The organism is Brevibacillus sp. MER 51 (assembly GCF_023714195.1).
Classification (GTDB): Bacteria; Bacillota; Bacilli; order Brevibacillales; family Brevibacillaceae; genus Brevibacillus.
Map to the genome: position 1 here is coordinate 460,139 of NZ_JAMAUS010000003.1, position 56,752 is coordinate 516,890.

At 48.2% G+C, this 56,752-nt stretch carries 60 protein-coding genes, 3 tRNA genes and 1 pseudogene (1 of these 64 only partly in view); 46 read left to right on the forward strand and 18 right to left on the reverse strand.

The window, feature by feature from the left end:
- Positions 1 to 371: the 5' portion of an NUDIX hydrolase gene (locus M3630_RS09405; protein ID WP_285860368.1), read on the reverse strand. It extends 121 nt beyond the left edge of the window; 371 of the gene's 492 nt are visible here — the first part of the coding sequence; the start codon lies at positions 369 to 371; the stop codon falls past the left edge of the window.
- Positions 372 to 534: 163 nt separating this feature from the next.
- On the opposite strand from M3630_RS09405, the gene M3630_RS09410 reads away from it, so the two are divergent.
- Positions 535 to 1,899, forward strand: a complete 1,365-nt coding sequence (locus M3630_RS09410) for a D-serine ammonia-lyase (protein ID WP_251251904.1) — start codon at positions 535 to 537, stop codon at positions 1,897 to 1,899.
- Between the two features lie 124 nt (positions 1,900 to 2,023).
- Here the strand turns inward: M3630_RS09410 and M3630_RS09415 are convergent, their stop codons facing one another.
- Complete coding sequence (locus tag M3630_RS09415; protein WP_251251905.1) at positions 2,024 to 2,770, reverse strand: class I SAM-dependent methyltransferase; 747 nt, start codon at positions 2,768 to 2,770, stop codon at positions 2,024 to 2,026.
- Positions 2,771 to 3,009: 239 nt separating this feature from the next.
- Here M3630_RS09415 and M3630_RS09420 point away from each other — a divergent pair, with 239 nt between their 5' ends.
- Positions 3,010 to 3,459 carry a hypothetical protein gene (locus tag M3630_RS09420; RefSeq protein ID WP_251251906.1) on the forward strand — a complete coding sequence of 150 codons (450 nt, stop codon included), beginning with the start codon at positions 3,010 to 3,012 and terminating at the stop codon, positions 3,457 to 3,459.
- Between the two features lie 65 nt (positions 3,460 to 3,524).
- Here the strand turns inward: M3630_RS09420 and M3630_RS09425 are convergent, their stop codons facing one another.
- On the reverse strand, positions 3,525 to 4,976 hold the full coding sequence (locus tag M3630_RS09425; protein ID WP_251251907.1) for an amidase family protein: 1,452 nt from the start codon (positions 4,974 to 4,976) through the stop codon (positions 3,525 to 3,527).
- Between the two features lie 138 nt (positions 4,977 to 5,114).
- Positions 5,115 to 6,059, reverse strand: coding sequence for an oxygen-dependent tRNA uridine(34) hydroxylase TrhO (trhO, locus tag M3630_RS09430; RefSeq protein ID WP_173609443.1), 945 nt, complete (start codon positions 6,057 to 6,059; stop codon positions 5,115 to 5,117).
- Between the two features lie 196 nt (positions 6,060 to 6,255).
- Here trhO and dut point away from each other — a divergent pair, with 196 nt between their 5' ends.
- Positions 6,256 to 6,792 carry a dUTP diphosphatase gene (dut, locus tag M3630_RS09435; RefSeq protein WP_173609442.1) on the forward strand — a complete coding sequence of 179 codons (537 nt, stop codon included), beginning with the start codon at positions 6,256 to 6,258 and terminating at the stop codon, positions 6,790 to 6,792.
- A 91-nt stretch (positions 6,793 to 6,883) separates the two neighbouring features.
- Here the strand turns inward: dut and M3630_RS09440 are convergent, their stop codons facing one another.
- The gene (locus tag M3630_RS09440; protein WP_251251963.1) at positions 6,884 to 7,177 is read right to left on the reverse strand and encodes a DUF3846 domain-containing protein; all 294 of its coding nucleotides are present in this window, start codon (positions 7,175 to 7,177) and stop codon (positions 6,884 to 6,886) included.
- Positions 7,178 to 7,335: 158 nt separating this feature from the next.
- Here M3630_RS09440 and M3630_RS09445 point away from each other — a divergent pair, with 158 nt between their 5' ends.
- Positions 7,336 to 8,562, forward strand: coding sequence for an NAD(P)/FAD-dependent oxidoreductase (locus M3630_RS09445; RefSeq protein ID WP_251251908.1), 1,227 nt, complete (start codon positions 7,336 to 7,338; stop codon positions 8,560 to 8,562).
- 148 nt (positions 8,563 to 8,710) lie between these two features.
- On the opposite strand, the gene M3630_RS09450 is transcribed toward M3630_RS09445, so the two are convergent.
- Positions 8,711 to 9,163, reverse strand: a complete 453-nt coding sequence (locus tag M3630_RS09450) for a VOC family protein (protein WP_251251909.1) — start codon at positions 9,161 to 9,163, stop codon at positions 8,711 to 8,713.
- 94 nt (positions 9,164 to 9,257) lie between these two features.
- A pseudogene (locus tag M3630_RS31325) lies at positions 9,258 to 9,392 on the reverse strand (IS1595 family transposase); the annotation flags it as partial.
- 330 nt (positions 9,393 to 9,722) lie between these two features.
- Here M3630_RS31325 and M3630_RS09460 point away from each other — a divergent pair.
- From M3630_RS09460 to M3630_RS09480, 5 genes are all read left to right on the forward strand, one after another.
- Positions 9,723 to 10,715, forward strand: a complete 993-nt coding sequence (locus M3630_RS09460; protein WP_483298459.1) for a sulfate ABC transporter substrate-binding protein — start codon at positions 9,723 to 9,725, stop codon at positions 10,713 to 10,715.
- A 30-nt stretch (positions 10,716 to 10,745) separates the two neighbouring features.
- Entirely contained in the window at positions 10,746 to 11,582 is an 837-nt protein-coding gene (gene cysT, locus M3630_RS09465; protein WP_221867073.1) for a sulfate ABC transporter permease subunit CysT, read from the forward strand.
- Positions 11,583 to 11,596: 14 nt separating this feature from the next.
- Positions 11,597 to 12,463, forward strand: coding sequence for a sulfate ABC transporter permease subunit CysW (cysW, locus tag M3630_RS09470; RefSeq protein WP_173609436.1), 867 nt, complete (start codon positions 11,597 to 11,599; stop codon positions 12,461 to 12,463).
- Positions 12,460 to 13,581 (forward strand): sulfate/molybdate ABC transporter ATP-binding protein, encoded by a 1,122-nt coding sequence (locus M3630_RS09475; RefSeq protein ID WP_221867072.1) that lies wholly within the window; start codon positions 12,460 to 12,462, stop codon positions 13,579 to 13,581. Before cysW ends, M3630_RS09475 begins: the two co-directional genes overlap by 4 nt.
- Before the next feature lie 351 nt (positions 13,582 to 13,932).
- Positions 13,933 to 15,546: an ABC-F family ATP-binding cassette domain-containing protein gene (locus M3630_RS09480; RefSeq protein WP_047069488.1), complete on the forward strand. Its 1,614-nt coding sequence runs from the start codon at positions 13,933 to 13,935 to the stop codon at positions 15,544 to 15,546.
- Between the two features lie 65 nt (positions 15,547 to 15,611).
- Here the strand turns inward: M3630_RS09480 and M3630_RS09485 are convergent, their stop codons facing one another.
- Together M3630_RS09485 and M3630_RS09490 are read right to left on the reverse strand one after the other, a co-directional pair.
- A complete protein-coding gene (locus tag M3630_RS09485; RefSeq protein ID WP_048032716.1) occupies positions 15,612 to 15,797 on the reverse strand; it encodes a hypothetical protein in 186 nt (61 codons plus the stop codon).
- A 43-nt stretch (positions 15,798 to 15,840) separates the two neighbouring features.
- Complete coding sequence (locus M3630_RS09490) at positions 15,841 to 17,484, reverse strand: PucR family transcriptional regulator (RefSeq protein WP_251251911.1); 1,644 nt, start codon at positions 17,482 to 17,484, stop codon at positions 15,841 to 15,843.
- Between the two features lie 153 nt (positions 17,485 to 17,637).
- Between M3630_RS09490 and M3630_RS09495 the strand changes: the two genes are divergently transcribed.
- From M3630_RS09495 to M3630_RS09580, 18 genes are all read left to right on the forward strand, one after another.
- Positions 17,638 to 17,835 carry a DUF3311 domain-containing protein gene (locus M3630_RS09495; RefSeq protein ID WP_026043050.1) on the forward strand — a complete coding sequence of 66 codons (198 nt, stop codon included), beginning with the start codon at positions 17,638 to 17,640 and terminating at the stop codon, positions 17,833 to 17,835.
- Positions 17,832 to 19,322, forward strand: coding sequence for a sodium:solute symporter family protein (locus M3630_RS09500; protein WP_251251912.1), 1,491 nt, complete (start codon positions 17,832 to 17,834; stop codon positions 19,320 to 19,322). The genes M3630_RS09495 and M3630_RS09500 overlap by 4 nt, the downstream gene beginning before the upstream one ends.
- A 27-nt stretch (positions 19,323 to 19,349) precedes the next feature.
- Positions 19,350 to 20,972, forward strand: a complete 1,623-nt coding sequence (locus tag M3630_RS09505; RefSeq protein WP_251251913.1) for an amidohydrolase — start codon at positions 19,350 to 19,352, stop codon at positions 20,970 to 20,972.
- On the forward strand, positions 20,969 to 22,228 hold the full coding sequence (locus M3630_RS09510; RefSeq protein WP_251251914.1) for a M20 family metallo-hydrolase: 1,260 nt from the start codon (positions 20,969 to 20,971) through the stop codon (positions 22,226 to 22,228). Before M3630_RS09505 ends, M3630_RS09510 begins: the two co-directional genes overlap by 4 nt.
- Before the next feature lie 128 nt (positions 22,229 to 22,356).
- Complete coding sequence (locus M3630_RS09515; protein ID WP_251251915.1) at positions 22,357 to 23,214, forward strand: carbon-nitrogen hydrolase family protein; 858 nt, start codon at positions 22,357 to 22,359, stop codon at positions 23,212 to 23,214.
- A gap of 36 nt (positions 23,215 to 23,250) precedes the next feature.
- Complete coding sequence (locus tag M3630_RS09520) at positions 23,251 to 23,922, forward strand: GNAT family N-acetyltransferase (protein WP_251251916.1); 672 nt, start codon at positions 23,251 to 23,253, stop codon at positions 23,920 to 23,922.
- 41 nt (positions 23,923 to 23,963) lie between these two features.
- Positions 23,964 to 24,635, forward strand: coding sequence for a GNAT family N-acetyltransferase (locus M3630_RS09525; RefSeq protein WP_173609428.1), 672 nt, complete (start codon positions 23,964 to 23,966; stop codon positions 24,633 to 24,635).
- Between the two features lie 121 nt (positions 24,636 to 24,756).
- Positions 24,757 to 25,092, forward strand: coding sequence for a DUF4406 domain-containing protein (locus M3630_RS09530; protein ID WP_251251917.1), 336 nt, complete (start codon positions 24,757 to 24,759; stop codon positions 25,090 to 25,092).
- A gap of 24 nt (positions 25,093 to 25,116) precedes the next feature.
- The gene (locus tag M3630_RS09535) at positions 25,117 to 25,359 is read left to right on the forward strand and encodes a hypothetical protein (protein WP_251251918.1); all 243 of its coding nucleotides are present in this window, start codon (positions 25,117 to 25,119) and stop codon (positions 25,357 to 25,359) included.
- Positions 25,356 to 26,654 (forward strand): sigma-54 interaction domain-containing protein, encoded by a 1,299-nt coding sequence (locus M3630_RS09540; protein ID WP_232773207.1) that lies wholly within the window; start codon positions 25,356 to 25,358, stop codon positions 26,652 to 26,654. The genes M3630_RS09535 and M3630_RS09540 overlap by 4 nt, the downstream gene beginning before the upstream one ends.
- A 162-nt stretch (positions 26,655 to 26,816) precedes the next feature.
- On the forward strand, positions 26,817 to 27,686 hold the full coding sequence (locus M3630_RS09545) for an energy-coupling factor transporter ATPase (RefSeq protein ID WP_251251919.1): 870 nt from the start codon (positions 26,817 to 26,819) through the stop codon (positions 27,684 to 27,686).
- The gene (locus tag M3630_RS09550; RefSeq protein WP_251251920.1) at positions 27,683 to 28,543 is read left to right on the forward strand and encodes an energy-coupling factor transporter ATPase; all 861 of its coding nucleotides are present in this window, start codon (positions 27,683 to 27,685) and stop codon (positions 28,541 to 28,543) included. Before M3630_RS09545 ends, M3630_RS09550 begins: the two co-directional genes overlap by 4 nt.
- Before the next feature lie 13 nt (positions 28,544 to 28,556).
- Positions 28,557 to 29,393, forward strand: a complete 837-nt coding sequence (locus tag M3630_RS09555) for an energy-coupling factor transporter transmembrane component T family protein (protein ID WP_251251921.1) — start codon at positions 28,557 to 28,559, stop codon at positions 29,391 to 29,393.
- Between the two features lie 66 nt (positions 29,394 to 29,459).
- The gene (locus M3630_RS09560; RefSeq protein WP_047069080.1) at positions 29,460 to 30,017 is read left to right on the forward strand and encodes an ECF transporter S component; all 558 of its coding nucleotides are present in this window, start codon (positions 29,460 to 29,462) and stop codon (positions 30,015 to 30,017) included.
- Positions 30,017 to 30,979 (forward strand): P1 family peptidase, encoded by a 963-nt coding sequence (locus M3630_RS09565; RefSeq protein WP_251251922.1) that lies wholly within the window; start codon positions 30,017 to 30,019, stop codon positions 30,977 to 30,979. The genes M3630_RS09560 and M3630_RS09565 overlap by 1 nt, the downstream gene beginning before the upstream one ends.
- Positions 30,980 to 31,016: 37 nt before the next feature.
- A complete protein-coding gene (locus M3630_RS09570) occupies positions 31,017 to 32,234 on the forward strand; it encodes a M20 family metallopeptidase (RefSeq protein WP_251251923.1) in 1,218 nt (405 codons plus the stop codon).
- 144 nt (positions 32,235 to 32,378) lie between these two features.
- Complete coding sequence (locus tag M3630_RS09575; protein WP_251251924.1) at positions 32,379 to 34,166, forward strand: M3 family oligoendopeptidase; 1,788 nt, start codon at positions 32,379 to 32,381, stop codon at positions 34,164 to 34,166.
- 120 nt (positions 34,167 to 34,286) lie between these two features.
- On the forward strand, positions 34,287 to 34,529 hold the full coding sequence (locus M3630_RS09580; protein ID WP_251251925.1) for a hypothetical protein: 243 nt from the start codon (positions 34,287 to 34,289) through the stop codon (positions 34,527 to 34,529).
- Between the two features lie 77 nt (positions 34,530 to 34,606).
- Here the strand turns inward: M3630_RS09580 and M3630_RS09585 are convergent, their stop codons facing one another.
- A complete protein-coding gene (locus M3630_RS09585) occupies positions 34,607 to 35,515 on the reverse strand; it encodes a C40 family peptidase (RefSeq protein ID WP_251251926.1) in 909 nt (302 codons plus the stop codon).
- A 177-nt stretch (positions 35,516 to 35,692) separates the two neighbouring features.
- Between M3630_RS09585 and M3630_RS09590 the strand changes: the two genes are divergently transcribed.
- From M3630_RS09590 to M3630_RS09635, 10 genes are all read left to right on the forward strand, one after another.
- Positions 35,693 to 35,769 (forward strand) — tRNA-Asp (locus M3630_RS09590).
- A 42-nt stretch (positions 35,770 to 35,811) separates the two neighbouring features.
- Positions 35,812 to 35,887, forward strand: a tRNA-Thr gene (locus M3630_RS09595).
- Positions 35,888 to 35,894: 7 nt separating this feature from the next.
- Positions 35,895 to 35,981 (forward strand) — tRNA-Leu (locus M3630_RS09600).
- A 179-nt stretch (positions 35,982 to 36,160) separates the two neighbouring features.
- Positions 36,161 to 37,207 (forward strand): NAD(P)/FAD-dependent oxidoreductase, encoded by a 1,047-nt coding sequence (locus tag M3630_RS09605; RefSeq protein WP_251251927.1) that lies wholly within the window; start codon positions 36,161 to 36,163, stop codon positions 37,205 to 37,207.
- A gap of 145 nt (positions 37,208 to 37,352) precedes the next feature.
- Entirely contained in the window at positions 37,353 to 37,982 is a 630-nt protein-coding gene (locus M3630_RS09610; RefSeq protein WP_251251928.1) for a VanW family protein, read from the forward strand.
- A gap of 133 nt (positions 37,983 to 38,115) precedes the next feature.
- On the forward strand, positions 38,116 to 38,661 hold the full coding sequence (locus M3630_RS09615; RefSeq protein ID WP_173609414.1) for a hypothetical protein: 546 nt from the start codon (positions 38,116 to 38,118) through the stop codon (positions 38,659 to 38,661).
- A gap of 58 nt (positions 38,662 to 38,719) precedes the next feature.
- On the forward strand, positions 38,720 to 39,346 hold the full coding sequence (locus M3630_RS09620; protein WP_251251929.1) for a fumarylacetoacetate hydrolase family protein: 627 nt from the start codon (positions 38,720 to 38,722) through the stop codon (positions 39,344 to 39,346).
- Between the two features lie 301 nt (positions 39,347 to 39,647).
- The gene (locus tag M3630_RS09625) at positions 39,648 to 40,550 is read left to right on the forward strand and encodes a C40 family peptidase (RefSeq protein ID WP_251251930.1); all 903 of its coding nucleotides are present in this window, start codon (positions 39,648 to 39,650) and stop codon (positions 40,548 to 40,550) included.
- A 225-nt stretch (positions 40,551 to 40,775) separates the two neighbouring features.
- Positions 40,776 to 42,359, forward strand: a complete 1,584-nt coding sequence (locus M3630_RS09630) for an acetate--CoA ligase (RefSeq protein ID WP_251251931.1) — start codon at positions 40,776 to 40,778, stop codon at positions 42,357 to 42,359.
- A 109-nt stretch (positions 42,360 to 42,468) separates the two neighbouring features.
- Complete coding sequence (locus M3630_RS09635) at positions 42,469 to 43,281, forward strand: transglycosylase domain-containing protein (protein WP_251251932.1); 813 nt, start codon at positions 42,469 to 42,471, stop codon at positions 43,279 to 43,281.
- 66 nt (positions 43,282 to 43,347) lie between these two features.
- Here M3630_RS09635 and xerS read toward each other — a convergent pair whose 3' ends face one another.
- A complete protein-coding gene (xerS, locus tag M3630_RS09640; RefSeq protein WP_251251933.1) occupies positions 43,348 to 44,460 on the reverse strand; it encodes a tyrosine recombinase XerS in 1,113 nt (370 codons plus the stop codon).
- A 146-nt stretch (positions 44,461 to 44,606) separates the two neighbouring features.
- On the opposite strand from xerS, the gene M3630_RS09645 reads away from it, so the two are divergent.
- From M3630_RS09645 to M3630_RS09665, 5 genes are all read left to right on the forward strand, one after another.
- The gene (locus tag M3630_RS09645; protein WP_173609408.1) at positions 44,607 to 44,984 is read left to right on the forward strand and encodes a (2Fe-2S) ferredoxin domain-containing protein; all 378 of its coding nucleotides are present in this window, start codon (positions 44,607 to 44,609) and stop codon (positions 44,982 to 44,984) included.
- A 293-nt stretch (positions 44,985 to 45,277) separates the two neighbouring features.
- Positions 45,278 to 46,471, forward strand: coding sequence for a glycine C-acetyltransferase (locus M3630_RS09650; protein WP_088907339.1), 1,194 nt, complete (start codon positions 45,278 to 45,280; stop codon positions 46,469 to 46,471).
- Positions 46,468 to 47,430 carry an L-threonine 3-dehydrogenase gene (locus M3630_RS09655; RefSeq protein WP_056493081.1) on the forward strand — a complete coding sequence of 321 codons (963 nt, stop codon included), beginning with the start codon at positions 46,468 to 46,470 and terminating at the stop codon, positions 47,428 to 47,430. The genes M3630_RS09650 and M3630_RS09655 overlap by 4 nt, the downstream gene beginning before the upstream one ends.
- 134 nt (positions 47,431 to 47,564) lie before the next feature.
- Entirely contained in the window at positions 47,565 to 47,900 is a 336-nt protein-coding gene (locus tag M3630_RS09660; RefSeq protein WP_173628647.1) for a hypothetical protein, read from the forward strand.
- Positions 47,901 to 47,936: 36 nt separating this feature from the next.
- A complete protein-coding gene (locus tag M3630_RS09665; RefSeq protein WP_251251934.1) occupies positions 47,937 to 48,095 on the forward strand; it encodes a hypothetical protein in 159 nt (52 codons plus the stop codon).
- A gap of 107 nt (positions 48,096 to 48,202) precedes the next feature.
- On the opposite strand, the gene M3630_RS09670 is transcribed toward M3630_RS09665, so the two are convergent.
- The 3 genes from M3630_RS09670 to M3630_RS09680 all read right to left on the reverse strand — a co-directional run bounded on the left by M3630_RS09670 (position 48,203) and on the right by M3630_RS09680 (position 49,515).
- Positions 48,203 to 48,757: a spore coat protein gene (locus M3630_RS09670; protein WP_173609404.1), complete on the reverse strand. Its 555-nt coding sequence runs from the start codon at positions 48,755 to 48,757 to the stop codon at positions 48,203 to 48,205.
- 107 nt (positions 48,758 to 48,864) lie between these two features.
- Positions 48,865 to 49,092, reverse strand: a complete 228-nt coding sequence (locus M3630_RS09675; RefSeq protein ID WP_173609403.1) for a YozQ family protein — start codon at positions 49,090 to 49,092, stop codon at positions 48,865 to 48,867.
- Between the two features lie 54 nt (positions 49,093 to 49,146).
- On the reverse strand, positions 49,147 to 49,515 hold the full coding sequence (locus tag M3630_RS09680; RefSeq protein WP_047069110.1) for a hypothetical protein: 369 nt from the start codon (positions 49,513 to 49,515) through the stop codon (positions 49,147 to 49,149).
- A gap of 131 nt (positions 49,516 to 49,646) precedes the next feature.
- On the opposite strand from M3630_RS09680, the gene M3630_RS09685 reads away from it, so the two are divergent.
- Positions 49,647 to 49,811 carry a hypothetical protein gene (locus M3630_RS09685; protein ID WP_173609402.1) on the forward strand — a complete coding sequence of 55 codons (165 nt, stop codon included), beginning with the start codon at positions 49,647 to 49,649 and terminating at the stop codon, positions 49,809 to 49,811.
- A gap of 77 nt (positions 49,812 to 49,888) precedes the next feature.
- On the opposite strand, the gene M3630_RS09690 is transcribed toward M3630_RS09685, so the two are convergent.
- Entirely contained in the window at positions 49,889 to 51,493 is a 1,605-nt protein-coding gene (locus tag M3630_RS09690; protein WP_251251935.1) for an S-layer homology domain-containing protein, read from the reverse strand.
- A 148-nt stretch (positions 51,494 to 51,641) separates the two neighbouring features.
- Between M3630_RS09690 and M3630_RS09695 the strand changes: the two genes are divergently transcribed.
- Positions 51,642 to 52,616 carry a YpdA family putative bacillithiol disulfide reductase gene (locus M3630_RS09695; protein WP_251251936.1) on the forward strand — a complete coding sequence of 325 codons (975 nt, stop codon included), beginning with the start codon at positions 51,642 to 51,644 and terminating at the stop codon, positions 52,614 to 52,616.
- 13 nt (positions 52,617 to 52,629) lie between these two features.
- On the opposite strand, the gene M3630_RS09700 is transcribed toward M3630_RS09695, so the two are convergent.
- Positions 52,630 to 52,968, reverse strand: coding sequence for a histidine triad nucleotide-binding protein (locus M3630_RS09700; protein WP_007727375.1), 339 nt, complete (start codon positions 52,966 to 52,968; stop codon positions 52,630 to 52,632).
- Positions 52,969 to 53,042: 74 nt separating this feature from the next.
- On the reverse strand, positions 53,043 to 54,332 hold the full coding sequence (locus tag M3630_RS09705) for an acyl-CoA thioesterase/bile acid-CoA:amino acid N-acyltransferase family protein (protein WP_251251937.1): 1,290 nt from the start codon (positions 54,330 to 54,332) through the stop codon (positions 53,043 to 53,045).
- A 153-nt stretch (positions 54,333 to 54,485) separates the two neighbouring features.
- Between M3630_RS09705 and M3630_RS09710 the strand changes: the two genes are divergently transcribed.
- Complete coding sequence (locus M3630_RS09710; RefSeq protein ID WP_237900850.1) at positions 54,486 to 54,926, forward strand: Rrf2 family transcriptional regulator; 441 nt, start codon at positions 54,486 to 54,488, stop codon at positions 54,924 to 54,926.
- 86 nt (positions 54,927 to 55,012) lie between these two features.
- On the opposite strand, the gene M3630_RS09715 is transcribed toward M3630_RS09710, so the two are convergent.
- A complete protein-coding gene (locus M3630_RS09715; protein WP_251251938.1) occupies positions 55,013 to 56,068 on the reverse strand; it encodes a bifunctional transcriptional activator/DNA repair enzyme AdaA in 1,056 nt (351 codons plus the stop codon).
- Between the two features lie 264 nt (positions 56,069 to 56,332).
- Here M3630_RS09715 and M3630_RS09720 point away from each other — a divergent pair, with 264 nt between their 5' ends.
- Entirely contained in the window at positions 56,333 to 56,707 is a 375-nt protein-coding gene (locus M3630_RS09720; protein ID WP_173609395.1) for a response regulator, read from the forward strand.
- Positions 56,708 to 56,752 lie beyond the last annotated feature (45 nt).

The window sequence follows — 56,752 nt, forward strand, 5'->3', positions numbered from 1 at the left end:
AGGTTTTCTGGGACGCCAGCATTGTCAGGGTCCAAGATCCACGCTAGCTCTTTCCAGTCAAGGATGCCTTCTTCCACTACCTGTGGGGTTTGAGAGCGCTCGTAGTCTTCCGGAAGATGAGCGAGAAATGCATACATACCGCCTGTTTCAACTCCATCGACTAGCCAAGAGACAATTCCTTTGTAGCAAGCGGTTTCTAGTAAAATGCCCGTCTCTTCCCGAACCTCGCGAAGGACACTGTCCAGTGGAGTCTCTCCGTGCTCCAGCTTACCGCCTACGCCATTCCAAAGCCCCATTAACGGTGATTTATTGCGATTCAGCATGAGTATTCCATTTCTATGTTTGAGAAAGCATATGGTATAGCGATACATGTTATCCCTTTCCTTTTTGTTGCAGTCGACTTCTTTAACACGACCATTGTATCAAATGAGTGCAATCATCAGTTATTTTTATTTGGTTTTCCAACAGAAGTTTTGTAATATTTCGTTATAATAACAAAGAAGAGTGGAAGAATGAATAGGGGGTTCGTTCAAGATGGGAAACAATGAAAAGGTAGAAGGGCTAACAATAGAGGAGTGGAAAATGAAATATCCGCTTCTCCATAACATGATGGAGACAGAAGAAGTTTTCTGGACGAACCCATGCTATGACGAGATCGCAAAAGCAACTCTCTCCGTTTCGCCAGAGGAAGTCCAGGATGCAGAAGAACGCTTGCGGCGTTTTGGCTCGTTCATTCAAGTGGCTTTTCCCGAGACGAAAGAATCTGGCGGACTAATCGAGTCTCCACTTGTACCGATTAAAGAGATGCAAAAGTACCTGGAGTCTCGTTTTGCATTGAATATACAGGGGAATCTCTGGTTAAAATGCGACAGCCATTTGCCTATTGCAGGGTCGATCAAAGCGCGTGGCGGTATCTACGAGGTGCTGGCACATGCAGAAGAATTGGCTCAAAAGCACCAGATGCTGCAACCGGACAATGATTATGCTATTTTGGCCTCGGAAGCGTTCCGCGAACTATTTTCCCGTTATTCCATTGCAGTAGGCTCGACAGGAAATCTCGGTTTGAGCATCGGGATCATCAGCGCAAAGCTAGGTTTTCAAGTCACCGTACACATGTCAGCAGACGCTAAAGCATGGAAAAAGGAATTGCTGCGGGCAAAAGGGGTCCATGTAGTTGAATACGCATCGGATTATGGGAAAGCGGTGGAAGAGGGAAGAAAGCAGGCGGAGGCCGATCCGAATTGTTATTTCATCGATGATGAGAACTCCAAGCGTCTATTCCTCGGCTATGCGGTAGCAGCCGGACGATTAAAGAAACAGGTAGAGGAGCAGCAGATTACAGTAGATAGCGATCACCCGCTGTTTGTCTACCTGCCGTGTGGGGTAGGGGGAGGTCCTGGCGGTGTGGCGTACGGATTGAAGCTTATCTACGGAGACAATGTTCATTGCTTTTTTGCAGAACCTACTCATTCTCCCTGCATGCTGCTAGGTTTAATGACAGGACTGCATGACAAAGTTTCCGTTCAAGACTTTGGAATCGATAACAAGACAGAGGCGGATGGTCTGGCTGTTGGGCGTCCTTCTCGATTTGTAGGAAAAATGATGGAGGACTTGCTGAGTGGCGTGTTTACAGTGGACGACGAAGAGCTATATGCTTTGTTGCGTGCCTTGCGCGATCACGAGTCCATTCGATTGGAGCCGTCGGCATTGGCTGGAATGCCAGGACCTGTTCGATTGTTTCAGCAGGAGACAGGGCGTCATTATTTGGCAAAGCAAGGTCTAATGGAAAAAATGAAAAAAGCGACCCACATCGTATGGGCGACGGGTGGGAGTATGGTGCCTGCGTATATTCAAGAAGAATATTATGCGAAAGCTCTGGGTGAGAATGGAAAAAGATAACTCGTTGCTTATGAATACATAATATTTATTATGTCAACTCGATTCTGTTTTCACATTCTCGCCTTATTCATAAGCATCGAAATGTTGCAGAAAGCCCGGAGCACTTCTCCGGGCTGTTGCTCATTCATTTCAAAGTCTTCTGGGTCTTGAAAATAATAAACGTTGGTCTTCTTACTTCTGAAATCTGATGCGGCTGCAAGCGGAGTCCTTCTGGCGTGCAGGTTGGCTCGATGATCTCTTGCAGGGTAAGTCCCGCTCGGATTAACGTATTGACGGCAGTGGACATGGAGCGGTGGTAAAAAAGGGCCTTTCTGCCGTTCATCATGTACATTTCACGTTCTCCATCTTCCAGGTAGTTGTCCAAGGGCCAGAAATGCTTCTGTCCTTCTTCATCGCGTACCCAGCCCTCGACCTTTTTGCGAGCGGTAATATGCGGATGGAGGGTAGAGTAAACGAAATGTCCTCCGTTGCGCAAGGCGCGGCTTACTTTGTTGATCACGTGCTCATAGTCACGAACGTAGTCCATGACGAGAGAGCTCGTTATGAGATCGTAGTCATGATCAGCAAGCGCAATGTCCTCCAGGGAGCCATGCAGATATCGAATGTTTCTATGACTGTTATTCGTTTGCGCATACTCCAGCATATTGTGCGAGAGATCAACACCAATCACTTCACGTGCTCCTTGCTCCACACAGTACCTGGCAAACTGTCCGCCACCACACCCGAGGTCGAGTACACGCAATCCTTTTAGGGAGGGGAGGCATCCGCGAAAGGCAGGCTGTTCGATAATGTCATTCTCCGATTGACCGGACAGACGCAGTTTTTGATAGTCCTGATAAAAATCCGGTTGATCGTACAGATTTTGTTTCATCCTCTATCACCCGTTTCCAATTTTTCTCGGATTCCCTATTATGGATAAAGGATGATCATGATGTCAATTATTCGTTTAAAACGATTGAAAATGAGAGCAGGAGTTTGCTTTTTTTACGAGAATTAGTGAGAGACAACCCATTTTCGCGATTCCGTCCGCTTTGCTGTGACGGTTTTTTTCTGTAAGAAGATTTGGTTTCGGTATTTTTGGGCGAGACTGAAATCGAAGGAGGGATAGACGTGGACCAAATACTTCAACTGATCAAAGATTACTGGCCGATTGCGCTAGGTATCATACTCATCATCATGGCTGCCCAATGGGTGGTGCGAAGTATCATTCGAATCATTTCGCTTGCAGCTATTATTGGTGTTGTGCTCGTGTTGTTTTTCCAATTCAGTCCTGAAGAAGTGATCCAAATGGGACGCCAGGCAGCCGTAGCGACACAGGAAGTCGTCGATAAGACGATTACTCCGGTATTGGACAAAGAGCTTAAGGATGCGGAAATTTCTTTCAAGGAAGATGGCACCTATGAAGTGAAGACAACGAGTATTCGTATCGTAGGGAAAAAAGGCGAATCCAAAGCGACTGTTTATTACAAGGATGAGGAATGGGAAGTAAATATCGGTCAATTGAGCAAGCTGTTCCAGGACCGACTCGGTAAAGCGGAGCAAGAAAGCAAGACCATGTAGAAAAAGAAAAACGCATGGGGCCAAAAGGTCTCATGCGTTTTTTGCTGGATAGGAGAGTGCTTCCTTTACGCTTTCGTCATATCCGGAGCTACGCGCAGTCGAGTTGCTTGCTCATAAGCATAGGCTAGACGAAGTAGAGTAGGTTCCTGGAATGCCAATCCAGTAAGCATGATACCAAATGGCTTGCCCGCGGAAGTATAGCCAGCCGGAACCGTAATCGAGGGGTAACCAGCTTTGGCTGGGATCGCATAACCCGTACTGCCGGGGTACAGGAGGGCATCGAGTTCGTGCTCCTTCATGACAGCATCAAGGCCTTGTTTTTGTGACATTTCCAAATCGAACAGGCGATTAGCCAGATACTCCGGCTCTGTCAGTGTGCCACTGGTTTGCTCGGATTCCTCCAATAACGCTTGCCCATAAAGCAGGGCTTGTTCCTCATGTGCCCGATTAAAAGTGATGACATCCTGTAAGGAGCGAATCGGGTAGGAGGCGGGTAAGGTTTTTAAGTATGCATTTACCCCAACCTTGAATTCATGTACGAGAACATGGATGTCCCAGTTGGCATTTTCTGTAGGAATGGTAACCGAATCTATGACAGTTGCACCAGCCTCTTTGAGCTTTTCTATAGCTGCTTCGTACAAGGCCATTTCTTCGTCTTCACACTCAGCCAAAAAACTGGAGCGTACAACGCCGATGCGCGCACCCCGCAATCCATCTGCATCGAGGAAGGGGAGGTAATCGGGATGACTTAGACCTTCGCTTTTTCCAGTTACCGGATCGTTTGCATCGATACCAGTAAGCGCGCCAAGCAAAATAGCTGCATCTGTCACGGTTCTCGCCATGGGTCCGGCTGTATCTTGGCTATGTGAAATCGGGATGATACCCGAACGGCTAATTAAGCCAACAGTAGGCTTGATTCCCACAAGCGAATTGTGCTCGGCTGGGTGGAGAATCGACCCGGAAGTCTCTGTGCCGACTGCCACAACGGCAAAACCTGCGGCAATCGCAGCAGCTGAACCGGAGCTAGACCCGCCTACATCGAGTACGCCAGGGCCGTATGGGTTCAACACTTGTCCACCGCGAGAGCTGTAGCCATCGGGCATATTATAGGAGACAAAGTTAGCCCATTCCGTTAGATTTGTTTTTCCTAAAATAACGGCGCCCGCCTCTCGGAGCTTTGTCACAACAAATGCATCCGCTGAGGCAAACGAATCAGCCAAAGCTAGGGCTCCAGCTGTCGTGTGCATCTTGTCAGAGGTCGCAATGTTATCCTTGATCAGTACAGGGATTCCATGAAGCGGTCCGCGACTGCCTGACACCGCTCGTTCCCGATCCAGTGACTCTGCGATCGCCAGTGCATCTGGATTTAGCTCACAAATGGCATTGATTCGGATGCCTTGTTTGTTGTAGGTGGCAATCCGCTGTAAAAAGGCGAGGGTAAGTTCCCGGGAAGTCGTGGTTCCAGCTGTCATTGCAGCTTGCCATTCGAGTATGCTCGTTTCATGAATCTCTGACATAATGTATCCCCTTTTACGAATGATTTGATTTTTATTATAGTACCAAATTCAGGTAAAGGGAAAGAGAGGGAGTGTGAGCCTTTTGCCAATAAAAAAACAAGCTGACTCTACGAGAGAATCAGCTTGTCTGTGTTCGTATTATGCGTTTGATCCAGTGGCTTGCAGCTTCGCATTTTCTTCCGCTTCTACATAACGGTTGCGAGGGTGCTCACGGCATTCATCGGAGCAAGAACGCTTGAATTTTGTCTCGCATTCTGTGCAGCAGAAGTGCTGTTTGTTGCAGAATGGGTTGGCGCAGTTTACATAGCGGTCTTCCACAGTCCCGCAGTAATGGCAACGGCCAATGACGACGTCTTCTTCTGTATGGTTGATCGGCACAGAGATGCGCTCGTCAAACACGTAGCATTTTCCATCCCACAGGCGTCCTTGGACCTCTGGATCTTTTCCATATGTGACAATTCCGCCCTCAAGGTGGTAAACATTTTCAAAACCTTGTTGCAGCAATATACCTGTCAGCTTTTCGCAACGAATACCGCCTGTACAGTAGGTGAGGACTTTTTTATCCTTGAATTGGCTCATGTTTTCACGAATCCACTCAGGGAACTCACGGGATGAATCAACTTCTGGGCGAATCGCACCACGGAAATGTCCCAAATCGTATTCGTAGTAGTTGCGACCGTCAAGGATCACGACGTCCTCTTCCTGCATCATTTCATACCATTCTTTTGGTTTCAGATAGGTGCCGACTAATTTATTCGGATCAACATCCTCTTCCAAACGCCAGGTTACAAGCTCTTTTTTCGGTCGCACAAACATTTTTTTGAACGCATGTTCTTCCGACTCATCTATTTTAAACCACATATCACTAAAACGTGGATCTTTTCGCACATATTCCATGTAGGCGTCGGTTTGCTCAATCGTTCCGGATACGGTTCCATTAATGCCTTCCGGAGCTACGATAATCCGCCCTTTCAGCCCGTTATCCTTGCAAAATTGCAGGTGCTCGGCTGCGTACTCCTCATAATTTTCAATAGGAGTATACTTGTAATACAACAAAATGCGATATGGTTTTTGTACTTGCAAGGTACAATTCCACCTTTCTTTTCAATTGTGATTTTAGATGCAACGGTGATTATACCACATTCCATTGTTAAAAGCGCTGAAAAAGAAAGGGATTTGTGAGGTTTTTATGAAATTCGGTGCTTCTTGCTGGAAGTGGATGCATCCTGTACACTATGAATGGTATTCAGCCGACAGGCTATAGAGGAGAGACTATTACATGAACATGACTAATGAGCGCCTGGTCACACAGGTGAAAATTAAAAAGCTCCACCAAGACGCCGTGATCCCAGCGTACGCGAGAGCAATGGACGCGGGCTTTGATCTGGTCGCGGTAGAGGATACATTGATTGCCCCAGGACAATCTGCAAAAGTTCCAACAGGCTTGGCTTTCGCGCTTCCAGAAGGATTTGAATTGCAAGTGCGCCCTCGTTCCGGGATCAGTGCAAAAACAAAGCTGCGGTTGTCCAATGCACCAGGGACTGTTGATGCAGGCTATCGCGGTGAAGTATGCGTCCTGATCGATAACATTCGGATCGCATCCGGAAAAAGTGGCAAGGTATGTCTGGGCGCGGGCGAAAACGAAGTAACCGTTGAACAAGAAGTCGATGCACATAGCTACTTGATCAAAAAAGGGGACCGGATCGCACAGGGTGTGATTGCAATCGTTCCAGTTGCGCAGTTCGAAGTAGTGGATGAGCTGGATGAGACTGAAAGAGGAGCGGGCGGCTTCGGAAGCAGTGGTATCAAGAGCTAATTCTATCGAGTAAAAATACAAGACCCCTGATCATCAGCCGTGTCAATGGACTTGAGCTGATGCGTCAGGGGTCATTGTTTTAATCAAGTCCTCATCCTTTGGCGGATAAAAACTGGTCAATTCTCGAAAGGTCGTCAGCCGTCAGCGAACGACCATCCGCTTTGACGAATACGCAAGGTCCATAGACCCAGTCTAAAAAACCATCGGACGTGATGGGGAAATTGTTCGCTTCCACTCCGCGAGCATCTTCATTCACGACGAGGGAGACTCCCTCCAGATGGTCATCTTCGACTACCTCATAGTCACCACCCACCAGCTCCTGCAATTCATCCGTCCCAGCGATTTCTCGGACAACTGCATTTTCATGCGGAAGTTTTATGTACACCGTAGTCAAGCGCAATCACTCCTTCTGACACCCATCATACCGTATAAGCAATGAATTGGGCGATAGGGGAGCGGATGCCTGCTGGTGTGTTGGTTATCCTATGGTTGAGAATTGAAGAAACGACTGTATTGATACTTTCAGCTTGAGGGGACATGCTGATGATATTCGTGACCGGAAAACTGTATTGGCCAGAAACATTGCCAGCGCCACCCCTATATCCCGCGCTGACCGAGGACGTGAAGTGTGATGTTCTGATCATTGGTGGCGGTGAAGCAGGAGCACTCGTTTCCTATTATTTGAAACAGCATGATATGGATGTCATCCTCGTGGATAAACGGCGGGTGAGTGGGGGCAGCAGCAGCGCTAATACCGGTTTGCTGCAAATATGCAACGATAAAACGTTGACAGCCTGCATCCATTCGTTCGGTGAGAAAAAAGGAGTGCGTTTTTACGAACTAACACGACAGGCTGTTGATGAATTGGAAAAAATCTCAGGGCAGCTAAACCAATCTCCCGATTACATAAGGCGTGACAGCTTGTATTATGCCAGTGAACCAGCTCATGCAAAGAGCTTGCGGACAGAGTACCAGTTATTGAAGAAGTACGGCTTTCCAGTCACGTATTTGGAGCGTTCAGATATAGAGCAGCGATTCTCCTTTTCGAAGGCAGGGGCTATTTTGTCCAAGGGAGATGCAGAGCTCAATCCGTACAAATTTGCCAACGGTGTGATCGCCCACTCTGTGAAAAAAGGGATGCGCGTATATGAAAACACGGAAGTCGTTCATCAAAAAGTGCAGGATGAAGGACTTTTGGTCTATACAAAAAGTGGGCACACAATCAAGTGCAGGCGTGCCGTGTTTGCTACTGGCTACGAAGCACAAAACATGAAACGCAATGCCAACGCTGTGATTTCCAGCTCGTTTTCCATCGTGACCAATCAAGTCGAAGCGCTTACGGGTTGGCCGCATGCCTGTTTAATCTGGGAAACAGCTCGTCCCTATTTGTATATCCGTACTTGTTTGGAAGGGAGAATCATTGTCGGAGGACTTGATGAGCCGTTGAGAGACTTGCAAAAGAGAGAGGCCTCCAGTCTCAAGAAGCGGGATCAATTGCTGGCAAAGATTCAAGAGTTATTTCCACAGATTCCGATGCGAGCCGAATATTATTGGGGAGCGACTTTTGTTGGAACACATGACGGACTCCCGCTGTTTGGGGAGCAGGAGGGCTATCCGCACTGCTTGTTCACGCTAGGTTACGGAGGGAACGGAACCGTTTATTCCACGATCGGCGCGCAAATCATCAGTGATCTGATTACAAAAGGAAGTCATGCGGACGCAGATCTCTTTGCTTTTGACCGGGGGAAATATGCCAGTGCCACAGTCTGATCGAAACAAGCTTTCCCATTTTAAACGGGAAGGCTTGTTTTTGGAAAGGCTATGTTAAATCCTGATGTTGATTTTTCCGATCAGAAAGCCGCCTCGTTGAAGAGGCGGCTTATTTTGCTATCGTATTTTCAGTTAATTTAAACGTCACTTATTTATTGCCGAGTTGTTCCGCCAATCCAATTAGAAGTCCATCTTTTCCACGAATGTAGCAGAGCCGATAGGAGTCCTCGTACTGAACCACTTCGCCAACGAGCTGAGCACCATGCTTGGTGAGTCTGGATACCATTTCGTCAATGTCTTCAACAGCGAACATGACGCGTAGATAACCGAGGGCATTTACTGGAGCAGCTCGGTGATCTGATATGGTAGGTGGGGTGAGAAATTGAGAAAGTTCAAGTCGGCTGTGGCCATCTGGGGTAACCATCATAGCAATCTCTACACACTGTGAACCCAGCCCGGTTACACGACCAGCCCATTCACCTTCGACAGTAGCTCGCCCTTCGAGCTTCAAGCCGATCTCCTCGAAGAAAGAGATTGATTCATCAAGGGATTCTACAACGATGCCAACATTGTCCATTCTTAACAATTTGTTTTTTGCCATAGTTTTATCTCCTTATGTGAACAAATTTTTAACATCTGAGCAGAAAGCCGAAGTTTGTCATTCGTGTCGGTCTCAGAAAACAGACATGATATCACCAACATATTTTTCTTATTCGATGCTGTATTCTCATATTCCTTGCTGTCTAAGTACCGAAACCAAGCCAAATAATGTTGCAATATCCATTTTTTAAGCGGCTGTGGTAGCTGTTTGCGTTTTGGATATGGTACACGTTGCTGCTCACCCTCATTACAGAAAGATAATTCGTTTCTATCCACTATCAACAACAATGCTTAACATAGCCTTTTGAAAAAATCAGAACGGGCGGGCCCAAATTTGCTGGATAGGCGAATAACATTTGAACGTGGCCTACCTGCCTAGCATAGGGTAGATGGAAATATCGTTGACAGGAATGAAAAGGCAGGTATAATTTCAATAACAGAGTATTCCGAGTAAATTACTATAGATTAAAAGAGGAGTGAAGGTGAGCTGTATGAAAACCACGAAAGGCAAGGTCCAGACGATCCTGCAACGCGTAGGTATCGTTGCTATGGCGGCTGCAATGGCTGGCTGCTCGGCTGCTGCACCAGCAGAAACTGGTAGTGGAGCGGGGAGCAGCAATTCTACGGTAGAGCTGCTCAATGTTTCCTACGATCCTACGCGGGAGTTTTACCAAGATATCAACAAGGAGTTTGCCTCAGAGTGGCAACAAAAGACAGGTCAAACAGTGACGATCAAGCAATCACATGGTGGTTCAGGCAAGCAATCCCGCTCCGTCATTGATGGATTGGAAGCAGATGTAGTTACCCTCGCCCTTGCCTATGATATTGACGCGATTGCCGAACGCGATCTGATTCCGGCTGATTGGCAAAAGAAGCTCTCAGACAACAGCTCGCCTTATACTTCCACGATTGTGTTTCTCGTGCGCAAAGGCAATCCCAAGCAAATCAAAGATTGGGATGATTTGATCAAGCCTGGAATCTCCGTAATCACTCCGAACCCGAAAACGTCTGGGGGAGCCAGATGGAATTACTTGGCTGCCTGGGGTTACGCCTTGAAGACAAATGGGGGAGATGAAGGGAAGGCACAAGAATTCGTAGCACAATTGTTTAAAAATGTCCCCGTTCTCGATTCTGGGGCACGTGGTTCGACTACTACGTTTGTCGAGCGTGGCATTGGGGATGTGCTGATTGCATGGGAAAACGAAGCGTATCTCGCGGTCAATGAGCTTGGCAAAGACAAGTTTGAGATTGTAAATCCGTCCGTGAGCATTTTGGCTGAACCGCCTGTCACCCTCGTTGACAAATACGCTGACAAACACAAGACAAAAGAAGTAGCAGAAGCATACCTCCAGTTCCTGTATACCAAAAAAGGCCAAGAGCTCGCAGCCAAGCATTACTATCGCCCTCGTTCGCAGGAAGTACTCAAGGCACATAAACCCGCATTCCCTGACATTCAACTGTTTACCATTGATGAGTTGTTTGGTGGCTGGACGAAAGCACAAAAGACTCATTTTGCAGATCAAGGCGTCTTCGATCAACTTTATAAACCATAGACCTACACTTTCCTCAGAGGAGTTACCTTCATGAGAAAATCACTCCACAACAGAGGGTTTCTGCCAGGCTTTGGCATGACCATGGGCTATACAATCATCTACCTGAGTCTTCTGGTGCTGATCCCTCTGTCTGTCTTGTTTTTAAAAGCCTCAACGATGAGTTGGGAGCAATTCATAGGGACGATTATGGATACGAGGGTCCTTGCCTCCATTCGTGTGAGTATTATGACTTCTTTTTTTGCGGCTTGTCTTAATGCAGTGTTCGGGGTTTTGGTGGCATGGGTGTTGGTTCGCTATCAGTTTATGGGGAAGCGGATCATAGACGGCATTGTTGATCTGCCATTTGCTTTACCTACCGCTGTAGGCGGGATTGCCCTGACTTCTATTTACGCTGAAAATGGCTGGATCGGGCAGTACCTGGCGGAGTGGGGGATCAAGGTAGCGTACACCCCGATTGGTATATGGGTGGCACTAACATTTATCGGTCTTCCTTTTGTCGTCAGAACCGTTCAGCCTGTTTTGCAGGATTGGGATTTGCAAATGGAGGAAGCGGCGGCTACGTTGGGTGCTACTCGATGGAATACATTTTGGCGGGTGGTTTTGCCGCATCTGTTACCGGCGATCATTACGGGTTTTGCGCTCGCCTTTGCCAGAGCACTGGGAGAGTATGGCTCCGTCGTGTTCATCTCCGGGAACATGCCGTTAAAAACAGAGATTGTACCCCTCTTGATTATGACCAAGCTGGAGCAGTTTGATTATGCAGGCGCTACGGCAATTGCAACTATCATGCTTGTGATTTCCTTCGTCATGCTTTTGATCATCAACTACTTGCAATGGAAAATCAATAAATTCGATGCGGCTCGTTAGGAGGTATGACGCGTATGAAGCATTTAACGGAGCCAGCCTATATCCGATGGACACTGATTATCGTGGCCTTGCTCTTTCTCGGCTTGTTTTTGATCCTGCCGCTGGTAGCTGTTTTTACGGAAGCGTTTCGGCAAGGGGCGGAGGTGTTCGTAGCATCTATTACGGAGGAGGAAACGTTATCTGCAGTCAAGCTCACCTTGCTAGTCGCAGCTATTAGCGTACCGCTGAATGTGACGTTCGGGATCGCTGCTGCATGGGCAATCGCCAAATTTTCGTTCCCGGGAAAAAATGTGTTGCTTACGTTGATAGACTTGCCATTTGCCGTATCTCCCGTCATTGCGGGCCTTATCTTTGTCCTCTTGTTTGGGAGTCAAGGTGTGGCGGCGCCCTTGCTTGAGGCTTGGGATTTCAAAATCATTTTCGCGGTTCCAGGTATCGTGCTCGCGACGACCTTTGTTACGTTCCCGTTCGTTGCTCGTGAACTGATTCCGGTCATGGAAGCACAGGGAAGAGACGAGGAGGAAGCAGCAGTTTCGCTCGGGGCGAGCGGCTGGAAAACATTTTTACGTGTCACGCTGCCAAACGTAAAATGGGGGCTCCTGTACGGGGTCATTTTGTGTAATGCCCGCGCCATGGGTGAATTCGGGGCAGTATCCGTCGTTTCTGGTCATATCCGCGGCATGACCAATACGCTCCCGTTGCATGTGGAGATTCTCTACAACGAATATCAATTCGCTGCTGCCTTTGCGGTAGCCACCTTGCTTGCTGCCTTAGCTTTAGTGACACTTATTCTGAAAAGCTTGATCGAGTGGAAAACCGAGCGGCAGGCAAAGCTGGATGAGGAACAACACTACGACGTGACAGGAGAGAGAGCCGGATGAGTATTGAGGTAGTGAACATTACGAAGTCATATAAAAGCTTTACGGCACTGAAAAATGTAAATCTGCACATCCCGGAAGGCGAACTCGTAGCGCTTCTCGGGCCTTCCGGATCGGGAAAGACGACTCTTTTGCGTCTCATCGCTGGACTGGAGCAACCGCAGGAGGGGAGCATTCTCTTTCACGGAGAGGATAATACGAACCGTGACGTGCGCGAGCGGCAGGTAGGGTTTGTTTTTCAGCATTACGCCTTGTTTCGGCATATGAACATCTTTGACAACATCGCGTTTGGATTGTCCGTGCGCTCCCGCAAAACACGACCGAGCAAGGAGGAAATCAGTGAAAAGGTTCATTCGCTGTTAAAACTCGTTCAGCTAGAAGGTCTTGCACATCGCTATCCCTCACAGCTATCCGGTGGGCAGCGCCAGCGTGTTGCATTGGCGAGGGCGTTGGCAGTGGAACCAAAATTTTTGCTGCTGGATGAACCGTTTGGCGCTTTGGATACGAAAGTGAGACAGGAGCTGCGTCGCTGGCTCCGTCATCTGCACGGGAAGCTCGGGTTAACGATTCTATTCGTCACACACGATCAGGAGGAAGCGATGGAATTGGCGGATCAGGTTGTTGTGATGAATGAAGGGCGAGTGGAGCAGGTCGGTTCGCCCGAAGAAATTTATCATTATCCGGCGAATCCATTCGTGTACAGCTTTCTCGGACGGGTCAATCTGTTTCACGGACGAATCCAAAATGGCAAAATCAAGCTCGGAGAAGCAGAGTTCGAGACGGATTGGAAGGATAAGGCGGTGGAGGCTCCCGCTGTCGGATACATGCGGCCACATGATGTAGAGATTTCATTGCGCGCGCCAGAGGGGAAGTCTGCCAGATCTGTTCAGGCTGAGATCAACCATATTTCTCTCTTGGGGCCGATCGTTCGCCTTGACCTGAAGCGATTGGACACGGAGGAAGTATTTGAGGCAGAGATGAGCAGGCAGCGCTTTATGGAGTTGAACGTAGAAGAGGGGAGCATTGTATACGTGACGTTGCACAATGTATCGATCTATGTAGATTCCCAGCCTGTACAGACACAACGCCCTGCCCTCGTTCCGCTGCAGGCCAGTGTTTGATCCAAGCATGGCAAATAAACCGGTCTGCATATGCCGCAGGCCGGTTTTTGATTGGAGGCACTCGCTACTCGCCGCGTTGCTTGGAGCGTGTCTGTTCTTTGCTAAGTGTGTTGGAAGACCGTGTTTGCGAAGGGTTTTCTTTCTTTCCCATCTCATTTTTTACACCATTTTGCTTGGACATATCGTAAGCCTCCTTCCCGCTGGATTGCCATGGTAGTTTTCCCTGCCAAAGTCCATTTCATGAATCAAGTATTTTTTGCTGTGCAGCCAAATCGTTTATCTTTTGCAAAATGAGGTCATCTCTGGTAAGATAAGTGTTTGAACGATTCAAAAAAGGCAGGTATTGCGACGATGATAAGCACTCAGAACGTGACGCTGCGCTACGGCAAGCGCGCACTGTTTGAAGATGTATCCATTAAGTTTACCCCAGGTAACTGTTACGGCCTCATCGGTGCGAACGGTGCAGGGAAGTCTACCTTCGTGAAGATCCTCTCCGGAGAGATCGAGCCGACGAGCGGTCACGTTTCGGTGACACCGGGCGAGCGTATCGCTGTATTAAAGCAGAACCACTTTGAATTCGACGAGTACGAAGTGTTAAAAACGGTTATTATGGGCCACAAGCGCCTGTTCGAGATCATGGAAGAGAAGACCGCTCTTTACATGAAAGAAGATTTCTCCGAGGAAGACGGCAATCGCGCGTCTCAGCTTGAGGGAGAATTCGAAGAGCTGAACGGCTGGATGGCCGAAGCAGATGCAGCTAGCTTGCTGATCGGCCTCGGTATCCCGACAGACCTGCACGACAAGCAGATGAAGGACCTCTCTGGAACGGAGAAGGTACGCGTTCTGTTGGCGCAAGCGCTGTTCGGTAATCCGCACATCCTGCTCTTGGATGAGCCGACGAACCACTTGGACATCGAGTCAATTCGTTGGTTGGAAAACTTCCTGGCGGATTATGAGAACACCGTCATCGTTGTATCCCATGACCGTCACTTCCTGAACAAGGTATGTACGCACATTGCGGATATTGACTTTGGCAAAATCCAAATGTACGTAGGTAACTACGACTTCTGGTACGAATCCAGCCAATTGGCGCTGAAAATGGTTCGTGATCAGAATAAGAAGAAAGAAGAAAAAATGAAGGAACTGCAAGAGTTTATTGCGCGTTTCTCTGCGAATGCTTCCAAGTCAAAGCAGGCGACCTCGCGTAAAAAGCTGTTGGAGAAAATTACGTTGGAAGACATTCGTCCTTCCAGCCGTAAGTATCCGTTCATCAACTTCAAGCCAGAGCGTGAAGCGGGTAAAAACCTCGTAGCGATTGAAGGCTTGAGCAAGACGATTGAAGGCGAAAAACTGTTTGAAAACCTTCACCTCACCATCAACAAAGGGGACAAAGTTGCGTTTGTCGGACCGAATGAGCTGGCGAAAACAACCTTCTTCCAAATTTTGATGGGCGAAGTTCAGCCTGATAGCGGTTCTTTCGAATGGGGCGTTACGACTTCCCAAGCGTACTTCCCAAAAGACAATGCGGAGTACTTTAACTCTGACTTGAGTCTGGTTGACTGGCTGCGCCAATACTCCAAAGATCAAGACGAAACATTCATTCGTGGATTCCTTGGTCGCATGCTGTTCTCTGGAGATGAAGCGCTGAAAAAGGCAAACGTACTGTCCGGGGGAGAAAAGGTTCGTTGCATGCTGTCCAAGATGATGCTGGCGAGCGCCAATGTATTGATCATGGACGAACCGACGAACCACTTGGATTTGGAATCCATTACTGCATTGAACAACGGCTTGATTGAGTTCGACGGTACACTCCTGTTCGTATCTCATGACCACCAGTTCGTCCAAACGATTGCGAACCGGATCATTGAGTTCACGCCGAAGGGGGTCATTGATAAAATGATGACGTATGACGAATACCTGGAGAGCGATGAAATCAAACGCCTGCGTGACGAGCATTACGCGTAAGCTGCCTACGACATATAAAAAGCCCTTGGCTTCGCACAAATCGTGCAGAAGTCATGGGCTTTTTCTCATGTGACGGGGTCTTCCACGAACTCGATTTTGTTAAGAAACGCTTCCTTGCTCGAGAAAATAACACGCTCTTTTCGTGGGGAAGTAAAGAACACCACGATATACTGGTCATCGATATATTCTACCGTGCCGCGTTTCTTTGGTCTTTGTATCGTCTTCACGGGTTTATTCAACCACTCGTTCATCTGCTGTTCCTCCTACCTGATTTTCCCATTCATTATACCAAGTTTAATGACGATGCCCAATGACATGTGCAGTTATGGCGATGCGAAGCAGCATTTGATCGTGCCCGTTTTCCGCATTCAATCCGGTCCACTCGCGGATGAGCTGAATGCGGTATTTGATTGTATTTTTATGGACATACAAACGACGCGCGGCTTCGGCGTAATTACCATCCGCTTGCAAAAACACTTGCAAGGTTTGTAGTAGCTGTCCGTTTTTTTCTCGATCATAGCTTTGGATTTTACCGAGACATTCTTCTGAAAAGGCTTGGGCTTCTGTCGCAGGATCGACTGCGTACATGATTCGCTCAAGTCCCAAGTCGTGGTAGCTTTTGACGCGAAAAGAAGCGGCGTTGGCTGGGCTTGCCGAATGTAATGCGGTTTGCAAGCTGACTACTGCTTCCCGATAACTGCGAACGATGCCTTCCCGTTCAGGATGATATCGCCCAATTCCTGCAAAGACGGGCTGATCCAATTGCTTGGTGAACGTCTGTAAGCACTGTTCTTGCAGCCATTGCGAGAGCGATTCAGTGGGTGAATGGTTAGATTTCGGCACGAGCAAGAGGACACGATTTTCCTGATCCAATCCATACAGAATCGCTCCATTGGAAGAAAAATAGCTGTGAAACGCGTTCAGAAGATGATGATTTTCTTGCCAAAGTTCCATGCCGGTTTTGTCATGAGGGGAGGTGCTTAGGAGCATAGCGACATAGTGATCGGACAACTCCCAGCCGACTTCATCCGCCTTTCGCATGAGCATTTCGTGTGAGACGATCTGCCCACTGACGAGTTGTTGCAAAAAATCATTGCGAAAACGTTGGAATGTTTCCTGGATGGCTCGTTGTCGCTGCATTTCAAGGGACAAGAGGGCAGCACTTTGCTCGATGGCGACTTTTTCCCACGCGTATAGATCACGCTCCCGCTGTCCAATGATGATGGTTCCCTGCACGATTTGGTCGTGGAGAAGCCACCGGACATGGATTCCCTCTTTTTGTTTGCTAAGCGGCTCTTGTGTTAGTCGGATCGGGGCGCGTTGACCGTACCGCTTGTCCAATGAATCATCGCGTGGGATCGAACCAAACGAGGAATCCCATTTCCATTTATGCTGGGGGACATGGATGGAGACAGGAGCAGCAAGGATATCGGACAGTAAATCTGTCAATGTAGAAATCGGAGCTCCTCCCGTCAAAAAGTGATGGAACCGTTCATAAATGGCATGGGTTCTGTCCAACTCGATGCGCTGTTTGTCATTGATGTACTGAACGACTGGCACGATAACATCTGACCAAGCTTTTTCCATCGGAAAGGACAGGATGGGAAATGCTTTTTTCGTAGCGTGGGAGAGAACGGCTTCAGGAAGATTCTCGATGTATCGACCTAATTTGATGGCGAGCCCAGGTGTACCGATGGCGACTAGCTCATCGATGAGTGTTATCAGTCGTTTTGTACATGGTTTTTGCTGAGAGAGGAATGGAAAGCCTGTCGTCAGAACGAATTCACCAGATCGCAACCACCTATGGCCATCGGGAGAATCAAAGGAAGTAACATTCAACAGCTCATTTTCTAAAGAGTCCGCGCCTGCAAGCACTGACGATTCATCAAAGCCACCAACTTGTATGAGCTCACGGACAGTAATCATTACGCTCACCATGCCTTCTTCATCTTTTGGCTACTCGCACAAAACCCCGTTCCGTTTTCTGGCCATGTGAACAAAGGAACTATTTGAATTTTTAGATAATACTAATGTACATGTCCAGGATGTGTACAGGCAATGGGACAAATCGAGCAAACTGGGGGGAGTCGTATGAAAGCGAGAGATTGGCTAGGGGTACTGCCATTCATTGGGATGCTGGGAGGAATTCCGTTTGTGAATCGGGTTGAGCCTTACGTATTAGGCATGCCGTTTGTCCTGTTTTGGATTGTTCTCTGGGTAGTCTTAACTTCCGTTATCATGGCATTCCTCAACAAAATCGATCCTGCTACGAAGGAGGACGGCCAATGAATATCGCCTTGATCATTATTTTTGCCTTTTTATTGCTGTCCTTCTATTCCGGTATTCGTGCGCAACAAGGGAAAGACATGAATATGGAACAATGGACCGTTGGCGGCAGAGGATTCGGTTCGATCTTTATTTTCTTGCTGGTAGCAGGCGAAATTTATACGACATTCACCTTCTTGGGGGGCAGTGGTTGGGCGTACTCCAAAGGGGCACCTTCTTACTACGTTCTCTCTTATATTTCCCTCGCCTATGTCATTTCCTACTGGCTCTTGCCGCCGATTTGGCAGTATGCCAAAGAGCACAGGCTCGTCTCCCAATCCGATTTTTTTGTAAGCAAGTACAAGAGTCCGATACTCGGCATTTTGGTCGCAGCAGTCGGAGTCATTGCGATTATTCCGTATCTCGTCCTCCAATTCAAAGGGCTGGGGATCATCGTATCGGAAGCATCCTATGGCTCGATTTCGCCTGCTGCTGCGATATGGATCGGGGTCATTGTTGTGACCATTTACGTCATGATCTCAGGAATTCACGGTTCGGCTTGGACGGCGGCGATCAAGGACATCATGATTTTCTTTGTCGTCGTTTTCCTCGGGCTTTATCTTCCGTTTCATTACTACGGGGGCATCCAGCCAATGTTTGAAGCCGTACAAGCCTCCAATCCTGGTTTCTTGACGTTCCCTGAGGAGGGTTTAAGCATTTCCTGGTACATTTCGACGGTGCTGGTAACGGTGTTCGGCTTTTACATGTGGCCGCATACGTTCGGCTCTGTGTTCTCTGCGAAAAATGCGAATGTGTTCCGCAAAAATACGATCATGCTGCCGCTCTATACCTTGATGCTTTTGTTTGTGTTTTTTGTCGGCTTTACGGCGATCCTGCAAGTCCCCGGTTTAAAAGGGGCGGACGGTGATTTGTCCTTGCTTCGTCTGTCGTTGCAAACATTCGATCCGTGGGTAGTCGGGATCATTGGAGCAGCAGGCTTACTAACGGCACTCGTACCAGGCTCGATGCTATTGATGACAGGGGCGACGCTTTTGGCGAAAAATGTGTACAAAGTTATGGCTCCGCACACATCTGACGTACAAATCGCCCGGATTGCCAAATGGTTGGTGCCTGTCATCTCGTTGATCTCGCTGTATTTTGCACTGAGTGGGGGAGATACGCTCGTTACGTTGCTATTAATGGGCTACAGCTTGGTCACACAGTTGTTTCCAGCCTTGCTTTTTAGTCTTCCTGCCAAGCCGTGGGTGAATAAATACGGAGCGTTTGCCGGAATTTTATGTGGGGTGTCAACCGTTGCGTATGTGACTATTTTCCAAGTGACGATTGCGACCCTGTTCCCGAATTGGCCAGCCGTTGTCAAAGACTTGAACATTGGTGTCGTGGCATTGCTAGTCAATCTTGTCGTGATGTTTACTGTGACGTTTGTGACGAGGAATCTTTTTGCACTGAATCGTCATGCTGCAAACACAGAAGGGACACCAACTCTTTAATACTAATCCTTTAAAGGGGGCAGTTATATGGCAGATACTGTTTTTATCAACGGACAGGTGATCACGGTAGATCAAGAGAATCGGGTGGCGGCGGCCGTGGCAGTTAGAGGGAATCGCATTCTTGCTGTCGGGTCTAATGAAGATGTGAAGCAGTTGATTCAATCACATACAAACGTCATTGATTTGCAAGGGAAAAGTCTATTGCCCGGCTTCATCGATGCCCACCTGCATATTACGATATACGGTACGAACAAGCTGGGGGTTGATTGCAAAGCGAGAGGGATCAGGTCAATTGATGATCTGCTCATTGCACTGAAAGAACAAGCGGAAAAAACACCCAGAGGGGAATGGGTGAGGGCATGTGGTTTCGATGAAAATCTCATGCAAGAGCAACGCCATCCGACACTCGCCGAGCTGGATGAAGTGACGACAGCGCATCCCGTTTTTGTCATGAGGACGTGCGCTCATCACTCTGTCGTAAACAGCAGAGCGCTTGCCATTGCAGGTTACGACAGAGACACAGCCGATCCACAAGGTGGACGTATTCAGCGTGATGCAGATGGTGAGCTAACCGGATTCCTCATCGAAACGGCACATATGAACATGTTTGAAAAAGCTGCTTTTACAGAAGCCGAGTATATCGAAGGTCTGCGATTGGCTTCGAAAGACTTTGTTGCTGCGGGCATTACGAGTGTCCATGATGCGGGAGGATACGGTCCAGAGAACTATCGGGCAATGCAAAAAGCGGTACAGAAAGGTGACGTAAAAGTTCGCATCTACGCAATGGTTTGTGCGCTGAATCAATCGGATGATTTTGTCCGCAGGATGATCGATGCCGGAATGGTAACGGGTACGGGGAATGCTCGCTTCCGTATCGGACCTGCGAAGGTTTTTACCGATGGGGCAAGCATTGCGCCCACGATGGCCATGCGTGAATCGTTCACCAGCCGACCAGATGATTACGGAATTCTCTACTATGAACAGGACGAGTTGAATACCATTTTGGGAGAGGCACATGCAAAAGGTTTTCAAATTACCGCTCATGCCCAGGGAGATCGAGCGATTGACATGCTGCTGACATGCTTTGAAACGGCATTAGAAGCACATCCGCGCGAGAACCACCGACATCGGATTGAACATGCGGGTGTATCTGCGCCTGATCTGTTGGCGAGAATGGCTCGGCTAGGTGTCGTACCCATTCCGAATCCTGCTTTTATCTATGATTACGGCGATTCGTATGTGAAAAATATCGGAGAGCGTGTCGGACATATGTTTCCGGCGAGGGATCAGGTAGACGCGGGGATCATTGCGGCAGGCGCATCGGATAGTCCCGTGACTGATTTCAACCCGCTGATCGGGATTCATGCTGCTGTTAATCGGTTGAGTAAAACAGGTCAGGATGTGGGGATCAATCAAAGGGTCAGCATCATGGAGGCGATTCGCATGTTTACTTGGAACGGAGCGTACGCCAGCTTTGAGGAGGGGATCAAAGGGAGTATTGAAGTCGGGAAGCTGGCGGATCTCGTGGTGCTGGACGGCGATATTTTGGCAACGCGGGCAGATCGCATCAAAGAGCTGCGCGTAGACAAAACGATGATAGATGGAGAGTTCGTCTATCATCGCCAAGATGAGGAGGTTCTACTAGCATGAACGTAAAAGCGAGAAAGCTTGCGATCAATGAAGAACGCCTGCAAAAACGAATCGAGCAATTGGCGCAAATCGGGAAAATAGGTGAGACGGGTGTATGTCGACTCGCTTTGTCCGCTGAAGACCGGGCAGGCGTAGAGCTGGTGCGTAGCTGGATGGAAGAAGCCGGTCTTCAGACCCGGATCGATGACTTCGGCAATTTGATTGGCCGGATGATGGGGAAGGATGAGCAAGCCCCGATTCTGATGATTGGCTCTCATATCGATTCGCAGCCATACGGTGGGCAGTACGATGGTGTGATCGGCGTATTGGGGGGACTGGAGGTCGTCCAGACGTTGAATGAACAAGGAATCATGCCCACACAACCTATTGAAGTCGTTGCGTTTTGTGACGAGGAAGGGTGCCGGTTTCAAAAAGGACTGTTTGGCTCCAAAGGCATTCTCGGCATGCTGGACCCGACAGACTTGGAGCGGACGGACAAAAACGGGATTACACGCAGGCAGGCACTGGTTGATTTTGGCTGCGATCCTGATCGCCTGGAAGCGTCTATTTATCCAAAAGGTAGCATTGGTGCTTATCTCGAGCTGCATATTGAGCAGGGGCCAATTCTCGATGATGCCAAAGAAGCGATTGGAATCGTGTCGGCGATATCGGGGCCTTTGTGGTGGACGGTCGAGCTGACTGGCTTTGCCGGGCATGCTGGTTCCGTACCGATGCCGATGAGAAAGGATGCACTGGTCGGAGCGGCAAAAGTAATTTTGGCAGTAAACGAGTTGGCAAAGCTCGATCCACAAGCGCCGACAGTTGGTACAGTCGGTCATTTGGAGGTTTTCCCGGATTCGCGTAACATCATTCCCGAGCGGGTGCGTTTTTCGATTGATTTGCGCGACATTGATTTGCAGCGACGCGATGAGCGCGAACAAGCGTTGCGCGAGGCGATTGAGCTAGCCGCCGTAGAAGGCGGATTGCAATATACCATTACGGAAGATACGAATAGTGACCCGCGTTACTGTGCCGACTGGATAAAGGCAATCATGCATGAGGAGAGCAGCAAGCTCGGTGCCTCTGTGCGCGAACTGATGAGTGGTCCTTTCCATGACGCTTTGGCGCTCTCCTACGTCTGTGATTACGGGATGATTTTTGTCCGCTGCAAGGACGGTATCAGTCATAATCCAAAAGAATACGCAGCCTATGAAGACTTGGCGCTGGGAACAGAGCTGCTTTACAAAACCGTATTGCGGATGAGCACCAACCAATAAAAGAGAGAGTCGCCCGTCTAAGCGGATAGGCGACTTTTTTCATACAGTCTATGACGAGACTTTACAGACTGTTTTTGATATATTTTATTCTTAGAGGTTCTTATCACGTCTGAGGAAGGAAGAATGACATGAAAATGCGTGTTTCCGCTGTGCAGTACCATCTGCATACCATACATAGCTTTGAAGACTTCGCCAATCAAGTTGAGCACTACGTGAAAAACGCGCAAGAGTACGACACAGAATTTCTCCTTTTCCCGGAGCTGTTTACGACTCAACTCATGTCAATCGGAGACGAACAGGGCCATGCGCTGCCGATTACGGCATTGCCATCGTTCACGGACCGTTATGTCGAGCTGTTTCGTTCCCTCGCTGCCAAATATGAGATGCATCTGATTGGTGGAACGCACATCATCGAAGAAAACGGCAAGCTTTACAATACGGCTTTTCTGTTCTACCCGGATGGACGTGTAGGCCAGCAGAAAAAAATCCATATCACGCCATGGGAAGTAAAAGGCTGGAACATGGGGGCTGGCGACTCGCTGCAAATCTTTGAGACCGATAAAGGGAAGGTCGCGATGATTATTTGCTACGACATCGAGTTCCCTGAGTGGGTGCGCATCGCCAAAGCACGGGGTGCAGACGTCATTTTCTGCCCGTCTTGCACGGATGATCGCCATGCGTTCCACCGCGTACGTTATACCAGTCATGCCCGGACGATTGAAAATCAAGTGTATGTGGTGCTGACTGGAACAGTAGGCTCGCTGCCGACAGTTGATTTCATGCGAGCGAACTTTGGACAAGCGGCGATCTTGACACCAAACGATGTGCCGTTCCCTCCGCGAGGCATTCTTGCTGAAGGGGAAATCAATCACGACATGATGGTAACCGCTGATTTGGATATTCAATTGCTATACGACGTGCGGGAAAAAGGTTCTGTCACAACCTGGCGCGACCGCCGCACCGATTTGTATACAGACTGGAAGTAAGCAACCCATCGTGAGCAGGACAGCAGGAGGATGAATATGTACAGAAAAGAGCTGTATGTATTTGAAGGGAACAAGCCACGCAGAGCCGTCATACGCAACTACAATCGGGCAGACTTCTTCGAATTGATCCAAATACAGGCGGAGAGCTTTCCTCCGCCATTCCCGTCTGAGCTATGGTGGAATCAGGAGCAGCTGACGAACCATATTACGCTGTTCCCGGAAGGTGCCATTTGTGTAGAAGTGGACGGCGTTTTGGCAGGTTCGATGACAGGGTTGCTCGTGAAGTTTGATCCCGCTCAACCCGAGCATAAGTGGGAGGATGTCACGGATAGCGGTTATATCCGTAATCATGATCCGCAAGGGGACACGCTGTATATCGTAGATATTTGCATCCGCCCGAGCTTCCGCAAGCTGGGATTGGGCCAACAGATGATGCAAGCGATGTATGAGCTGGTGGTACAAAAGAAACTGCGCAGATTGCTCGGCGGAGGTCGCATGCCAGGATATGGTCGTTATGCAGACCAATGGTCGCCTGAGCAGTATTTAGAGCGTGTTCTGACAGGGGAAGTAAGAGACACGGTGATTACATTTCTCATGCGCTGTGGTCGTACGCCTGTTCAGGTCGTAGCGAATTATTTGAAAGATGAGGAATCTCGCAACTACGCGACACTCATGGAATGGAAAAATCCATTTCAGCAGCATCTGTAGGGCGTTTATCCGACATAATCGATCGAGAGGGGATTCGACTGATGGAATTCGTACGTATTCAACATATTGACAATCCGCTGTTTGCGAAGATGCACCGTTTGATGCAAGAGGTTTTTCCGCCTGAGGAAGTATTGGCGTACGATCTGTGGAAAGAACCACTGGAAGATCCGGGCATTCGTGTATTTGTAGCTGTACACGAAGGAGAAGTTGTGGGCGCTACCGAATACCGTTATTACACGGACATGAACGTAGCCATGACAGATTTTACGATCATTGGTCGCGAAGGACTCGGAGTAGGACGATTCCTCGCTAGAGAGCGTCAAAAGGACCTGCTCGCGCTGGCTGCTGAAAACGGCAAGGAGCTGTACGGGATGTTTGCCGAAATCTACGACCCGTACCGTGTGGAAGAACACAGCTTTGGCGGAATTAAGCCCATGGACCCATTTGTACGCCGTGAAGTGCTCTCTCATCTGGGCTACAAACGTACGAACTTTACCTACGTACATCCATCCTGGCAAAATGACGGCGAAGCGGTATCCGGACTCGATCTGGGTTTCATGCCGACAAACGAAGAGCAAACGACGCTCGAAGCCGAACTGATCGTCACGTTCTTGAAGCGTTATTACGCTGTGCTTCCACAAAAGCCACAGGCATGGCTCGATATGGTGAAAGACTTGGAGAGCAAAGAAACGGTGGAACTGCTCCCCATCTAATCGAAAGACAACAAGAACCAACTCTCCTGTGGAGCTATGTTCACGGCTCCATGGGAGTTTTTCGTAGTAGGCTAGTCAGATTATTACGAAAAAAAACAGACCACTTGGAGAGGGACATAAAATGAAAATCATCACCCTATGTGGGTCTACCAAATTCAAAAAGGAATTTGAGCAGGCGAATACGTATTTGACTCTCCAAGGAAATATCGTAATGAGTGTTGCCTTTTTCGAGCAGAGTGAGGGCTTTTCAATATCACAGGAGCAAGCAGTTTTACTCACAGACATTCACTTTCGAAAAATCGACTTGTCCGACGAGATATTTGTCATCGATGTAGAGGGCTATATCGGGAACAGTACAAGACAAGAAATTGCGTATGCGAAAGAACAAGGAAAGCCCGTTCATTATTACTCCAAGAGTGGGATCAACGATAAAGTGATTGCCGCATTCTTTCTCTAACCAGAAACAACAGAGGTGAAACAGGTGAAAGCTCAAAATCTAGCATCGATCTTCCTTTACATAGCCGTCATCTTTCACTTGCTGGGCATGAGCGGCTGGACTTCTGCCAAGCTGGCACAACCGATCGAGTTGGCCATCCTCGCGCTGATGCTCCTGTCCATTTTCGTTTTACGGAAAAAGAAACGAAAAAAGCGTCGGGCAAGAAGGCCAGCACCAGAAGTAGCCGTTATACTTGAGCAAGCCGAGGAAGGAGAGCCAGGCAAATGATTCACGACATCCACATGCAGGCGATTCTGGACGCTTCTCACGACGGGATTATCGCGGTAGATCGGGATTCCATGATTATCGGGGTCAATAAAAACGCGATGGAAATACTCGGTCTGCCAAGCAATATCGTTGGACAAAAAATTACCCGTTATATCCCCAATTCAGATATGTTAAGGATTTTGGCAACAGGAAAAAAAGAGATTGGGGACATTGCGACGATTCTGAATCGACAAATTATCATCAACCGTTTGCCGATTGTCGTGGAGGGTGAAATCGTGGGTGCGGTGTCTACTTTTAAAGAGATCACCGACATTCAAAAAATGGAGATGCGCATTCGCAAGCAGAGCATGGAGAGCGGCTTGGAAGCCAAATTCCGCCTGGAGGATATCGTGGGAGAGTCTTTTGCGATCCGGGAAGCGAAGGAATGGGCGGAAACATTTGCAAGGACAGATGCGACAGTTCTCATACAGGGGGAGACTGGGACTGGCAAGGAGCTGTTTGCCCAAGGGATTCATTTGAGCAGCCAGCGCGCAACCGGTCCGTTCATCCCGGTTAACTGTGCGGCTCTCCCTGGAAATTTATTGGAGAGCGAGTTGTTTGGATACGAGGAAGGAGCTTTTACAGGCGCACGAAAAGGCGGAAAGCCCGGGCTGTTTGAATTGGCCCACGGAGGCACTCTGTTTCTCGATGAAATCGGTGAGTTGTCAATCCCGATCCAAGCATTGCTCTTGCGTATCTTGCAAGAGAAAAAAGTACGCAGAATCAGCGGGGAGCGCATCGTCCCGGTCGATGTGAGAATCATCGCGGCAACGAATCGGGATTTGGAACGGCTGGTAGAAGAAAACCAGTTTCGATCAGACTTGTACTTCCGATTGAACGTGTTGACGCTTGAGTTACCTGCTTTGCGAGAGCGAATTGAAGATATTCCGCTATTGGTGGCGTCGATTATGGAAGAAATCAAGGAACGGGAAAATAAAAGGCATTTGAAAGTAGAAGAGGCCGTTTTTCACGTTTTCAAACAATATGACTGGCCAGGCAATGTACGAGAGTTGCGCAACGTGGTGGAAAGAATGGTCTTGCTTTGCAAGGACGACGCGCTTGGCAAGAAGGACACAGCTTTTTTTGCCAAGAAGCTGTATCAGCGACAATCTTACCGAGACCAAGAAGAGGGAGAAGCAGAAGTCATCCGAAAGGTGTTGGCGGAGACAAAGGGAAACAAGGGGGAGGCGGCGAAAATTTTGGGAATGGATCGATCCACCCTGTGGAGAAAAATGAAGCGCTACGAAAGGTCGTAGAAATTGATGCAAGTGCAACATCAGCGATGCATGTTTGCAACAGAGTAAGCACCGTTAATTGCGTAATTAACAGAAAATTAAAAACATATTCGTTTGGCATGGTAGTTGCTTATTTATGGGGATCACAACATAACGACTTTTACGAAGAGGCGAGGGGAGAGCATGACACCACAACCGATTATTCGTGTAGAAAATGTCTCGTTTGCCTATCAGGTTAACCAAGATCAACAAATTCCTGTCCTGCAAAATGTCTCCCTAGAAGTGTTTCCAGGAGAGTATGTCGCCATCATCGGTCATAATGGGTCCGGTAAGTCAACGCTGTCTAAGCATCTCAATGGAATTTTGACTCCAAAGGAAGGCGACGTCATCGTTAACGGCATCAACACGCGTGAAAAACAGCGCATCCATGAAGTGAGGAGCCGTGTCGGGATGGTTTTTCAGCATCCGGACAATCAGATTGTCGCGACGATTGTAGAGGACGATGTGGCTTTCGGATTGGAGAACATCGGGACATCGGCGGAAGAGATGAAAACACGAGTGGATTTTGCCTTAGAGGCAGTAGGAATGAGTGCATTTCGCCATCGCCCGCCTCATCATTTGTCTGGCGGACAAAAGCAGCGGATCGCTATTGCGGGTATATTGGCGATGAAGCCCCAAGTCCTTGTCATGGACGAAGCGACGAGTATGCTGGACAGCTACGGTAGACAGGATATTTTGGCAGTCGTTCGCAAGCTGCATCGCGAAGGAATGACTATTGTCACAGTGACCCATCACATGTCAGAGGTAGCAGAAGCAGATCGCGTCATCGTGATGGAGGGCGGCAAGATCGTATTGGAGGGGACTCCACGAGAAGTATTTTCCCATCAGGAAAGACTTCGCGAACTCCATCTGGATGTTCCAGACGCGAGCCGAATCGCTCATCTCGTCCACTCCGAATATAGCGAATTTACACCTGATCTCATCCACAATGAGGAAGTTGTTGCGGAGGTTAATCGTCTATACGTCAGACAAGCGGAGGCGAGTGGTTCATGACGCAACCGATCGTAAACGTAGAAAATCTTTCTCATATCTATATGCAGGGAACACCTCTCGAACATCGGGCTCTCGATCAGGTAAGCATCCAGGTGGCAGAGGGCGAATGCTTGGCCATTATCGGTCATACCGGATCGGGAAAATCGACGTTAATCCAGCATTTTAACGGTCTGATTCGGCCGCAGTCCGGTACGGTCATCATCAATGGAATGGACGTATCTTCACCCAAAATCGATATTCGTACATTGCGCAGACAAGTAGGACTCGTTTTTCAAAATCCGGAGGATCAACTGTTCGAAAAACTGGTCGGTGATGATGTAGCCTATGGCCCTTTTCGGATGGGGCTGCCTTTAGAGGAAGTGCGGCGACGCGTTCAGTGGGCGATGGACTTGGTCGGCCTCTCGTTTCAGGAGATGAAAGATCGTCCGACTTTTGCCCTAAGTGGAGGGCAGAAGCGCAAGGTAGCATTAGCTGGTGTCCTTTCCTTGCAACCCAAGGTTCTCGTGCTTGACGAGCCAACTGCCGGGCTGGACCCGCGCTCTCGTCTTGAGCTATTGGAACGCATCCGCAGTCTCAATCGGGAAGAAAAGCTAACGGTTATTTTCGTCTCACACAATATGGAAGAGGTCGCCAAGCTTGCAGATCGTGTCTACGTTATGGCAAACGGCCAATCAGTTTGTGAAGGGACACCACGACAAATTTTTAGCAATCAGGAATTGCTGCGACAGCATCACATCGGCACACCGGAATCAGTCGATATTTTATACAGGCTCCGTGAGCAGGGCTTCAGCATCGATCCTAGCGCTTTTTTACCCGAAGAGACAGCGATGGAAATTTTGAAACTGTTGAATCGCTAAGGAGGGGGTCCACATGTCAGCAGAATTTGAATTGACGCGAAATATTACGATCGGTCAATATTTGCCCACTGCTTCGGTCGTTCATCGTCTCGATCCTCGTTTCAAGCTTGGTGCTTTCGTCATTCTCATCTTAGCGATTGCCATCTGCGATACATATGTAGGCAACCTGTTTGCTTTAGCCATTTGTGTCTGGATGTTTCAAATCTCGAAGATCCCCCTGCATTACGGCATATCCGGGATCAAGCCCGCTATCCCCTTTATCATTATATTGGCGATCATGCAGTTGCTTTTTTACGGGGAGGTTGTCAATGGCGGAACGGTTTATTTGAAATACGGCTTCATCACGATCACGAGTGAGAGTGTGCGCCTCGTCATTGTGTCTGCCATGCGCTTTGTAGAAGTGATCTTCTTATCGAGTGTCCTCACGCTCAGCACTTCTACGACGGAACTCACGCACGGCATGGAGCGACTGCTGGGGCCTTTGGAAAAAGTGAAGTTTCCCGTTCACGCGTTTGCATTGATCATCACGATTGCTGTGCGCTTTGTACCTACCTTCGCGATGGAAATGGAAAAAATGATGAAAGCACAAGCGTCTCGCGGTGCAGACTTCGGTACAGGAGAATGGTGGCGGATCATCCAGAGAACAAAAGATATGTTTCCCATCATCATCCCGCTGTTTAATGTGGCGCTCTCCAGAGCTGAAGATTTGATTTTGGCAATGGAAGCCAGATGCTATACACCAGGTGCCGCACGGACCAGATACACCCAGTACAAGGCAGTAGGCAAGGATTACGTCGCGCTGATCGCAAGCATAGTCATTTCTGCCGCCATGCTCGCCATACCTTGGTAAGGAAGACTAGCGGGAACTCGCCCGAGTAGGGCATTCCACATAAAACTCGTAAAAGGAGGAGTATGCATGGAAAAAGGCTTGACCGTTCGCAAGATTGTCATTGCAGGCGTTTTGGGTGCGATCGCAATTTTGCTCGGGGTGACTCGTCTCGGCTACATTCCGGTTCCGACAGCAGCGGGCAATGCCACTATTATGCACATCCCGGCTGTCATCGGGGGCATAATGGAGGGCTGGGGCGTTGGTATGATCATTGGCCTTATATTTGGAGTCTCTTCTTTCTTAAATGCCACCGTCCCGCTGTTTAAAGACCCTCTTGTCGCCATCCTGCCACGGTTGTTCATCGGCGTGACTGCTTACTTGACCTATGTTGGTTTGAAAAACATCAATCAATACTTGGCGATTGGTGCCGCTGGTTTTATCGGGGCGATGACAAACACGATTCTGGTACTGGGAATGGCCGTTATTCGAGGCTACATGACGCTTGGTGTAGCGACAACAGTCGCAATCACGAGCGGCTTGCCAGAAGCAATTGTTTCTGTCATTGTGACATTGGCAGTCGTGGCGGCCTGGAAGAAATTAGGATCAGCGGGCAGGCAAAAATCAAAAATTTCAGGAGACTTATAATGACCGGAACGATTGTTGACGTACCCGGCGTTCTCGTCGGGCATGCACAAAACGAAGAAACATTAACGGGATGCAGTGTGATTATGCTGGAAAAGCCGTCTGTCTGCGGCGTGGATGTCCGGGGTTCAGCCCCGGGCACTCGCGAGACAGACCTCTTGGACCCTATCAATATGGTCAGTGTGGTCCATGCGATTTGCCTCTCAGGTGGCAGTGCATACGGTTTGGATGCTGCTACAGGTGTCATGCAGTATTTGGAGGAACAAGGCATCGGGCTAGATGTTGGCTATGGCGTCGTTCCTATCGTTCCAGCAGCGGTCTTGTTCGACCTGGCTGTAGGTGACTATCGGGTTCGTCCAGATCGTCATATGGGCTATGAGGCAGCACAGGCAGCAAGCCGTGAGACAGTAGCACAAGGAAACGTCGGTGCTGGTACAGGTGCGTCAGTAGGCAAGCTGAATGGATTTGTGAATGCGATGAAGAGCGGGGTGGGCACAGCTTCCGTGATTCTACGGAATGGACTCGTCATAGGCGCAATCGTTGCTGTAAATGCAGTCGGTCATGTCGTAGATCCACAGTCAGGGACGATCATAGCCGGACCGAGAGATGAACAGGGTACCATTCGGGATAGCGTGGAGATGATGCGCCAGCAAGCTTTTGCCCCAATCCCTCCAGGTACGAACACGACGATTGCCGTAGTCGCGAGCAATGCCCGCTTGTCCAAAGCAGAAGCAAACAAAGTTGCGCAAATGGCTCATGACGGGCTTGCCCGTACGATCCGTCCGATTCACACCATGTACGATGGCGATACGATCTTTGCTGTAGCAACAGGCGAAGTAGAGGTGAGTGTAGACCTGGTGGGCGCGTTGTCCGCAGATGTGCTGGCGGAAGCCGTCGTCCAAGCGGTTAAGCAAGCTGAGGAAGCAGGAGGACTGCCATCTTATCGCAGTTACTTCCAGAAATAGGTGTAACATAATTGGATGCAGAGGAGAGGATTGGCGGATGAATCAGGTAATATCCTTTGTTGACGAGCAGGAAGTTGTACGCCTAACGCAGGAGCTGGTAAGAATTCCGAGTGTATTTCGCCCTGATCAGGCAGGAGCGAATGAAGAGCGGGTCGCGCTATTTGTCGCCGATTATCTTCGCAATATGGGTTTGCAGGTCTTCTATGAGGAGGTTGTTCCGGGCAGGCCGAATGTCATCGCTTTTTACGATTCGGGTAGACCTGGCAAAACGCTTTTGTTCGAAGCCCATACAGATGTCGTAACAGAAGGGGATCGGGATGCTTGGAGCTATGACCCTTTTGGCGGGACAATATCTGGTGGGCGTATCTACGGGCGTGGCTCCTGTGACACAAAAGGAAATCTGGCAGCCGCGATATGTGCCGTCAAAGCAATCCAACGATCCAAACAGTCTTTTACAGGAAAAATCCTCCTGTGCATCCCTTGCGATGAGGAGAGCATGATGATCGGGATCAAAGATTTCATCCGCCGCGGCTGGGCCAACAACGTTGATGCTGCGATCATCTGCGAACCGGAAGAAAATCAGCTCTGCATCACGCAAAAAGGAGCCATGCGAGCGATTCTTCGTACGTTTGGCAAAATGGCGCATGGTGCCATGCCACTGACAGGAATCAATCCAAACACAAGGATGGCACGCGCCATAGTCGCATTAGAGGAGCTGGAGCGCAAGGAAATGGCTCGTCTGGGAGAGCACCCGATGTTGGGGTGGCCGAGTATCACTCCGACGATTTTACAGGCACCGGTCAAAGGTGACGCCCAGATCAACGTCGTACCCGATCAATGCATGACCACACTTGACATTCGCACGGTACCCGGGCAGGACCACCAGGCGCTGTACAAAGAAATCAGTGCGATATTAGAAGGATTAAGCAAAGAAGATGACAAGTTCAAAGCCACCTTGGAAGTCATCGAAGAGCGCCCATGGACGTTGACTGGCATGAAGGAAGAAGTCGTGACTGCTGTCGCTAGCGCGTATCGGGAAATTACCAAAAAAGAACCCGTTTATAATGGCGTCCCAGGTGCGACAGATGGTACCTTCCTGCACAAGGCCGGCATTCCGATTTTGACGACAGGCGCAGGCGATCGTCACATCCCTCACCATGCAGATGAGTACGTAGCCATTGACCAATTGGTGGAATCCACCCAACTTTTTGCCTTGTCGGCGTTGACGTTTTTGACGCAGCCAGTTCGAGCTTGATCGCCCTATAAAAGAACTCTGCTTATGCTAGCGGCAGAGTCTTTTTATTCTCGAAAAAGAAGTTTTCATAGTAAAAACTTGCAGAATCCATCTAATTTTTTTTACAATAGGCTTGTTACATAAGCGAAAAGGAGGCGCGTGCCCATGAATATGCGTTGGAAATTGGATGTCTTGTATTCCTCGTTTGATGCACCAGAATGGAAACAAGATTGGGTGAAGTTAGTACGTGAAACAGAAGAGATCAAAAGTTGGGCAGCGCAAAACTTGCAATCTTCAGAAGATGCAGTAGCGAAAATGGAGAAATACATCACCATGATGACCTCTGTCCTGCAAACGCAATTTCGTTTGTACGCCTACGGAGAGTTGACTGCTAGCGTGGATGCCAAGAATGAAGCAGCACTGCTCGCAATTGAAAAAGTACAGAATCAGGCTGTTGATTTGGTTGAACCAGGCGTACAATTCCAAAAATGGTTAGGATCGTTGAGCAACCTGGACGAGTTGATCAGCCAATCGGAGCTGTTAGAGACACATCGCTTTATGTTGACAGAAATGTCAGACAAGAGCAAATATATGCTGAGCGAAAAAGAAGAAATCGTTCTGGCAAAAATGAAAAATACAGGGTCAAATGCATGGACAAAGCTCCATGAAATGCTGACTTCCACATTACTGGTAGACATTACAGTCGATGGGGAGCACAAACAGCTTCCATTGCCTGTAGTACGAAACATGGCGAACGAAAAAGATCCGCAGCTTCGTAAAACGGCATATGAGGCGGAACTTGCCGCTTACAAAAAAATCGATGAGGCTGCAGCTGCCAGCTTGAATGGAATTAAGGGTGAGGTTATTACCGTAGCGAAGCTCAGAGGCTATGAATCGCCACTGGATAAGACGTTGCAAGACTCCCGCATGGACCGCGAGACGCTCGAAGCGATGCTTCAGGCGATGCGTGAGAGCCTTCCATCCTTCCATCAATACTTCCGTACAAAGGCGAAGTTGCTCGGTCATGAGAGCGCTCAGTTGCCGTTTTATGATTTGTTTGCGCCAGTTGGTGAGGCAGACATGCGGTTCCCGTATGAGGAATCCCGCGACTTCATCGTGAAGCACTTTGGTAGCTTTAGCGAAAAGCTCGCCAACTATGCAGCACGAGCTTATGACAATCAGTGGATTGATGCAGAGATTCGAGAAGGCAAACGTGGAGGGGCATTCTGTTACAACCTGCACATCGTAGGGGAGAGCAGAATTATGTCCAACTACACAGGCAGCTACAGCGATGTGAGCACAATGGCACATGAATTGGGACATGGTTATCACGGAGAATGTCTCGTAAACGAAGCATTCTTGAATAGCGAATACCCAATGCCAATCGCCGAGACTGCGTCCATTTTGTGCGAAACCATCATTGCCAATGCAGCGCTGGAACAAGCGACAGCCGAGGAAGCATTTGCGATTTTGGAAAATGATATCAGCGGGGCAAGTCAGGTGATCGTCGATATTTATAGCCGTTACTTGTTCGAGACTGCTGTATTTGAGCGCAGAACAGAAGGTGCCTTGTCTGTTTCCACGCTGAACGAACTGATGCTGCAAGCGCAAAAGGCCGCGTACGGAGATGGTTTGGATCCGGCGGCCCTACACCCTTACATGTGGGTATGCAAACCGCACTATTATAGCGCGGATTACAATTTCTACAACTTCCCGTATGCTTTTGGGCTCTTGTTCGCAAAAGGCCTGTACGCAGAGTATCTCAAGCGCGGGGAGGCTTTTGTTGAGCAGTACGACAAGCTCTTGTCCGTAACGGGCAAAATGAGCGTTGCGGATGTTGCAGCTATCATGGATGTTGACGTACGCTCAGTTGATTTCTGGCGGAATTCTCTCTCTTTGGTTGCAAAAGATATCGACAAATTCGTTGAGCTCGCATCTGCTCGCCTGAACTAAACAGGAAGAACGTCCGCTATGTCATGAGCGGACGTTTTTTATTCATGATACAAAGCGTTTTTATGCGCATAGGGAACAGAGGGGAAGGAGAAAGTAAGAAAAAACAGATGAGGTGATTACGTGGTAAACGGATTGCAGTTACTCGACCTATTACGGGAAACGGAGAACAAGATGCTGCATTTACATAGAGCCATCGACAGAGTAAGCAGCGAGCCGGATTTCAAGGAATCTGTCAGTGTTCTTACCGTAGTCGTTCGCGATTATCAACTCCAACTCGACAAAATGAAGCAAGCGTTGGGCAAAATCGAAATCGGAGGGCAACAACAACAGCATCAGCAGGCCCATAATAACGAAATACATTAAGCACAAAAAAGACAAACAGCCCTCGACCTGCTGTAAAAGCAGAGAGGGCTGTTGTTTGCTTATTTGTGTAGGAAAGCTTACTGGAAATTAGCGTAACGCTTCACGCCGTAAAACGGGTAGAGCTTATGCATGTATTCGACTTTGCCATAACGAACATCTTCGCCATTCGCATGCACGATTGCCCCATTACCCAGATAGATCGCTACGTGAGACACGCGTCCTTTGCCAAGCGCATCGTAGAACAAGAGGTCACCAGGCTGTGCTTGATCCAATGATACTTCTTGACCGCCACGAAATTGATCTTCAGAAGTGCGCGGAAGTGTAACCCCAAGCTGCTCAAAAACGTATGAAGTAAAGCCACTACAATCAAAGCCATTCGGAGTAGTTCCGCCTAAGACGTATGGTGTATTAAGCAATGGTTCAAAAATTTCCTTCAAACGACCCAGATCTTCTGCATTTACCTCGGCAGGCAGCGAAACGGTAGAAGTGAGGTTTGGACTTAGGAACTCTGTAGAAACGTATGCTTCACGATCTTCGAATTCGATTTTCGTCCATTCACTACCGGTTTCTACGACTTCTACAATAGAACCGAATCGTAGCTTGCCTAATACTTTTGCGTCAGTCGAAGGCTTTTTACGAACATTCAGCACGTCACCAGTGACGCGGGCTTTTTCACCAGCTGTTAGTTCTTTAGACTCAGTGGTAGCGTTATCATTCTGATTGACAGCTACATCGGAAGGAGTGTCAGTCGCAATGGAGCCAGAAGTATTTTCACCATGAATAGACAATGTTTGTCCAATTGACAATCTATCATCATTCAGTTGGTTCCATTGAATGAGTTGTTCCACTGATACTTGATGCTCGCGAGCGATTTTGCTCAGCGTATCACCTGCTGATACCACATATGCCGATGAGGAAGCATGGGCAGCAGTAGGCAGCAGAGTGAAGAGGGCGAGGAAGGTGAGTAGCCTCGAAGTCTTTTTCATGTCATCGTCTCCACCAATCTACTAAAATCTGCATATCTAGCTAAAATTCTATCGGATTTTGCTTGGTAAATCTATGAAAAAAATAATCTTTATTTTATTTTTTAAAAACTATTGCATCACGAGATAGGATCGTGCTATATTACAGAAGTCGCCGCGAGATGGAGACAAAAACCACATGGAGCTGTGGTGAAGTTGGAGTTCACGCCGGTCTGTCACACCGGAGGTCGCGGGTTCGAGTCCCGTCAGCTCCGCCATTCTTTTGCGAGAATGTGCGAATTTAATAGTTTTTCTAATGTGCCGGTATAGCTCAATTGGTAGAGCACCTGACTTGTAATCAGGGGGTTGTGGGTTCAAGTCCTATTGCCGGCACCATTTTTATGCGGTCGTGGCGGAATTGGCAGACGCGCTAGATTCAGGTTCTAGTGGTGGCAACACCGTGGAGGTTCAAGTCCTCTCGACCGCACCATATGGCAAACAACAGGTTCGTACATTAGCTGATGAAGCTAATGACGAGCCTTTTTATTTTTCTTGCATGTTGAATCGTCCTCCATTTTCCATTACAATCACATTGTGATAATGAATCTCATTTTCACTATCGTTTTTGATGATTCATAAACAAACAAGAAAGAAAGTGGAGGGGTAGTTGTGGGAGAACAGTTGGAGCTGTTTGATGTAACCATTATCGGCGGTGGCCCTGCGGGGATGTACGCTGCCTTTTATAGCGGAATGCGCGATATGAAGACGAAACTCATTGAAGCGAAAGAAGAACTCGGTGGACGAATGTTGATCTATCCAGAAAAAATGATCTGGGATGTAGGCGGTGTACCACCACAGTTATGTGAAAAGCTAATTGCCAATCTGGTACAACAAGCAAAGACATTTGATCCTACCATCGTCTTAGGTGAGGCGATCATTGGATTAGAGCCACAAGAAGATGGAACTTACATACTCGTTGCAAAATCGGGGAGACGACATTGGACCCGCACGATCATACTGGCTTTGGGTCGAGGTATTTTGAAGATGGCAAAGCTGGAGATCGAAGGAGCCGAGCGCTACGAGGTGACCAATCTTCATTATACGGTGCAGGAACTGGAGCCATTCCGTGGGAAGCATGTCCTCATCTCAGGGGGCGGGGACTCCGCGGTCGATTGGGCAAATGAACTGGTACAAATCGCAGCATCTGTCACTATCGTGCATCGCCGAGATGTATTTGGAGGACATGAGCGGAATGTAAAGCGCATGAAAGAGTCCTCTGCGATCGTTCGTACGCCTTATGCGGTCACGCAATTGCAAAGCTCAGACAAAGAAACGATCGATAAAGTGACGATACGTCATCTGGAGACAGACGAGACAGAGCAAATCGATGTAGACGCCATTATTGTCAATCACGGTTTGAAGGCCGATTTCACTGGAATTAACGAGTGGGGCTTGGACATGGATGAGTGGAACGTGTTTGTCAGTCCTCGTCTGGCAACGAATTTGCCAGGGATTTTTGCGGCGGGAGATTTTGCTAGCTTTGACAGCAAGATTACGCTGATTGCGGGAGCATTCACCGATGCGGCTGTGGCCGTAAATAGTGCCAAATTGCATATTGACCCGGTAGCAGATCGAATGGCGTACGTTTCTTCTCATAACCAGCGCTTTAAAGAAAAGAACAAAGCCCTTGGGGTTATCGATGAGGACGACGAGTAGAATTGATGCAGGACAAAAAGCCCAACATTTGCAGGTTGATCGTCGCTTTTCCCATACGTTACATTGTAAGAGGCAAGGTATAAAAATATTGACAGTCTATATAAATAGGGAACTTCGATCAACAAATGTGGGAGAGGAAGTAGAGATGAAGAAAGTTCGGCATTGGCCGATCACTATGGCGATTGTAGCCCTTGTGTTCTCGCTCGGTATGAACTATGCGCCTGAGCATGCAATGGCATTACAAGTAGACCGGTTATCTCCTGCTATCGAGTTGCAGGATAAGTTACAGGAAAAGTATGTGGAGAAGATGGGCCTCAAGGAAGAGGAGGTTCTTGGCTTTTATTACTCATCGATGAAAGACAGCACAGATGCTCGTAAACATAACATCAAGCAAGCATTGAGCAAGATTCATAATGAAAAAATCAAGCCGCAACAGGTGTTTTCTTTCAATGAAATAGTGGGAAATTCAAATTTGCCAGAGGATGGTTGGCAACAGGCCGGGGTTATTCAGAACGGCCAGCTCGTCGATGACTATGGAGGCGGGGTTTGTCAGGTTTCCAGCACGCTTTACAATGCAGTTGCTGAAGCGGGAATGATCATGCTGGAACGGCATAACCACAGCAAATCAGTGAGATATGTGCCAGTGGGTCAAGATGCCACAGTCGCGTATGGCTATAAGGATTTTAAATTTACCAACTTGTACGATTTCCCTGTGAAAATCAAAGCAAAATCATATGATGACGAACATGTTGTGATTGCGATCATACGTGCGTAGCTAAGCAGGAATAAAGGGGGCATCCTATGGATGAACCCTGTTTTTTTCGGTATTTCTTCAGGGAAAAAATGGATGGAGATTTGGTTTTGAGTCATGCATTCCTGACCATACTGTTTTAGAGGGAGGTGCCGTGATGTTCGTTCAGGTGACAGGTGATTCACACAATCAAGAGGTTCTCGTCTTGGGAGAACGGTTAGATCGCCAGCAGGATGGTTGTTATCTCTTGCCTGGGAGACTTGTCCACGCATTGAAGCCACATGATTTGCCGGTAGGAATCCCGTTCAAGCTCTCAGGTGCGCTGCCCTCTGGCTACGGGTTTTATCGGGAGGATACTGTTGTTTTCCGGCGGACAAATGATACTCCCTCCCTGTGGATTGATGTTACTTCTACATATATGGTTGCGGAATGGGATGGTTTGTTCTCGGCAGAAGCGACGGTTGAAGCCAGAAAGCATGTCGTGGAACAACAACAGCAGTTTGCCTTTGTCCTCTCCGAAGCGACAGAGCAGCAAGTGATTTTCCATTACGAATTTTCCTGGAGCTCTGAGCAAGAGATGGATTTGGAGAGTGCGTTGGAATCTATTTGTGATACCGTGATTGAAGTAGAAGCACGAGGAAATGCCCGTCTTTGGCCTGGCTATGGAAACTACATGGAAGAGGGCGAACAAGACAAGCTGTAATACACCATTCAGCCATGATATAGTGAAAAAAGAGACAGCCACCAAAGGAGAGGACGAGATGGAGCCAGTCAAAAATATTTACTGTATCGGTCGCAACTATCGATTGCATGCTGCGGAGTTAGGGAACGATGTGCCAACCAAGCCAATGATCTTTGATAAGCCAACACATGCGCTTGCGATGGCAAATGGTGAGGCCATCGAGCTTCCGGCATCTCGTGGAGAGCTTCATTATGAGGCGGAGCTTGTGATTCACATCGCGAGACCGTATGAGGCTGGGGTTACACTTGACGAAATGATTGACAAAATAGCACTCGGGATCGACTTTACTTTGCGTGATGTTCAGAGCGAGCTGAAGAAAGCAGGGCATCCATGGTTGTTGGCAAAAGGGTTTAAAAATTCAGCTATTTTGACATCATTTCATCCTTTCCCTGGTATCCATGAGCTGCACCAAACGGATTTCTCCTTGCTGAAAAATGGAGAGCAGGTGCAACGAGGCAATCTGCGTGATGTGATTTTTGATTTGGAAACCATTATTGCCTATATTTCCGAAAATCTGGGACTGGATCAAGGAGATATCATTTACACGGGTACGCCAGCAGGGGTAGGCCCGGTTTCGGATGGAGATGTGCTCACTCTCAAGTGGGGAGAAGAGACGTGGGGGCATTTTACAGCCAAAATGAAATAGAGACGAATCGCGAACCATCTTCTGACAGAAACAAGCAGAAGATGGTTTTTGTTTGGGGCTCAGGCCAGGAAAATAGCCGCTTTTCGCGAAGAAAATCAACTTTGAAACCGTTTTGTAACCTTTATGGTTCCATGGAACTAAGAAGTAACAACCGCCTACTTTGCACACCGTTTTCTGACTAGTCCCATGCTACCAATTCCATCATTGGAAAATTTTACGGTCTTATCCTCCTGTTTCCTCCTGCGCTATTCTGTCCATGTACCCAAGACGGGTGCCACAACATGACAAGGAGGAAAAGAAAGTGACGAAACGAGATTGGGTAATGAGGTCAACAGTAGCAGTCATGCTGAGTACGTCCCTGTTAATGGGTGGTCAAATTGGAGAAGTGGCCGCTAAGACACCAGATTCAAAACAATCAGAGATTGCGAACATTGCTACTTCTTTGATCGGGAAGGATTATGAGTACAAAGCAAAGGGACCGAAGCAATTCGGATCAGCAGAGCTGGCTACGTATGCGTACAAACAAGTAGGGATTTCCATCGGGAGCACAATCTCTAGCCTGTACAAGACCGGGACTAAAGTATCCGAAAAAAGCGTGGCGCCAGGAGATTTGGTGTTCTTCGCCTCTAGCGGAAGCGGCAGCCCAACTTTTATGGGAATATACATAGGCAGTGATCAATTCGTTTATTCTTCAAAAGGGGAAGACGAGGTAGTTGTAAAAAAATATTCGGAGTACAGTGACAAATTTGTAGGGGCTCGTCGTGTTATTGATAGCAATTCCTCAGAGACTACGCCTACTAAGCCAGAAAAGCCGGCAAGCAATCTTGCTGACCAAGTTATTAAAAATGGCGAAAAGTATATGGGTACCAAATACAAATACGGGTCAAGCAGCAGTACGACCAATACATTCGACTGCTCTTCCTTTACACAGCGCGTGTTTAAAGAAGCCGGCATTACATTGCCGCGCGATTCCCGCCAGCAATCAACTGTGGGGAAATCTGTTTCCAAGAGCAATCTGCAAAAAGGTGATCTGATCTTCATGAAGGCATCCGTAACCACGTCTTCTGATCGGATTACACACGTAGCCATTTATGCAGGGGATGGGAAAATCCTGCACACGTACGGCAGTCCTGGTGTGACTTATTCCAAGTACGACGGAACGAACTGGGAAAAGCGCACAGTTAAAATCAAGCGCGTCATTTAAGCATCAAATCCATTTCAGCTCTCATGCACTTGCATGGGGGCTTCTGTTTTATATAGGACGCTTGTTCGCGCAGATCGTTTCGCGTCAATTTTTGCCAATAGTAGTACGGAGCAAGTAGCGTCATAGGCCTTTTTTTGTCCCAATTTTTTGTCGAAAGAAAAAGGTGAGAATTATAGTGATGTCGAATTATTATTCATCAATCTTAGAAAAGGTGGAGATGTGCCTATGGAACTAAACATGCCAGTGAACTATAACTTCGCTGCCCAGGTGGACGAATGGGCGAAAAAACACCCGGAGAGACGAGCAGTTTGGGAGTTAGATGAACAAGGTCAGGAACATATCCTTACGTACGAAAATTTGCGCCAATATTCAAATAAAATTGCAAATGGACTAGATTCCATTGGAATCGAGCATGGGGATCGGGTACTCGTTCTGGTTTCCAGGGGAACATTGGCTTATGGTCTCTATTTGGCTCTGCTGAAGCTGGGGGCAGTGATTTTGCCAGGGTCTGAGATGCTGCGTTCCAAAGATATTGAGTACCGGATCAATCATGCAAAAGTAAAGGCTGTGATCAGCTTCGGGGGAGCAATGAGTGAGGTTGATCTGACGAGAGGCAACTGTTCTACGCTGCAACACTACATCACGACGGGAGAAGTGAAAGAAGGTTGGATTTCGCTTGAGGGGCTGCTCCAAGGGCAGGACACAGAATTTGAGGTAGTAAACACGAAGTCGGATGAGCTGGCATTCCTGTCTTATACATCAGGCACGACTGGGGGACCAAAAGGAGTTATGCACGTTCACGGTTGGCCGTTTGCGCATCTGGCTGTAGCCGCTACACAGTGGCTGGACGTTCGAGAAGGTGACGTGGTTTGGGCAACCGCTGGGCCAGGTTGGGCCAAGTGGATCTGGAGCCCGTTTGTCTCTACGTTAGGACTGGGAGCGACCGCATTTGTTTATAAAGGAAAGTTTTCCGCGGAGAATTATTTGACGATTCTGCAAAATTATCCGGTTTCTGTCTTGTGTGCGACGCCAACCGAGTACAGAATCATGGCAAAAGTAACGAACCTGGAACAATACAAGCTGTCCGCCTTGCGCTCCGCATGTTCCGCCGGTGAACCGCTTAATCGGGAGGTGATCGACACATTCCGCCGAGTATTCCAGTTGACCGTACGAGATGGATACGGACAGACAGAGAACACGTTGCTGGTAGGTACCTTTGTTGGCATGGAGCCAAGGCCAGGTTCAATGGGCAAGCCATCGCCAGTTGTGAGGATTGCCATTATTGACGAAGAAGGAGCGGAGCTGCCGGTAGGCAAAGTGGGCGATATTGCTATTGATCGTCATATGGTGGCGCTGTTCAAGGGCTATCTGGATGATCCCGAGCGAACTGCCAGAGCGTTTCGCGGAGACTGGTACGTGACGGGTGACCAAGGTCGCATGGACGAAGATGGCTACATCTGGTTCGAAGGACGTTCAGACGACATTATCATCTCAGGCGGATATACGATTGGTCCGTTTGAGGTTGAGGATGCGTTGGTGAAGCATGCGGCAGTAGCGGAGTGTGCGGCGGTTGCCAGTCCTGATCCAGAGCGTGGGCATGTGGTTAAAGCTTTTGTCATCCTGAAAAAAGGGAATGAGCCATCCGAAGAGTTGATCGCGGAATTGCAAAACCATGTCAAACACTTAACTGCTCCTTATAAATACCCGCGCAAAATCGAATTTGTTCACGAGCTACCGAAAACGACCTCCGGTAAAATCAGACGGATCGAGCTGCGTCAGCAGGAGGTACAGCAAAATCAGCATATGTAGTGAATAGTTTGTCTTACGAAATTGTAAGATTGCTGTAAGTGGATTCGATGGGACGAAATGCGCGCATCCCCTACAATGTGAGTAGAAGCAAGGCAAGGGGGAATGCAGCATGAACCACCTTCCAATCCCATTAGGAAGAAACACCGACTTGTATGAAGTGGCGAGCATGCCTAAGAGCATGAAGAAGCTCGGTGTTCGTTGGAAAAAACGACTGCGTATCAGTTTTCTCGTGATCATGATGGCAGCTATCTTGGCGCCGATCATGCTTGCGTGGACAGGGAATATATGGATAGATGAAAATAAGCTGGCTGCTGTTCAGCAATCCAACAGCTATGTAAAGCTGGACGAAATGCCTGATTATGTGTGGAAGGCGTTCGTTGCGATAGAGGATCATCGGTTTATGCAGCATCCAGGAGTGGACCCGATTGGATTGAGCCGCGCTATCTGGGTGGATATCAAGGAAGGTGCCTACGTGCAGGGCGGAAGCACAATCACCATGCAGTTGGCGCGGAACCTGTTTCTGACAAACGACAAAACGATGACCAGAAAAGTGAAGGAAGTTGCGATCGCTTTGCAATTAGAACAGCGATACAGCAAAAAAGAACTGCTCGAAATGTACCTCAACGTCATTTATTTCGGGCACGGAAAATACGGGATCGGCGAGGCTGTTCCCTTTTACTTCGGAAAAAAAGCAACAGAAACAGGAGATCGAGCGGTAACACTGGGAGAAGCGGCAATGCTGGCTTCTTTACCAAAAGGGCCAGAGCGCTACTCACCGGTAAAGAACTGGGACCGAGCCAAACAACGGCAGGAGGTAGTGCTGAATCGGATGAACGAATTGGCCGTGATCGACCAAAGCGAAAGTACATTGGCGAAGAACGAACAGATATCCGTTGTGCCTACTGTCAAACGAGTGAAATAATCGAATGTGATGGAAAGTGACCAGTCCGCAGTTGATGCAGATTGGTCACTTGTTTGTTGGGACTTCTTACGTCGTTCGGTTCACAGCCTTGCCCAGCGCATCTTCTAATACATGGGCATACTGCATGGTCGTCTCGATTTTGGAGTGCCCCAGCTGTGCTTGGAGCTGACGGGGGTCAGGGTTCAACCGAAGAAACTGTGTAGCAAAGCTGTGACGAAGCTTATGTACGGACAAATCGGGGATGCCGAATGCTTTCGCGTACTTTTTGACCAGCTTTTGGACAGACCGCACTTCGATGCGATGCCCATTCGGATTGGCAGGGGAAACAGCGAGAAAAACAGCGTCCTCTTGTGGGGCGGGATTGTATTTGTCACGCAGCTGCAAGTATTTGGCTAAGTACTCTTTGCCCCAGTCACTGAAAAAAGGAGCGTCTTCTTTCTTTCCTTTGCGGATCAATTTCAACTGGTTTTTTTCCATAATAATATCGGATAGATCGAGACTGACGATCTCTGACACACGGAAGCCACCGGATAGAATCATCGCGATCAAGGCAGTATCCCGGTCGCGGTTTTGCATGTGATACTGCTTCTTTTTTTCCGTATCGCAGTGAGCCAAATATCCGTTGTAGACAAAATCGACGAACTGATAGATTTCGTCGTCAATCAGGATTTTTGCCCGAATGGCATGGGCGCGTGCAAGGGGAGTCAGCTCCGTGATCTCCAGCTCGATTTTGGCGAGTACATTCCGCGTCAAATACGATTCCCCATTCTCATCCTCAGCAAGGGCAGACAAGTAATGAAAAAGCGATTTCAGGCTCGATATTTTTCTGCTGATGGTGCGGTCGCTGTACTCTTTCTTCGCGCTTTTGGTAGGGTTCGAGAGCAAAGCAGATCGCTCATACAGATGCGACTCCTGCAAGTATAATATGTAGCTTTCTACCGTTTCCTTCTTCAAGTCATTCAAATCGCTCAACGGAATGTCCTTCATATCCGTCGCGGTACTCAAACCTTCTGTCATCATCCAGCGAAAGAAAAAAGAGAAATCGCGGAGGTAGCCAAGCAAGGTGGAGGGTGAATTCTTTTTTGCTTTTTTATGCTCAATAAACTTTTCGACATACCAAGGGTAGGAGCCCACTGTTTGCAAAAGCTGCAAGGCATCGCGCTGTTTGGTAACGGACATGCTTTCACCACCAACATCTTTTTGTAAATCGTATACGAACATATATTCTATCAAAAACCAAACGTTCTGGGAATTGCAAATTGAACAAGAAACCGTCATGATGGGGAGTGTGGATAGATGCTGGACAAGAACGGAGTGGATTTGTAGTGGCAACATGGGACTTATCTCAGACGAGACATCACGTGTTGATTTGCAACGGTGGAAGCTGTATGCGCAAGGGCGGCGAAGAGGTTACGGTAGCGATACGTGAAGCAATTACCACCGCAGGCTTGGATGACTATGTACATACCACCCGCACGCGTTGCAACGGACGCTGTGAGGACGCATGCGTGATGATCGTGTACCCCGAGGGAATCTGGTACGAAAACGTGACGCCAGAAGATGCACAGCTGTTGGTGGAAGAGCATTTTCAAAACGGCAGACCAGTAGAGTCCTTGATGACGCATCGCTTTGAATCGAACGGTTTTGTGCGTACGATTGACAACAAGCCTGGTATCTTAAAATCACAAAAGGCAAAAAAATGAGGAAAGAGCCACGATCTGCTTATAGGAAGCAAGAGAGTGGTTTTTTCATTTTTGGGAGTCTACGAATATCGACAAAAGGAGAAAGTAGGAGAGATGACATTATGGAAAGGAAAATGATTGAAAACGTTAACAATATGTCTTTGTGATGTGGACGTTTTAAGTAAATGGTGGTAAAATGTCTGTAGATTAAGTTGATTTTATGCGAATTTTATCAAAATGATATGTCCATACAGCGTGAACAATTGTTTTTGTGGAACTTACTAATCGATGGCTGAATAATGGAGGGATTCTCGTTGGCGAGCAAAACACTTGAACACTTTTTACATGAAAATTTGGCAGATTTGAAGAGCAAGGGACTGTACAACGTCATTGATCCTTTGCAAAGCGCAAATGGTCCTGTCATTACGATTGCAGGAAAAGAACTGATCAACCTCTCCTCCAATAACTATCTGGGCCTGGCTACTGACCAACGCCTTGTGGACGCTGCGATTGCAGCAGCGAGCAAATACGGCGTAGGAGCAGGGGCTGTGCGCACAATCAATGGTACCTTGGACTTGCATGTGAAGCTGGAAGAAAAGCTCGCTGCCTTCAAGCATACGGAAGCTGCAATCGCTTACCAATCGGGCTTTAACTGCAACATGGCAGCGATCTCTGCTGTCATGGACAAGGACGATGCGATTCTTTCTGACGAGTTGAACCACGCTTCCATTATTGACGGATGCCGCCTGTCTCGTGCGCAAATTATCCGTGTAAACCACTCCGATATCGATGACCTGCGTGCGAAAGCGAAGGAAGCGAAAGAATCCGGCAAATATAAAAAGCTGATGGTCATTACTGACGGCGTATTTTCGATGGATGGCGATGTTGCCAAGCTGCCGGAAATCGTAGAGGTAGCCGAAGAATATGACTTGATTACGTATGTAGACGATGCCCACGGCTCTGGTGTTCTCGGCAAAGGCGCAGGAACGGTTAAGCATTTTGGCCTGTCGGATAAAATCGACTTCCAGATCGGCACACTTTCCAAAGCAATTGGGGTAGTCGGCGGTTATGTTGCGGGACGCCAAGAGCTGATCGACTGGCTCAAAGTACGCAGCAGACCGTTCCTGTTCTCGACCTCGCTGACGCCAGCGGACGTGGCTGCTTCGATTGCGGCTATCGATATTTTGATGAACAGCACTGAGCTGCACGACAAGCTGTGGGATAACGGACACTACCTCAAAAAAGGCTTGAAAGAACTCGGCTTCAACATCGGGGAGAGCGAAACGCCTATCACTCCTTGCATTATCGGAGACGAACAGCAAACCCAGGAGTTCAGCAAGCGACTGTATGAAGAAGGCGTGTACGCGAAAGCGATCGTGTTCCCGACTGTACCAAAAGGAACTGGTCGTGTACGGAATATGCCAACAGCGGCGCATAGCAAGGAAATGCTGGATCGTGCCCTTAGCATCTACGAAAAAGTTGGGAAAGAAATGGGGATCCTGAAATGAAAAAAATTCTGGTAACCGGGGCGTTAGGACAAATTGGTTCTGAGCTCATCATGAAATTACGCGATATTTACGGAGCGGATCAAGTCATCGCTACAGATATCCGGAAAAACGAAGACGATCCTGTGGTGCAATCGGGTCCATTCGAAGTTCTTGATGTCACAGACGGGAACCGGATGTTTGAACTGGCGAAGAAACATGGCGTGGATACGATCATGCATTTGGCTGCCTTGTTGTCTGCAACAGCAGAAGCAAAGCCTCTCTTGGCGTGGAACTTGAATATGGGCGGGTTGGTAAACGCTCTGGAAGCAGCGCGTGAGTTGAACTGCCAGTTCTTTACGCCGAGCTCGATTGGTGCATTTGGTCCGACTACCCCGAAGGACAACACGCCACAGGACACGATTCAACGCCCTACGACCATGTATGGTGTAAATAAAGTTTCCGGTGAGTTGCTTTGCGATTACTATTATCAAAAATTTGGGGTAGATACGCGCGGTGTACGCTTCCCAGGTCTGATCTCGTATGTAGCGCCTCCGGGCGGTGGTACGACCGACTATGCAGTTGACATTTACTACAAGGCGATTCAGCATGGGGCGTATACGTCTTACATCGGCAAAGGCACGTACATGGATATGATGTATATGCCTGATGCGCTGAATGCGATTGTTTCCCTGATGGAAGCGGATGCCTCCAAGCTCATTCACCGCAATGCGTTCAACGTAACTGCGATGAGCATTGAGCCAGAAGATGTAGCAGCAGCGATTCGCAAACACATTCCTGAGTTTACGCTCTCTTATGAAGTCGACCCTGTTCGTCAGGCGATTGCCAATAGCTGGCCGAACTCGATTGATGCTACGGCTGCCATGCAAGAGTGGGGCTTCAAAGCGGAGTACGACTTGGACAAAATGACAGAGGACATGCTCGCAAAACTGCGGGGAAAGTTGCTCCAGCAAGTCGGATAAACGAATAGAGAAAAGGAAAACTGCCACTTCTTCTTGTGCGAGATGCGAGAGAGGTGGCAGTTTTTTTTGAATGCCTTTCCTGTTCTATGGGCACATTAACAAAGGATGCTTGGAGGAAAGGATGAACGAGATCGATGAGCAAAAAGGATTACATCCTTACGATTATTGAAAAATTCGAGAAACACAACGATATGATGCCAGAACGGTTGCAGGCTGTGATAAAAGAGGTGAAGCAGGATATTGAAAATGTCCCCGCAGAAACCTTCTATTTGCAAACGAATGGGGTAGTGACACATTCTGCAACGAGTGGTGATTCTGAGCGTAACAACCCTCTATTTCGATTATCAGAAGTGTATTTCGATCTGAAAAAGCTCGCTGAGACAAATAGAGATACTCATCCAGATTTGATTTCAGCCATTACCCAGTATGAGGGCTTGCTGAACGAATCCGAGGGGTATTCTCCAGAGTAGCTAGCTCAATCCAACGAAAAAGAGAGGGGGAGAGCCATGGACAAGCAAAAAAACCTACATGGCAACCATTCGAAGCACGACGAAGAAGGACAGGTCATCCAAAATCTACAGGATGCGAAGGCCAGTAGTCCTGAGGAACAAGCAATAGAAAGCTGGGGCTGGTCTAATAATACAGAGACCGTTCGAGATCGCTGACACATCGTAACAAATAAAACCTCCCGGAAGCGGGAAGGTTTTTCTTATTCCAAGAAGCCATGACACGCATAATATGAAAACCGTCCAAACGAGGACGGTTTTTTGGCTTACAGGAGCATTTGCTGTTGGGGCTGGTAAGCGTTAATCATCGTGTTCATCGTGTGATCGGCAAGCTGCGGAGCTTGGTAGTAGCCTTTGGCATTCATGTATTGCCAGGTTTCATAAGCCATTTGCTGGCAAGCATTTGCACCATTTACGTGATATTGCCGGATTCCTGGATCAACGCACTCAGCCGCCCAAAGCATGCCAATTGCCGAACCCGCTTTATGCCAGTTCAGCATGAGGGTAGCAATTGTCATATCTGACAAGCGGGTCGGGTGTGGGTTGGGAGCAGCCATCTGCGGGTTATTAAGACCAACTGCTGTAGGTTGTGCTACACGCAATTGAATAGGAGCTGGTGCAATGTTGAAACCTTTTCCTTGCAAGAGGCTAATCCCTTGCTGATAGGCGTTCATGATTAATTGCTGATGTCTGTTAATGATGCCTGTTAATTGAGGGTCCTGTGCCATCTCGGCAAGTACACCGTGCATTTCAATCGCGGCGTGTTTGGAGCGGAGTGCTTCTTGTGTTTCCAAAAACTCATGAGCAGCAAATCGTTGCATAATGGCCTCCTGAAATTGAATTGGGTTACTGTCAACCTTTGATAGTGTTTGTATAGAATCAATGGATATTCAGGAAAAAAGTGGGGAAAGGGGATGTCAACCGGGATCTAAAACATGTTTTCGTAGCCAGTGCGTGGTATCTCGATATTTTTTTGTCCAGCATTTTCATCGATTTTTCCGTCGTTTGTACCTTCCATGTAGTTGTCACTGACTTGTTCGTGTGTAATGGCGAGTCCTTGCTCTGTCAACGATTCACTTTTATAAAAGGACGGGTCGTACGTTTTGTCGGCGACCTCCTCGGCAGCTTTAAGCAAATCTTCATCGTTGTTTTTCATCGTGTTCCCTCCTGAAGTTAAATGATAATCCAACGGACATTTTGCAAAGTGGTGCTAGCTTACGTATTCAGCCGAGTACGAATTGAAGCCTGCATGTACCGAAAGCAATGTATTTGCATAACCCACCAAACGATTAACTGTCTCATCTACCACTGCGTAGACCAGCGGATGCAGAGTAGGGTCATGCAGCTTTGGGTCATCGAAAATCACGGTGGTGTTGATAAACACATCCCGATTTCCAATCAAGTCGTAATGAATAAATACTTTCCCGCAAGCCCCTTCTGTCTGCGGATCTCGATATCCCGGCAAAAACAGATACCATTCCTCGGCTGTTGCAGAACGGAAATTTTTCGTGAAAGTGAGACCTTGGATAGCTTCCTCTGTTTTTCTTTTTAATTCAGGGCTCATCAAAATATCCGACAAGAATCTTTCCTCCTTCTGCTCCCTTTCAGTATGAAGAAAGGAGGGCAATCCCATGCAGAACACCAAAGATTGTCTAATAATCGTTTAAAGGAGGCAAACTACTGCTAACTTGCATGCTGGAGGGATCGCAATTGACTGAACAAAACAATCAGGAAGTGGAAAATAAAGAACTGAAAGTACTGGGGACGCACGCAGCAGGAAGCACCGATTTATTTGAGACGCGAAAAGCGGCGAAGGACGAAGTTGTCGAGGCGCCAAAACATCCTGGAGGCGCAGGCTCATCAGGAACTTACTAGGAGGATTTGCCTAGCCTAACAAAAAGAAGCGCCTCTGCCACGGCTATAGCCGGACGAGGGCGCTTCTTGCATGATTCTTACAGTTTTTCACGTGCATGTTTGAGGGTGATCGAATTGGCAATGGCTGTCCACATATCAGGTGATTCAGAGCCAACGTACCAGTACGCCAGTCCACCAATTTGCCATTGCAGACTAGCCTGAGCCTTAAGCCCAATCGAACGGCTTTCTTCCAGCCAAATCGTGTGTGTGACGCCTTGCTTTTGATACGTCGAACGGTATTGTCCAACTTTGTCGTCCCAGACTGTTTTTGCTCTGTATTGCGAGAGTAACTGGTATGACTGAGGGATGCTGATATCTGTCGATTTCAATGACCCATTCGATTGGTACCAGTCGCGTGTATAAAGAGGCATTCCGGCGATCAGCTTTTGGGTCGGAACCTCGTCAAGCAGGTCGGTAATGACTTTCGTAAACCAAGGCAAGGATGCCACGGAGCCTGCTTCTGAACCGCCTACCCAATGCTCTTCATAGGCCATTACTACCAAATAATCCGCATATTTTGCTAATTTAGCAAAATCGAAAGGATCACTCCAGTCTGAATCACCATCAGGCGGTATATCTACAGATAGAACAGCACCTTTTGCGTGAAGAGCAGTCGCGAGCTCCTGGATAAACAAGGTGAAGTTGTTGCGATCCGCAGGAGAGAACCCTTCAAAATCGATGTTAATCCCATCTAGCTGGTACTGTTCAATGTAGGAAGAAAGCTTTTGCACGGTTGCTTTTCGTTTATTGGGATCGGACAGCATGGCGTGAGTAGCGTCGGGATCGAATTTATTTCCGAATAGAGGCCACACCTGCTTGCCATTTGCCTGCGCCCAATGGACGAGTGAAGCATCCGTCAAGTCGCTAATCGTTCCGTCTTTTTGTAGGAAGTACCAACGTGGAGATAGCGTGTTGACTCCGCTTGTTTTGACCTGTGCAATGAACTCCTCTGTCGTGGATTGGTATTGCCATCCGAGAGAGACGAGCGGTTTTGCTGTAACGTTCTGCTTCTTGAGATTCTCCTGAATTCGATACAAAATAACAGCCGTTTCTTCTCTCGAAAGTGCTTGAGTCGGACGGAAGTAGCCGTTGTAGCCAACCAACCATTTTTTCTCTATGGCGTGGCTGACTGAGGCCCGTGCCCAGCTGGAAATCGCATGGGCATCCTTCACGGACAACTGGTAGGAAGGAGAAATGCTCTGCTCCAGTGCGCGTACGAGAAACGCAGCGGCCTCTTCGCGAGAGATCGTCCGCTTCGGAGCAAAAGTAGTAGGGCCGATGCCATTCGCAATGTTAAGTCCAGCAGCAGCTTGTACGTACCCGTATGTCCAAGAGTTTTTTGGGACATCCGAATAGGCTGCGACGTTGCTGGCCACCGGCTTAATACCGAGCGTGCGTGTGAGCATCGCAACAAACTCAGCACGCGTCACCGGGCGAGTTGGGTGAAAATACCCGTTTTCATCCCCAGCGATGACACCTGCCGCCTGTAGCGAACGGATTTGCTCTTTCGCATAGCTGTTTGCGATATCTTTTAAATTTTTCGTCGATGCTGTGGATGCAGGGACTCCTATGGCAAAAGAGAGACCGTACACCAGAAAAGCAAAGGAGACTAACCAGATATGTATGTTTTGTTTTTTCATCATACATCCAGTATAAGGAGAGAGAACCATTCTTTCATTGGTCAGATTTTGGTAGAAACCTTGCAGGAGTGCGGGGGAACTCTTTTGTTGTATACGCGATATGATATGATGGAGGAATAAGAATAGAGAGAATAAAGCGAGGCGGAGAGAAATGGAAGACGTACTGATTGTAGGCGGTGGGCCTTGTGGACTGGCAGCGGCAATAGCCTGCAAGCGAGCTGGACTTGATCCCATCATTATTGAAAAAGGGGCGCTTGTCCATTCGATTTATCGCTACCCGACCTATATGATTTTTCATAGCACACCTGATTTACTGGAAATCGGAGGTGTGCCTTTTGCAACGGCGAACGACAAGCCGACCAGACAGGAGGCACTCAATTACTATAGATTGGTAGCAGCACGAGAAAAATTGCGCGTGAACGTATATGAAACGGTGACAGGTGCGAAGAAGACGCCAGCTGGCTTTCAAATCACGACCACAGACCGATTCGCCAAAACACATACGTACGAAGCGAAAAACTTGGTGATCGCCACAGGTTACTTTGACAATCCGAATCGACTACATGTACCAGGTGAGGAGTTGCCGAAGGTTTCGTCCTTCTACAAGGAAGCACATCCGTACACTGGGCTTGCAGTAGCGGTAGTAGGGGGAAACAACTCTGCTGTTGACGCGGCAATGGAACTGGAGCGGGCTGGAGCAGAAGTTACGGTGATTTGCCGCCGAACGGAGCTATCTGATAAGGTCAAGGCATGGACAAGACCTGTTTTTGAGAGTCTGATCAAAAAAGGACGCATCCAGATGCTGTTCGGTGCAACAGTCGAGAGCATTGAGGAGCGTTCCATCAAGGTGAAAACAGGGGAGGAAGTCATTACGCTTGCCAATGACCATGTGTTTTCTTTGATTGGATACCGTCCGGATCGTACCTTCCTTCATTCACTAGGAGTTATGATTGACGAGGAAACGGGAATTCCAGCGCATCATCCAGAGACAATGGAGACGAACATCCCAGGACTCTATATAGCGGGAGTCATTGCGGCGGGCCATCACGCGAACGCCATTTTTATTGAAAATGGAAGGTTTCATGGTGAAGGAATCGCCCGCCACATTGCCTCTCATAAGGAGTAGTAGCTGCTATTGATTAGAACTGCCACTCTAATTGTCTGCCTCCGATGAGGTGGTAGTGCAGATGGAAGACGGTTTGTTGTCCATGCTTGCCAATGTTGGTTACGATTCGGAAGCCATCCTCGTTCACGCCCATTGTTTCTGCCACTTTTTGCAGGGATAGATGGAGGTGACCGATCAGCTCCTTGTCCTCAGGCTCGATAGCCAGAACGGATTGAATATGCTTTTTCGGAATCATCAGGACGTGAACAGGGGCAACAGGATTAATGTCATGAAATGCCAATACATGCTCGTCCTCATACACTTTTTTAGATGGAATGTCTCCGTTTACAATTTTGCAAAATAGGCAGTCCATAGGGCGATACATCCTTTCTAATAATGATAGATCGTAATGCCTACTTCGTCATGCGAGTAGGCTTTCCCTGTTTTTTACTCTGGAAAAGTCTGTTCCAAAAACTGAAGAACCTCACGCCAGGAGTGCTCAGATGCGTAGGCGTTGTTTTTGGGCGTACCACCATTGAGCTGTGTACGGGTCGTCGGTATGTAAGGAAAGCGGATCCCGTGTCCTGTATCCGCGTAACGCAAGTGCAGTACCGAATGAGCAAACTGATGGTTTTTTAACCGCTCGACCATTTGCTCGCAATGCTCTGCTGCTGGCCACCAGTGATCGTCATCCGAGGAGAGGAAGAGGATCGGACCATTGATTTTTTCCACCGGAATATCGGCATCTTCTAACCGCTCACAAGCAGCCCATGCTTCGGCATGGATATGATCAATACGTTGACCAGCGTCGAGCCGCTCCTGCGAGACTTTTGTCTGCTCCTCTGTCCATGGCACGAATGGAAGAGGCTCTCCTTGAAATGACCAAGAGGATTGTGGGGAGAACGTATCTGATCCAGTGAATGCTTTATCTGTACCGATACTAACTGTAGAACTGGGACTTGAAGCAATAACAGCATGTACATGTTGCTCGAGCGATGCTGTGACTAATGCCAATTCTGCTCCTTTGGAACGTCCGAATAACGTGATTTTCTCAGGGTGTACGGCGGGCTGCTGCTGTAGCCAATGAATGGCTCGCTGAACATATTCGATCGGGATCTGGCGGATATCGTCAGGAAGATCATTGCATTGGAAGTAAGCGAGTGCTAGCGCCGGATAGCCGTGAGAGGCGAACAAAGCTGCGAATTGTGAACAGGAACCGCTTCCACCTTCGCTTCCACCAAGTACGACAATGGCGGGTCTTTGCTCCGTGTGAGGTTTTGAGAAATACAGACCGACTAGCCCGTTGTCTGTCACTTTCTGTATCGATACGTCACGAGAGATAAAAATACGTTTCACAACGGCTTTCGCTACGGGTTTATCGTAGACCTCTGCCGTTAATTCAATCTCAGTGGAGCGTGGGGTGAACTGAAAGTCGTCCAGAGAATAGGCATGATAAAAGCGCATGGTTTGGACATTCATCGACCAGAAAAGCCCCATCGGATCAATTCCCTCATAAGTACCAAATAAAGGAGCTTGGGAAACCAAATCCACCGAGCCATTTTCGTCTGCTTGGAATATAGCATGTGATGATGCAGTCAAATCTCCTCCAGGCAACCCATTTTTCAGAGTGGCATGAAGGGTGAATAATTGATTGGGGATAAACCCGCTCAGCGTGATATGGACAGGAACATCTATTAAGGCTGTCGCAGGCGTAACTTCAATTTGTGGAAGCATCATTTTGTCAACACTCCTTCCAGATTACGGGAACACTTGACACAGTCATTATAGTAGATGAATAAAAGTTCGCCGGGAAGAAATGTGACGGTATGGTTAACTTGACTTCTCGTCTGTGGTGTAACTATAATCATTACAACGAAAGGGTGACTACGTATGAAAATCAGCAGCCGGTTCTCTATTGCGGTTCACATCTTATCACTGCTTTCCATTGATTCGAATTCGCATTGCACTTCCGAATGGATCGCAGGTAGTGTGAATACAAATCCGGTCGTGATCCGACGTGTACTGGGGCTGTTGAAGAAGGCTGGGCTCGTGAACGTACGTGCCGGAGCTGGCGGCGCGTCTCTCGCCAAGGAATTGGATCAAATCACACTTCTTGAGATTTACCGTGCAGTAGATGTCGTGGAGGAAGGGCAACTTTTTCACATCCATGAGCAACCGAACCCCGATTGTCCAGTGGGAGCGAATATACAGTTTGTGCTGGAGTTGATTTTGACCCGTGCGCAGAATGCCATGGAGGATATTTTGGGCGGAGTGAAAATGTCCGAGCTCGTAGATAACCTGCGTCAAAAAATAACCGAAAAAGCGCAGTAAGAATAAAAATGCCCTTGCGTAAGCGAGGGCATTTTTACGAGAAAGGAGTGCCCGCATCCAGTTTTCAAATATTTCATGAATCCAGGTCAAATGGGGTGGGGTGTTTCTTTTTCATGATGAAGCAGCCAGCGTTTGCGCGAAAGTCCTCCTCCGTAACCTCCCAAATCACCATTGGAGTTGATGACCCGGTGACAAGGAATGACAATCGCTAACTGATTCGCGCCATTTGCTTGCGCGACAGCACGAAAGGCACTTGGTTTCCCAATTGCTGCTGCAACCTCAGAATAGGATGAAGTTTGACCGGGGGGGATCGATTGTAACTGCTCCCAGACCATCCTTTGAAAAGGCGATCCGCACAAAAACAAAGGCGTTGCAAATTGTGTGAGCTTTCCGTCAAAATACTCCTCTAACTCACGTTCAATGGAACGGATTGGCGCTGTGGAACCAGGGATAATCGCTGACTTCGTTCTTTGTCTAAGACGTTCAACTTCTCGTTCCAAGCCGCGGCGATCAATGAATTCAAGTAAATACAGCGCTTCTTCATCCGCGATTGCTATCATGGGACCGAGTCGCGTATCCAGCCAAGATGCCTTTAAGATATGATGATCTCCGAGAAGAGTAGGGGCTGCCCCCATGATTCGTGAAAATGCGTCTCGAAAACCACTGCTGGACTCGTAACCGGTGGATAGTTGGGCATCGATGATGGCTTTTCCTTCTCTGATTTCTTTTAGTGCAATCCCCATACGCCGCGCCCTTGCATACTCGACGAACGTCATGCCAAAACGTTTTTTGAATTGGCGTCGCGCTGTTGCAGCGTCCACGGATAATCTTTGAAAGTCTTTTTCCGTCCAGCGCTGCTCGGGGTTCTCTTCTACAGCGTTTACTAGCAGACGAACGAGCTCTGAGACATGATTGGGATGTGAAAGTGGACGGCAGCGTTGGCAGGGCCGGAACGAAGCCAGGAGTGCTTGTTTGGCATGATCAAAAAACTCACAATTAACAAACTTAGGTTTTCTTGCTGGACATGTCGGGCGACAGAATACGCCAGTTGTCTTGACTCCAACAAAAAAGACACCTTCATATTCAGAATTTTTATCCAGTAACGCCTGATAATACTCGGACTTCATCTCGGCCGTTATCATTCGGTTCCCCCTCCATTTTTATGTTTTCATTTTACCGCTCGCCAAAAACGACTGCAGCCGAAAATCGTACATTGATTTTTTCTTGTTCCTTCACTATGAAGTCATGAGGGCGAAGGCTGGACAGGATTTAAGCTGGAATTAGCCTGAAAATATAGATATAATAAAAGTATTCAGAAATAGGCAAGAAACCGACAACGGCGTCGGTTGCGTATTGAATGAAGAGTAGTTGGCACGTCCGTTCACTGGTGATCGGGAGGTGGAGTATTGCGTCAGCATTATCGAGTCATCATCATAGACGACGACCCCATAACACGTATGGACCTGGTCGAGATGTTGCAAGAGCAGGGATATAACGTCGTAGCTGAAGGAAAAAACGGCAAAGAGGCCGTTCGATTGACGCAAATGTGGAACCCGCATCTCATTATTATGGATGTGAAAATGCCAATTATGGATGGTTTGACAGCGACTGGGATTATCCGAGAGCATTCGGACGCGGCTATCCTTCTCTTGACTGCTTACAGTCAAAAGGACATGGTCATGCAAGCCAAAGCAAAAGGGATATGTGCCTATCTGGTCAAACCCGTCATGGAGGAAGAACTGCTACCGGCAGTGGAGTTCGTGCTTGCGGGTAAACAATGAACGCAAAAAAGTGAATCGTATGAAGAGCAACGGCGCTTGGACCAA

Bases quoted from the DNA above. Each gene is read 5' to 3' on its own strand.
- M3630_RS09410 (WP_251251904.1), top strand. From the start codon at position 535: ATGGGAAACAATGAAAAGGTAGAAGGGCTAACAATAGAGGAGTGGAAA.
- M3630_RS09415 (WP_251251905.1), bottom strand. From the start codon at position 2,770: ATGAAACAAAATCTGTACGATCAACCGGATTTTTATCAGGACTATCAA.
- M3630_RS09425 (WP_251251907.1), bottom strand. From the start codon at position 4,976: ATGTCAGAGATTCATGAAACGAGCATACTCGAATGGCAAGCTGCAATG.
- dut (WP_173609442.1), top strand. From the start codon at position 6,256: ATGAACATGACTAATGAGCGCCTGGTCACACAGGTGAAAATTAAAAAG.
- M3630_RS09445 (WP_251251908.1), top strand. From the start codon at position 7,336: ATGATATTCGTGACCGGAAAACTGTATTGGCCAGAAACATTGCCAGCG.
- M3630_RS09450 (WP_251251909.1), bottom strand. From the start codon at position 9,163: ATGGCAAAAAACAAATTGTTAAGAATGGACAATGTTGGCATCGTTGTA.
- M3630_RS09460 (WP_483298459.1), top strand. From the start codon at position 9,723: ATGGCTGGCTGCTCGGCTGCTGCACCAGCAGAAACTGGTAGTGGAGCG.
- cysT (WP_221867073.1), top strand. From the start codon at position 10,746: ATGAGAAAATCACTCCACAACAGAGGGTTTCTGCCAGGCTTTGGCATG.
- cysW (WP_173609436.1), top strand. From the start codon at position 11,597: ATGAAGCATTTAACGGAGCCAGCCTATATCCGATGGACACTGATTATC.
- M3630_RS09475 (WP_221867072.1), top strand. From the start codon at position 12,460: ATGAGTATTGAGGTAGTGAACATTACGAAGTCATATAAAAGCTTTACG.
- M3630_RS09480 (WP_047069488.1), top strand. From the start codon at position 13,933: ATGATAAGCACTCAGAACGTGACGCTGCGCTACGGCAAGCGCGCACTG.
- M3630_RS09485 (WP_048032716.1), bottom strand. From the start codon at position 15,797: ATGAACGAGTGGTTGAATAAACCCGTGAAGACGATACAAAGACCAAAG.
- M3630_RS09490 (WP_251251911.1), bottom strand. From the start codon at position 17,484: ATGGTGAGCGTAATGATTACTGTCCGTGAGCTCATACAAGTTGGTGGC.
- M3630_RS09495 (WP_026043050.1), top strand. From the start codon at position 17,638: ATGAAAGCGAGAGATTGGCTAGGGGTACTGCCATTCATTGGGATGCTG.
- M3630_RS09500 (WP_251251912.1), top strand. From the start codon at position 17,832: ATGAATATCGCCTTGATCATTATTTTTGCCTTTTTATTGCTGTCCTTC.
- M3630_RS09505 (WP_251251913.1), top strand. From the start codon at position 19,350: ATGGCAGATACTGTTTTTATCAACGGACAGGTGATCACGGTAGATCAA.
- M3630_RS09510 (WP_251251914.1), top strand. From the start codon at position 20,969: ATGAACGTAAAAGCGAGAAAGCTTGCGATCAATGAAGAACGCCTGCAA.
- M3630_RS09515 (WP_251251915.1), top strand. From the start codon at position 22,357: ATGAAAATGCGTGTTTCCGCTGTGCAGTACCATCTGCATACCATACAT.
- M3630_RS09520 (WP_251251916.1), top strand. From the start codon at position 23,251: ATGTACAGAAAAGAGCTGTATGTATTTGAAGGGAACAAGCCACGCAGA.
- M3630_RS09525 (WP_173609428.1), top strand. From the start codon at position 23,964: ATGGAATTCGTACGTATTCAACATATTGACAATCCGCTGTTTGCGAAG.
- M3630_RS09530 (WP_251251917.1), top strand. From the start codon at position 24,757: ATGAAAATCATCACCCTATGTGGGTCTACCAAATTCAAAAAGGAATTT.
- M3630_RS09540 (WP_232773207.1), top strand. From the start codon at position 25,356: ATGATTCACGACATCCACATGCAGGCGATTCTGGACGCTTCTCACGAC.
- M3630_RS09545 (WP_251251919.1), top strand. From the start codon at position 26,817: ATGACACCACAACCGATTATTCGTGTAGAAAATGTCTCGTTTGCCTAT.
- M3630_RS09550 (WP_251251920.1), top strand. From the start codon at position 27,683: ATGACGCAACCGATCGTAAACGTAGAAAATCTTTCTCATATCTATATG.
- M3630_RS09555 (WP_251251921.1), top strand. From the start codon at position 28,557: ATGTCAGCAGAATTTGAATTGACGCGAAATATTACGATCGGTCAATAT.
- M3630_RS09560 (WP_047069080.1), top strand. From the start codon at position 29,460: ATGGAAAAAGGCTTGACCGTTCGCAAGATTGTCATTGCAGGCGTTTTG.
- M3630_RS09565 (WP_251251922.1), top strand. From the start codon at position 30,017: ATGACCGGAACGATTGTTGACGTACCCGGCGTTCTCGTCGGGCATGCA.
- M3630_RS09570 (WP_251251923.1), top strand. From the start codon at position 31,017: ATGAATCAGGTAATATCCTTTGTTGACGAGCAGGAAGTTGTACGCCTA.
- M3630_RS09575 (WP_251251924.1), top strand. From the start codon at position 32,379: ATGAATATGCGTTGGAAATTGGATGTCTTGTATTCCTCGTTTGATGCA.
- M3630_RS09585 (WP_251251926.1), bottom strand. From the start codon at position 35,515: ATGAAAAAGACTTCGAGGCTACTCACCTTCCTCGCCCTCTTCACTCTG.
- M3630_RS09610 (WP_251251928.1), top strand. From the start codon at position 37,353: ATGAAGAAAGTTCGGCATTGGCCGATCACTATGGCGATTGTAGCCCTT.
- M3630_RS09615 (WP_173609414.1), top strand. From the start codon at position 38,116: ATGTTCGTTCAGGTGACAGGTGATTCACACAATCAAGAGGTTCTCGTC.
- M3630_RS09620 (WP_251251929.1), top strand. From the start codon at position 38,720: ATGGAGCCAGTCAAAAATATTTACTGTATCGGTCGCAACTATCGATTG.
- M3630_RS09630 (WP_251251931.1), top strand. From the start codon at position 40,776: ATGGAACTAAACATGCCAGTGAACTATAACTTCGCTGCCCAGGTGGAC.
- M3630_RS09635 (WP_251251932.1), top strand. From the start codon at position 42,469: ATGAACCACCTTCCAATCCCATTAGGAAGAAACACCGACTTGTATGAA.
- xerS (WP_251251933.1), bottom strand. From the start codon at position 44,460: ATGTCCGTTACCAAACAGCGCGATGCCTTGCAGCTTTTGCAAACAGTG.
- M3630_RS09655 (WP_056493081.1), top strand. From the start codon at position 46,468: ATGAAAAAAATTCTGGTAACCGGGGCGTTAGGACAAATTGGTTCTGAG.
- M3630_RS09660 (WP_173628647.1), top strand. From the start codon at position 47,565: ATGAGCAAAAAGGATTACATCCTTACGATTATTGAAAAATTCGAGAAA.
- M3630_RS09665 (WP_251251934.1), top strand. From the start codon at position 47,937: ATGGACAAGCAAAAAAACCTACATGGCAACCATTCGAAGCACGACGAA.
- M3630_RS09670 (WP_173609404.1), bottom strand. From the start codon at position 48,757: ATGCAACGATTTGCTGCTCATGAGTTTTTGGAAACACAAGAAGCACTC.
- M3630_RS09675 (WP_173609403.1), bottom strand. From the start codon at position 49,092: ATGAAAAACAACGATGAAGATTTGCTTAAAGCTGCCGAGGAGGTCGCC.
- M3630_RS09690 (WP_251251935.1), bottom strand. From the start codon at position 51,493: ATGATGAAAAAACAAAACATACATATCTGGTTAGTCTCCTTTGCTTTT.
- M3630_RS09695 (WP_251251936.1), top strand. From the start codon at position 51,642: ATGGAAGACGTACTGATTGTAGGCGGTGGGCCTTGTGGACTGGCAGCG.
- M3630_RS09700 (WP_007727375.1), bottom strand. From the start codon at position 52,968: ATGGACTGCCTATTTTGCAAAATTGTAAACGGAGACATTCCATCTAAA.
- M3630_RS09705 (WP_251251937.1), bottom strand. From the start codon at position 54,332: ATGATGCTTCCACAAATTGAAGTTACGCCTGCGACAGCCTTAATAGAT.
- M3630_RS09710 (WP_237900850.1), top strand. From the start codon at position 54,486: ATGAAAATCAGCAGCCGGTTCTCTATTGCGGTTCACATCTTATCACTG.
- M3630_RS09715 (WP_251251938.1), bottom strand. From the start codon at position 56,068: ATGATAACGGCCGAGATGAAGTCCGAGTATTATCAGGCGTTACTGGAT.